The 57,333-nt window shown below is 54.9% G+C and carries 54 protein-coding genes and 2 tRNA genes (1 of these 56 only partly in view); 35 read left to right on the top strand and 21 right to left on the bottom strand.

Features of this window, described 5'->3' with window-relative positions:
- Positions 1-67, bottom strand: partial view of a DNA repair protein RecN gene (gene recN / locus A8710_RS00275; RefSeq protein WP_068857453.1) — the beginning only. Its footprint begins 1,589 nt before the window's first position; 67 of the gene's 1,656 nt are visible here — the first part of the coding sequence; it begins with the start codon at positions 65-67; the stop codon falls past the left edge of the window.
- 187 nt (positions 68-254) lie between these two features.
- Between recN and grpE the strand changes: the two genes are divergently transcribed.
- The 10 genes from grpE to greA all read left to right on the top strand — a co-directional run bounded on the left by grpE (position 255) and on the right by greA (position 12,082).
- Complete coding sequence (grpE, locus tag A8710_RS00270) at positions 255-803, top strand: nucleotide exchange factor GrpE (RefSeq protein WP_068857452.1); 549 nt, start codon at positions 255-257, stop codon at positions 801-803.
- A gap of 95 nt (positions 804-898) precedes the next feature.
- Entirely contained in the window at positions 899-2,833 is a 1,935-nt protein-coding gene (gene dnaK / locus A8710_RS00265; RefSeq protein WP_068857451.1) for a molecular chaperone DnaK, read from the top strand.
- A 118-nt stretch (positions 2,834-2,951) separates the two neighbouring features.
- On the top strand, positions 2,952-4,082 hold the full coding sequence (dnaJ, locus tag A8710_RS00260; RefSeq protein ID WP_068857450.1) for a molecular chaperone DnaJ: 1,131 nt from the start codon (positions 2,952-2,954) through the stop codon (positions 4,080-4,082).
- The gene (gene dapB / locus A8710_RS00255; protein ID WP_068857449.1) at positions 4,079-4,882 is read left to right on the top strand and encodes a 4-hydroxy-tetrahydrodipicolinate reductase; all 804 of its coding nucleotides are present in this window, start codon (positions 4,079-4,081) and stop codon (positions 4,880-4,882) included. Before dnaJ ends, dapB begins: the two co-directional genes overlap by 4 nt.
- Before the next feature lie 217 nt (positions 4,883-5,099).
- Positions 5,100-6,026 carry a DUF6662 family protein gene (locus A8710_RS00250; RefSeq protein WP_068857448.1) on the top strand — a complete coding sequence of 309 codons (927 nt, stop codon included), beginning with the start codon at positions 5,100-5,102 and terminating at the stop codon, positions 6,024-6,026.
- Between the two features lie 17 nt (positions 6,027-6,043).
- Positions 6,044-6,589 (top strand): FMN-binding protein, encoded by a 546-nt coding sequence (locus A8710_RS00245; RefSeq protein ID WP_068857447.1) that lies wholly within the window; start codon positions 6,044-6,046, stop codon positions 6,587-6,589.
- Between the two features lie 4 nt (positions 6,590-6,593).
- Positions 6,594-7,049 carry a hypothetical protein gene (locus A8710_RS00240; protein WP_068857446.1) on the top strand — a complete coding sequence of 152 codons (456 nt, stop codon included), beginning with the start codon at positions 6,594-6,596 and terminating at the stop codon, positions 7,047-7,049.
- Between the two features lie 192 nt (positions 7,050-7,241).
- Complete coding sequence (carA, locus tag A8710_RS00235) at positions 7,242-8,384, top strand: glutamine-hydrolyzing carbamoyl-phosphate synthase small subunit (RefSeq protein ID WP_068857445.1); 1,143 nt, start codon at positions 7,242-7,244, stop codon at positions 8,382-8,384.
- A 3-nt stretch (positions 8,385-8,387) separates the two neighbouring features.
- The gene (carB, locus tag A8710_RS00230) at positions 8,388-11,606 is read left to right on the top strand and encodes a carbamoyl-phosphate synthase large subunit (RefSeq protein ID WP_068857444.1); all 3,219 of its coding nucleotides are present in this window, start codon (positions 8,388-8,390) and stop codon (positions 11,604-11,606) included.
- The gene (greA, locus tag A8710_RS00225) at positions 11,606-12,082 is read left to right on the top strand and encodes a transcription elongation factor GreA (RefSeq protein ID WP_068857443.1); all 477 of its coding nucleotides are present in this window, start codon (positions 11,606-11,608) and stop codon (positions 12,080-12,082) included. Before carB ends, greA begins: the two co-directional genes overlap by 1 nt.
- Before the next feature lie 42 nt (positions 12,083-12,124).
- Here greA and A8710_RS00220 read toward each other — a convergent pair whose 3' ends face one another.
- Positions 12,125-12,523: a hypothetical protein gene (locus A8710_RS00220; RefSeq protein WP_068857442.1), complete on the bottom strand. Its 399-nt coding sequence runs from the start codon at positions 12,521-12,523 to the stop codon at positions 12,125-12,127.
- A gap of 107 nt (positions 12,524-12,630) precedes the next feature.
- Here A8710_RS00220 and A8710_RS00215 point away from each other — a divergent pair, with 107 nt between their 5' ends.
- Complete coding sequence (locus A8710_RS00215) at positions 12,631-13,098, top strand: Mpo1 family 2-hydroxy fatty acid dioxygenase (protein ID WP_068857441.1); 468 nt, start codon at positions 12,631-12,633, stop codon at positions 13,096-13,098.
- A 13-nt stretch (positions 13,099-13,111) separates the two neighbouring features.
- Here A8710_RS00215 and yhbY read toward each other — a convergent pair whose 3' ends face one another.
- A complete protein-coding gene (gene yhbY, locus A8710_RS00210; protein ID WP_406609575.1) occupies positions 13,112-13,423 on the bottom strand; it encodes a ribosome assembly RNA-binding protein YhbY in 312 nt (103 codons plus the stop codon).
- Positions 13,424-13,576: 153 nt separating this feature from the next.
- Here yhbY and rlmE point away from each other — a divergent pair, with 153 nt between their 5' ends.
- The 18 genes from rlmE to A8710_RS00120 all read left to right on the top strand — a co-directional run bounded on the left by rlmE (position 13,577) and on the right by A8710_RS00120 (position 33,419).
- Entirely contained in the window at positions 13,577-14,218 is a 642-nt protein-coding gene (rlmE, locus tag A8710_RS00205; protein WP_068857440.1) for a 23S rRNA (uridine(2552)-2'-O)-methyltransferase RlmE, read from the top strand.
- Between the two features lie 28 nt (positions 14,219-14,246).
- Positions 14,247-16,172 (top strand): ATP-dependent zinc metalloprotease FtsH, encoded by a 1,926-nt coding sequence (ftsH, locus tag A8710_RS00200; RefSeq protein WP_068857439.1) that lies wholly within the window; start codon positions 14,247-14,249, stop codon positions 16,170-16,172.
- Between the two features lie 66 nt (positions 16,173-16,238).
- Positions 16,239-17,087, top strand: coding sequence for a dihydropteroate synthase (gene folP, locus A8710_RS00195; RefSeq protein WP_068857438.1), 849 nt, complete (start codon positions 16,239-16,241; stop codon positions 17,085-17,087).
- Positions 17,084-18,418, top strand: coding sequence for a phosphoglucosamine mutase (glmM, locus tag A8710_RS00190; protein WP_068857437.1), 1,335 nt, complete (start codon positions 17,084-17,086; stop codon positions 18,416-18,418). The genes folP and glmM overlap by 4 nt, the downstream gene beginning before the upstream one ends.
- A 61-nt stretch (positions 18,419-18,479) precedes the next feature.
- Complete coding sequence (tpiA, locus tag A8710_RS00185) at positions 18,480-19,238, top strand: triose-phosphate isomerase (protein WP_068857436.1); 759 nt, start codon at positions 18,480-18,482, stop codon at positions 19,236-19,238.
- Positions 19,239-19,250: 12 nt separating this feature from the next.
- Entirely contained in the window at positions 19,251-19,607 is a 357-nt protein-coding gene (gene secG / locus A8710_RS00180) for a preprotein translocase subunit SecG (RefSeq protein ID WP_068857435.1), read from the top strand.
- Positions 19,608-19,672: 65 nt separating this feature from the next.
- Positions 19,673-19,757: transfer RNA gene (locus tag A8710_RS00175), tRNA-Leu, on the top strand.
- Positions 19,758-19,867: 110 nt separating this feature from the next.
- Positions 19,868-19,944: transfer RNA gene (locus A8710_RS00170), tRNA-Met, on the top strand.
- A 185-nt stretch (positions 19,945-20,129) separates the two neighbouring features.
- On the top strand, positions 20,130-20,591 hold the full coding sequence (gene rimP, locus A8710_RS00165) for a ribosome maturation factor RimP (RefSeq protein ID WP_068858092.1): 462 nt from the start codon (positions 20,130-20,132) through the stop codon (positions 20,589-20,591).
- Between the two features lie 29 nt (positions 20,592-20,620).
- Positions 20,621-22,093, top strand: coding sequence for a transcription termination factor NusA (gene nusA, locus A8710_RS00160; RefSeq protein ID WP_068857434.1), 1,473 nt, complete (start codon positions 20,621-20,623; stop codon positions 22,091-22,093).
- A 38-nt stretch (positions 22,094-22,131) separates the two neighbouring features.
- On the top strand, positions 22,132-24,846 hold the full coding sequence (gene infB / locus A8710_RS00155) for a translation initiation factor IF-2 (RefSeq protein ID WP_068857433.1): 2,715 nt from the start codon (positions 22,132-22,134) through the stop codon (positions 24,844-24,846).
- A gap of 12 nt (positions 24,847-24,858) precedes the next feature.
- Entirely contained in the window at positions 24,859-25,272 is a 414-nt protein-coding gene (gene rbfA / locus A8710_RS00150) for a 30S ribosome-binding factor RbfA (RefSeq protein WP_264753514.1), read from the top strand.
- Between the two features lie 7 nt (positions 25,273-25,279).
- On the top strand, positions 25,280-26,209 hold the full coding sequence (gene truB, locus A8710_RS00145) for a tRNA pseudouridine(55) synthase TruB (protein ID WP_068857431.1): 930 nt from the start codon (positions 25,280-25,282) through the stop codon (positions 26,207-26,209).
- Between the two features lie 96 nt (positions 26,210-26,305).
- On the top strand, positions 26,306-26,575 hold the full coding sequence (rpsO, locus tag A8710_RS00140; protein WP_068857430.1) for a 30S ribosomal protein S15: 270 nt from the start codon (positions 26,306-26,308) through the stop codon (positions 26,573-26,575).
- Between the two features lie 213 nt (positions 26,576-26,788).
- Positions 26,789-28,870, top strand: coding sequence for a polyribonucleotide nucleotidyltransferase (gene pnp, locus A8710_RS00135; RefSeq protein ID WP_068857429.1), 2,082 nt, complete (start codon positions 26,789-26,791; stop codon positions 28,868-28,870).
- 212 nt (positions 28,871-29,082) lie between these two features.
- Complete coding sequence (locus A8710_RS00130; RefSeq protein ID WP_068857428.1) at positions 29,083-30,114, top strand: hypothetical protein; 1,032 nt, start codon at positions 29,083-29,085, stop codon at positions 30,112-30,114.
- Positions 30,115-30,200: 86 nt separating this feature from the next.
- Positions 30,201-31,202, top strand: coding sequence for a putative solute-binding protein (locus A8710_RS00125; RefSeq protein ID WP_068857427.1), 1,002 nt, complete (start codon positions 30,201-30,203; stop codon positions 31,200-31,202).
- 72 nt (positions 31,203-31,274) lie between these two features.
- Positions 31,275-33,419 carry a TRAP transporter large permease subunit gene (locus A8710_RS00120; RefSeq protein ID WP_068857426.1) on the top strand — a complete coding sequence of 715 codons (2,145 nt, stop codon included), beginning with the start codon at positions 31,275-31,277 and terminating at the stop codon, positions 33,417-33,419.
- A gap of 120 nt (positions 33,420-33,539) precedes the next feature.
- Here A8710_RS00120 and panD read toward each other — a convergent pair whose 3' ends face one another.
- The 12 genes from panD to A8710_RS00065 all read right to left on the bottom strand — a co-directional run bounded on the left by panD (position 33,540) and on the right by A8710_RS00065 (position 45,346).
- Complete coding sequence (panD, locus tag A8710_RS00115) at positions 33,540-33,920, bottom strand: aspartate 1-decarboxylase (protein WP_068857425.1); 381 nt, start codon at positions 33,918-33,920, stop codon at positions 33,540-33,542.
- A 141-nt stretch (positions 33,921-34,061) separates the two neighbouring features.
- Positions 34,062-34,910, bottom strand: coding sequence for a pantoate--beta-alanine ligase (gene panC / locus A8710_RS00110; protein WP_068857424.1), 849 nt, complete (start codon positions 34,908-34,910; stop codon positions 34,062-34,064).
- Between the two features lie 35 nt (positions 34,911-34,945).
- The gene (gene panB / locus A8710_RS00105) at positions 34,946-35,743 is read right to left on the bottom strand and encodes a 3-methyl-2-oxobutanoate hydroxymethyltransferase (RefSeq protein ID WP_068857423.1); all 798 of its coding nucleotides are present in this window, start codon (positions 35,741-35,743) and stop codon (positions 34,946-34,948) included.
- On the bottom strand, positions 35,743-36,288 hold the full coding sequence (gene folK / locus A8710_RS00100; RefSeq protein ID WP_068857422.1) for a 2-amino-4-hydroxy-6-hydroxymethyldihydropteridine diphosphokinase: 546 nt from the start codon (positions 36,286-36,288) through the stop codon (positions 35,743-35,745). Before folK ends, panB begins: the two co-directional genes overlap by 1 nt.
- A complete protein-coding gene (gene pcnB, locus A8710_RS00095; protein ID WP_068857421.1) occupies positions 36,281-37,606 on the bottom strand; it encodes a polynucleotide adenylyltransferase PcnB in 1,326 nt (441 codons plus the stop codon). Before pcnB ends, folK begins: the two co-directional genes overlap by 8 nt.
- A 426-nt stretch (positions 37,607-38,032) precedes the next feature.
- On the bottom strand, positions 38,033-39,400 hold the full coding sequence (locus A8710_RS00090; protein WP_068857420.1) for a sigma-54-dependent transcriptional regulator: 1,368 nt from the start codon (positions 39,398-39,400) through the stop codon (positions 38,033-38,035).
- A complete protein-coding gene (locus A8710_RS00085; RefSeq protein WP_068857419.1) occupies positions 39,397-42,351 on the bottom strand; it encodes an ATP-binding protein in 2,955 nt (984 codons plus the stop codon). Before A8710_RS00085 ends, A8710_RS00090 begins: the two co-directional genes overlap by 4 nt.
- A complete protein-coding gene (locus tag A8710_RS12285; protein WP_198341579.1) occupies positions 42,341-42,517 on the bottom strand; it encodes a hypothetical protein in 177 nt (58 codons plus the stop codon). The genes A8710_RS00085 and A8710_RS12285 overlap by 11 nt, the downstream gene beginning before the upstream one ends.
- Positions 42,518-42,537: 20 nt before the next feature.
- Positions 42,538-43,461 carry a tRNA glutamyl-Q(34) synthetase GluQRS gene (gene gluQRS / locus A8710_RS00080; protein ID WP_068857418.1) on the bottom strand — a complete coding sequence of 308 codons (924 nt, stop codon included), beginning with the start codon at positions 43,459-43,461 and terminating at the stop codon, positions 42,538-42,540.
- A gap of 4 nt (positions 43,462-43,465) precedes the next feature.
- Positions 43,466-43,945 carry an RNA polymerase-binding protein DksA gene (dksA, locus tag A8710_RS00075; RefSeq protein ID WP_068857417.1) on the bottom strand — a complete coding sequence of 160 codons (480 nt, stop codon included), beginning with the start codon at positions 43,943-43,945 and terminating at the stop codon, positions 43,466-43,468.
- A gap of 67 nt (positions 43,946-44,012) precedes the next feature.
- Positions 44,013-44,351 carry a Rieske (2Fe-2S) protein gene (locus A8710_RS00070; protein WP_068857416.1) on the bottom strand — a complete coding sequence of 113 codons (339 nt, stop codon included), beginning with the start codon at positions 44,349-44,351 and terminating at the stop codon, positions 44,013-44,015.
- Entirely contained in the window at positions 44,348-45,346 is a 999-nt protein-coding gene (locus A8710_RS00065) for an adenosine kinase (RefSeq protein WP_068857415.1), read from the bottom strand. The genes A8710_RS00070 and A8710_RS00065 overlap by 4 nt, the downstream gene beginning before the upstream one ends.
- Before the next feature lie 136 nt (positions 45,347-45,482).
- Here A8710_RS00065 and mrcB point away from each other — a divergent pair, with 136 nt between their 5' ends.
- The gene (gene mrcB / locus A8710_RS00060; protein ID WP_068857414.1) at positions 45,483-47,795 is read left to right on the top strand and encodes a penicillin-binding protein 1B; all 2,313 of its coding nucleotides are present in this window, start codon (positions 45,483-45,485) and stop codon (positions 47,793-47,795) included.
- On the opposite strand, the gene A8710_RS00055 is transcribed toward mrcB, so the two are convergent.
- Genes A8710_RS00055 through hemJ form a run of 5 tightly spaced genes read right to left on the bottom strand, consistent with a single transcriptional unit; the run spans position 47,781 to position 52,052 of the window.
- Complete coding sequence (locus A8710_RS00055; protein WP_068857413.1) at positions 47,781-48,920, bottom strand: DUF3108 domain-containing protein; 1,140 nt, start codon at positions 48,918-48,920, stop codon at positions 47,781-47,783. The two genes, mrcB and A8710_RS00055, sit on opposite strands and share 15 nt — an antisense overlap.
- Complete coding sequence (gene hemL, locus A8710_RS00050; RefSeq protein WP_068857412.1) at positions 48,921-50,207, bottom strand: glutamate-1-semialdehyde 2,1-aminomutase; 1,287 nt, start codon at positions 50,205-50,207, stop codon at positions 48,921-48,923.
- Positions 50,204-50,890 carry a thiamine phosphate synthase gene (gene thiE / locus A8710_RS00045; protein WP_068857411.1) on the bottom strand — a complete coding sequence of 229 codons (687 nt, stop codon included), beginning with the start codon at positions 50,888-50,890 and terminating at the stop codon, positions 50,204-50,206. Before thiE ends, hemL begins: the two co-directional genes overlap by 4 nt.
- Positions 50,845-51,630 carry a bifunctional hydroxymethylpyrimidine kinase/phosphomethylpyrimidine kinase gene (gene thiD, locus A8710_RS00040; RefSeq protein ID WP_068857410.1) on the bottom strand — a complete coding sequence of 262 codons (786 nt, stop codon included), beginning with the start codon at positions 51,628-51,630 and terminating at the stop codon, positions 50,845-50,847. The genes thiE and thiD overlap by 46 nt, the downstream gene beginning before the upstream one ends.
- On the bottom strand, positions 51,630-52,052 hold the full coding sequence (gene hemJ / locus A8710_RS00035; protein ID WP_068857409.1) for a protoporphyrinogen oxidase HemJ: 423 nt from the start codon (positions 52,050-52,052) through the stop codon (positions 51,630-51,632). The genes thiD and hemJ overlap by 1 nt, the downstream gene beginning before the upstream one ends.
- A 160-nt stretch (positions 52,053-52,212) precedes the next feature.
- Here hemJ and argC point away from each other — a divergent pair, with 160 nt between their 5' ends.
- The 4 genes from argC (at position 52,213) to erpA (ending at position 54,757) form a co-directional block, all read left to right on the top strand.
- On the top strand, positions 52,213-53,244 hold the full coding sequence (gene argC, locus A8710_RS00030) for an N-acetyl-gamma-glutamyl-phosphate reductase (RefSeq protein ID WP_068857408.1): 1,032 nt from the start codon (positions 52,213-52,215) through the stop codon (positions 53,242-53,244).
- Positions 53,244-53,939 (top strand): DUF6776 family protein, encoded by a 696-nt coding sequence (locus tag A8710_RS00025; RefSeq protein WP_068857407.1) that lies wholly within the window; start codon positions 53,244-53,246, stop codon positions 53,937-53,939. The genes argC and A8710_RS00025 overlap by 1 nt, the downstream gene beginning before the upstream one ends.
- 14 nt (positions 53,940-53,953) lie before the next feature.
- Positions 53,954-54,343, top strand: a complete 390-nt coding sequence (locus A8710_RS00020) for a bactofilin family protein (protein ID WP_068857406.1) — start codon at positions 53,954-53,956, stop codon at positions 54,341-54,343.
- 72 nt (positions 54,344-54,415) lie between these two features.
- A complete protein-coding gene (gene erpA / locus A8710_RS00015; protein ID WP_068857405.1) occupies positions 54,416-54,757 on the top strand; it encodes an iron-sulfur cluster insertion protein ErpA in 342 nt (113 codons plus the stop codon).
- 7 nt (positions 54,758-54,764) lie between these two features.
- On the opposite strand, the gene A8710_RS00010 is transcribed toward erpA, so the two are convergent.
- Positions 54,765-55,904, bottom strand: a complete 1,140-nt coding sequence (locus tag A8710_RS00010) for an anhydro-N-acetylmuramic acid kinase (RefSeq protein ID WP_227512970.1) — start codon at positions 55,902-55,904, stop codon at positions 54,765-54,767.
- A gap of 118 nt (positions 55,905-56,022) precedes the next feature.
- Between A8710_RS00010 and tyrS the strand changes: the two genes are divergently transcribed.
- Positions 56,023-57,222, top strand: a complete 1,200-nt coding sequence (gene tyrS, locus A8710_RS00005) for a tyrosine--tRNA ligase (RefSeq protein ID WP_068857403.1) — start codon at positions 56,023-56,025, stop codon at positions 57,220-57,222.
- The last annotated feature ends 111 nt before the right edge of the window (positions 57,223-57,333 follow it).

Raw genomic sequence — 57,333 nt, 5'->3', positions numbered from 1 at the left:
CACGGGAAAACTCCAGCTCTAAGTTTTCAACAATAGCGAATTGACTGATTTTGAGCAGGCTCAGCATGGCGACGTTCCACAAATGACATGGCCTAATCATAGGTCAGGCGGGCGTGCTGCGCGACGCACTGTGGAGGAGTTTTTTTGGCCTCTCTGCATTCGCCTGAAAATTCACCCTTGAAATTCGTGGCGGCAATCTCCACTAGTGCAGCATGGCTATAAATGATGCCGTTAGCGCATGAGGAGATTGAAAAATGACAGATTCCAGCCAAGAGCAGGGTGTTGAGCCAATGCAAGAGCCAATCCCAGCAGCGGCAGATGCTGTGACTGAGGCAGCACCTGCGGTGGATTTAGCGGCGCGCGTTGCCGAACTTGAAGGCTTGTTGCGAGACCAGCAGCTGCGCTCGCAAGCCGAAATCCAAAACATTCAGCGTCGTGCCGAGCGTGATGTCACCCATGCGCACAAATTTGCGCTGGAGAAATTTGCCGGCAGCCTGCTGGAAGTGGTCGATAACCTCGAGCGCGCTCTGGGCTCCGTGCCCTCTGAAGAGCCGGCGGTAAAGGCGCTGCAGGAAGGCGTCAGCCTCACGCATAAATTATTCAGTGACACCCTGAAGCGATTTGCGGTGGAAGCAGTGGACCCGCTGGGAGCGCCTTTCGACCCTGAGCAGCATCAAGCGGTATCCATGCAGCCTTCAACAACGGCTGAGCCAAATACCGTAACGGCCGTCTTCCAGAAGGGCTACACCTTGTCGGGTCGCTTATTGCGTCCGGCCATGGTGGTTGTGGCCACGGCGGGCTAAGCATTCGTTTTCGGATGCGCCCTTGAAATGGACGCATCCACCCACATATTGAAAGCAAGCGGTTAAATAACCAGCGCAATTTATTGGAGAGTATCATGGGCAGAATTATTGGTATCGACCTTGGCACCACCAACAGCTGTGTCGCCATTCTTGAAGGCGACAAGGTCAAAGTCATTGAAAACTCGGAAGGCGCACGCACCACGCCGTCCATCGTGGCCTACACCGACAACGAAGTGCTGGTTGGTGCCGGCGCCAAGCGTCAGGCCGTGACCAACCCGAAGAACACCCTGTTCGCGGTGAAGCGCCTGATCGGTCGCAAATTCAAAGACGATGTGGTTCAGAAAGACATCAAGATGGTGCCGTACAGCATCGTCGCCGCCGACAATGGCGATGCCTGGGTGGATGTGAAGGGTGACCGCAAGGCGCCGCCGCAGATCTCCGCCGAAGTGCTGAAAAAGATGAAGAAGACCGCCGAAGACTACCTCGGCGAGCCAGTGACCGAAGCCGTCATCACGGTTCCGGCCTACTTCAACGACAGCCAGCGTCAAGCTACCAAAGACGCTGGCCGTATTGCTGGTTTGGATGTGAAGCGCATCATCAACGAACCGACCGCAGCCGCGCTCGCGTTCGGCATGGACAAGAAAGAAGGCGACCGCAAGATTGCCGTGTATGACCTTGGCGGCGGCACCTTCGACGTGTCCATCATCGAAATTGCTGAAGTTGACGGCGAGCACCAGTTCGAAGTGCTGTCCACCAACGGCGACACCTTCCTCGGCGGCGAAGACTTCGACCTGCGCTTGATCGACTATCTCTCCGACGAGTTCAAGAAAGACACCGGCATCGATCTGCACAACGATCCGCTGGCGCTGCAGCGTCTCAAGGAAGCCGCTGAAAAGGCCAAGATCGAGCTGTCCTCGTCGACCCAGACCGAAGTCAATCTGCCCTACATCACGGCTGATGCCACCGGTCCTAAGCATCTCACCGTCAAGGTCACGCGTGCCAAGCTGGAAGCGCTGGTCGAAGATCTGGTGGCGCGCACCATCGAGCCCTGCCGTGTGGCCTTGAACGATGCTGGCCTGAAGATTTCCGATATCGGCGACGTCATCATGGTGGGTGGTCAGACCCGTATGCCACTGGTACTGGAGCGTGTAAAAGCGTTCTTCGGTCAGGAGCCACGTCGTGACGTGAACCCAGACGAAGCCGTGGCCATTGGCGCTGCCTTCCAAGGCGCGGTGCTGTCCGGCGATGTGAAAGACGTATTGTTGCTTGACGTGACACCGCTGTCCCTCGGCATCGAAACCATGGGCGGCGTCATGACCGTGCTCATCGAAAAGAACACCACCATCCCGACCAAGAAGCAGCAGGTGTTCTCCACCGCTGATGATAACCAGTCGGCTGTGACCATTCATGTGCTGCAAGGCGAGCGCAAGCAGGCCACGCAGAACAAGTCGCTGGGTCGTTTTGACCTCGCCGACATTCCACCCGCGCCGCGTGGCATGCCGCAGATTGAAGTGACGTTCGACATCGACGCCAACGGCATTCTTAATGTCGGTGCCAAAGACAAGGCCACCGGCAAGGCGCAGAGCATCATCATCAAGGCCAACTCCGGCCTGACCGATGCTGAAATTGAGCAGATGGTGCGTGACGCCGAAGCCAACGCCGAAGAAGACAAGAAGTTCTCCGAGCTGGTCGATGCCCGCAACCAGGCCGATCAGCTGGTGCATGCCACCAAGAAGACGCTGACCGACCTCGGTGACAAGGCCACGGCTGAAGAGAAAGCTGCGGTCGAAGCTGAAATCGTCAAAGTCGAAGAGGCCATTAAGGCCAACGACAAAGATCTGATCGATGCCGCCGTGGAAGCACTCAGCAACGCGTCCATGCCGCTGATGCAGAAGCTCTACGCCGACCAGGCTCAGGCCGGTGGTGCCGATGGCGCACAGTTCACTGATGCTGCTGCCGGCGCTCAGCCTAAGCAGGACGACGGTGCCGTGGATGCCGAGTTTGAAGAAGTGAAAGACGACAAGAAGTAAGTCTTTCGGCGACTTCACGATGCAAACGCGGGGACTTCCCCGCGTTTGCGCATCCAATCTTTGTAAATAGCAACGATTGCAAACCAGCTGAAACGGGCGCGCTGCCCCAGGGGTCAACATGGCCAAGCGTGATTTTTACGAAGTCCTCGGCGTCGCTAAAAACGCCACCGACGACGAAATGAAGAAGGCGTATCGCCGACTTGCAATGAAGTATCACCCGGACCGTAATCCGGACAACAAAGAAGCGGAAGAGAAGTTCAAGGAGGCCAACGAGGCCTACGAGATGCTCACCAACGCGGATAAACGCGCCGCTTACGACCGTTACGGCCATGCCGGTGTCGACCCTAATATGGGTGGCGGCGGTGGTGCTGGCGGCGCGGGCTTTGGCGATATTTTTGGCGACGTCTTCGGCGATATTTTCGGCGGCGGTGGTCGTGGCGGTCAGCAACGCAGCAATCGCGGCGCTGACCTCGGCTACACCATTGAGCTGGATTTGGAAGAAGCGGTGCGTGGCACCAAAGCGCAGATTCGCGTGCCGACCATGGTCGAGTGCGAGCCATGCGATGGCACCGGTGCGAAGAAGGGTACCAGCGCGACGCAATGCCGCACCTGTAATGGCAGCGGCCAAGTGCGCGTGCAGCAGGGCTTCTTTGTCATGAGCCAAACCTGCCCGACCTGCCATGGTCGCGGTAAAGTGATTCCAAGTCCGTGCTCCAGCTGTCATGGCGAAGGTCGCGTACGCAAGCAGAAGACGCTGGAAGTGAAGATTCCGGCCGGTGTGGATACGGGTGATCGCATTCGCTTAACCGGCGAAGGCGAGGCTGGGGCTCACGGCGGGCCAGCAGGCGACCTGTATGTACAGGTGTCGGTGCGCGATCACCGCATCTTTAAGCGTGATGGTGCGGATCTGTATTGTGAAGTGCCGATTGATTTCACGGTGGCCGCACTCGGGGGCGAAATTGAAGTGCCCACGCTCGATGGTCGCGTGAAATTACGCATTCCGGATGGCACCCAGACTGGCAAGTTGTTCCGGCTCAAGGGCAAGGGTGTGAAGCCGATTCGTTCGCATGCGCCGGGTGATATGCTCTGCCGCATCGTCATCGAAACGCCGGTGCACCTGACTGCCAAGCAGAAAGAACTGCTCAAGGATTTCCAGGCATCGCTCGATGGCGAAGACCGTAAGCAATCGCCGAACAAGGAATCGTTCCTGAGCGGCGTGCGTAAATTCTTTGACGAGATGACGAAATGACGCGAATCGCTGTCTGTGGTGCCGGTGGGCGCATGGGTCGTGCCCTGATTGCTGCCGTACATGCGGCCGATGGCGCGACGCTTACTGCTGCCGTCGAGCGTGCTGAGTCGTCGTTGATCGGGGCCGATGCCGGTGAGCTGGCCGGCATCGGTCGCCTCGGCGTGACGCTGGCGGGCAGCCTGGCGGAGGTCATCGACCAGTTTGATGTGGTCATCGACTTCACCGCGCCGGCAGCCACCGTGGCACATCTGGCGCTGTGCCAGGCTCACGGCAAGGCCATCGTCATCGGTACTACCGGTCTCAATGACGAACAGAAGCAGCAAGTCAGTGTCGCGGCTGTGCAGGTGCCGGTGGTCTACTCCGGCAACTACTCCGTCGGCGTCAACGTCAGCCTCAAGCTGCTCGAAATGGCCGCCAAGACTTTTGGCGACACGGTCGATATCGATGTGCTCGAAGCGCATCACCGGCATAAGGTCGATGCCCCGTCCGGCACGGCGCTGATGATGGGCGAGGCCGTTGCTGGCGCGCTCGGTCGTGACCTCAAGGATGTCGCCGTTTATGCTCGCGAAGGCCACACCGGCCCGCGTGAGCGTCAGCAGATCGGCTTCCAGACCCTGCGCGGTGGCGATACTGTTGGAGACCACACCGTGTTCTTCTTCGGTGAAGGCGAGCGCGTGGAGATTCGTCATGTCGCCACCAATCGCGCCAACTTCGCCGTCGGTGCCGTGCGGGCCGCGCTGTGGGCGGCGGCAAAAGCGCCGGCCTTGTACGATATGCGCGATGTGCTGAACCTGAAATAGCCTTGAGTTGCTCTTGGACCTTGAGCGCAGAAGTAAAATGGAATCCTGCGACAGGCTTCAGTGCTCGTTATTCCTCGGCATTCCGGACTTCTCTGAAGCCCTAGCCTGCCATGGGCAGCTCTTGCATTAAGTGCATAGGGCGAATGAGAATTATTCCTATTGTTGATTCTCTGCACATGCAGCTATGATAATGGCCTTAATAGGAAGGAATTTTCTTATGCGTCATGGTTGTGCTGCGCTTCTGGCAGCTGCTTTGTTGTCTTCGTTCTCAGCTCAGGCTGACGAACAGCTGTTTGGTTATGTCTATGGCACAGATACCCTGCCTAAAGGGGAGACCGAAGTACAGGCATCCATCACGCATCGCTGGGGCAAGGCTCGTGGTCACTATGCGGCTGATGATTTCCAGCTGGAAGTCGAGCATGGCATTACTGATAAACTAGCGGTGGCAGGCTATTTGCTGGGTCTGAAAATTGACCACAAAGGTGCGTTTCCGACCGCTGTAAATGACCCACTTGATCCATTGGATGACGATGTTCTTTATCCTGACCGCAAGGGCGCCTTCTTTCGCGGCATCAAAACACAGCTGAAATACAATGTGATGTCACCCTATGCTGAAGGCGGCTTTGGCCTTTCCTTTTTCGTTGAGCCGAGCTACATCACACGCTTTCGTGTGGATGGCTCAAAAACAAAACAGATTGAAATTGAAGTCGGTGCCTTGGCGCAAAAGAACTTCTTCAATGACAAGCTGGTTATTGCTGCCAACACCATCGTGGCTCGTGAGCGCCGTACATTGGTCGAAGATGACGATTTTGTTGAGCATGAGATAGAGTTTTATCAGCTGCTCGGTGCTACTTACCGCATTGCCAATAACTTCTACGCAGGCCTTGAGGCTCGCCATCACATGGATGTGCTGAAAAATGAAGAGGGTGACTACAAGAAGAACCAGTACAGCTTCTTTATTGGCCCAACCCTGCATTACGCCACCAAAGCGTGGTGGATGACGATGACATACTTCCGTCAAATTCAGGGCGGCCCAACTTACGCCAAAAGTGTCGGCCCTATTGTTGATCCCGTCGACTCTGACTTGCACCTAGATGAGAACGAAAAGAACGAAGTACGCCTTCGTTTTGGCATGGATTTCTGAGTCGAGCAATTGTTGATATGAAGTCTCTGCGTACATTTCTCGCATGCTGGGCTGGCGCGCTGCTATGGATAGTGGCCTTGCCGGCGAGTGCCACGCAATATTTGACCTTAGCTGAGGCACAGAAAGCCATCTTTCCAGAGGCAACAGAGTTCCAGCTGCTGCCTCTGCAGCTCACGCCCGATCAGGTCAAGGCAATCGACAAAATTGCCGACACCGATACAGACTTACCTGTCAAAACGACTTGGAAAGCACTGAATCATGGCCACTTGCTGGGTTACTTCGTTATTGATCATGTGATTGGCAAACATGAGTTCATTTATTTTGCAGCAGGCATTGGTCCGCAGGGCGCGGTGACCGGTTTTGAAATCATGGACTACCGTGAGACATACGGCGGCCAAGTACGCAATCCGGCTTGGCGGCAGCAATTTCTTAACAAGCAGTTTGGCGCACCCTTGCAATTGAATCGTGACATCCAGAATATTTCCGGTGCCACGCTTTCCTCGGCACATTTGGCCAAAGGTATGCGACGGCTGTTGGCATTCCATCAAGTAGTGCTTAAGTAGCGGCATGGCGACCTCTACCGGCTCCATCATTCTGCATGGCTGGCATCGAGTCGCGGTCTACAGCACGCTGATTCTGCTTTTTGGTAGCGGCTTGGCTTGGGTGTTGCTTCATTATTTCGGTATTCAGCAGGGTCCGTTAGGGCCTGTATCTAGCCCTTTTGAGTACGTTAGTTTGCAGGCGCATGGGGTCCTAGCATATGCCGTTGTTTTTTTTGTCGGATCGCTACTGCAGAGCCATATGAGTCGTGCATGGCGCTTACGTCGTAATCGCGCCAGCGGCCTTGTCTTTGCCTGTCTGATGCTCTGCCTGACAATGTCAGGGCTAGCTCTCTACTACTTTGTTAATGAAGATACGCGTGAGTGGGTGTCACTGCTACATTGGCTCATAGGCCTGCTTTTGCCGGCCTTGCTGGCTATTCACATCGTGTTGGGCCGCCGCCAACGCCGACGACATAGTTGAGGTTGGTGTTACTGAAGCTGTGGCTAGGTGTCAGCTTCTGATGGACAGCAGCCGTTCATCCGCGTAAAATCGCCGCTCAAATCGTGCCTGTGCGCAACACTGCTGAAATAGGCAGCCTAAAGCGAGAAGGAGTTCCTCTTCCTCGCTTTTTTTGCGCGCACGCCCAGCCCATTACTCTGCTCGGAGGTCGGTTTGAGCCAGCCAGCCATTCTCGCTCTGGAAGACGGTAGCGTTTTTCGGGGTCGTTCCATCGGTGCCGCAGGGCAATCCAGCGGTGAAGTCGTTTTCAATACGGCCATGACCGGCTATCAAGAAATCCTTACTGATCCTTCGTATTGCCAACAGATGGTCACGCTGACCTACCCGCACATCGGCAACACCGGGACTAACCCAGAAGATGTTGAGTCGTCCCAAGTCTGGGCTGCTGGCTTGATCATCCGTGATCTGCCGCTGTTGGCCAGCAACTGGCGCATGACCGAGACCTTGTCGGACTACCTCGTGCGCAACGGCGTGACCGCCATTGCTGATATCGATACGCGTCGCCTGACGCGAATTCTGCGTGAAAAGGGTGCCCAGAATGGCGCCATCATCGCTGGCCCTGCTGCCGCTGCAGAAGGCGCGGTTGAGGCTGCGCTGGCGGCTGCCCGTGCCTTCCCTGGCCTGAAGGGGGCCGACCTCGCCAAAGTGGTCTCGGTCAAAGCCGCGTATCAGTGGACTGAAGGTAGCTGGACGCTAGATAAAGGCTATGTCACGCCGTCGGCTGCGCCGCAATTCAAGGTTGTCGCCTACGACTTCGGCGTGAAGCACAACATCCTGCGTTTGCTGGCGGATCGCGGCTGCGAAGTGACCGTGGTGCCTGCGCAAACGTCGGCGGCCGATGTGCTGGCGATGAACCCGGACGGCATTTTCCTGTCTAACGGCCCTGGCGACCCCGCACCGTGTGATTACGCCATTGCCGCCATTGCCGAGTTCCTGAAGACCGATATTCCGGTTTTCGGTATCTGCCTTGGCCATCAACTGTTGGCGCTGGCTTCCGGCGCCCAGACACTAAAGATGAAGTTCGGCCACCACGGTGCCAACCACCCGGTTCAAGATATCGATTCCGGTCGCGTCATGATTACCAGCCAGAACCATGGCTTCGCTGTTGATGAGGCTTCGCTGCCAACGAACTTACGCGTTACGCATAAGTCGCTGTTCGATGGCTCGCTGCAGGGTATTCACCGCACCGACAAGCCCGCGTTCAGCTTCCAGGGTCACCCAGAAGCCAGCCCTGGCCCGAATGATGCGCAACCACTGTTCGACCATTTCATTGAATTGATGCAGGCCCGGAAATAAGTCATGCCAAAGCGTTCTGATATTCAAAGCATTCTCATCATCGGTGCCGGCCCCATCGTTATTGGCCAGGCCTGTGAGTTCGATTACTCCGGCGCCCAAGCCTGTAAAGCCCTGCGTGAAGAGGGTTATCGCGTCATTCTGGTGAACTCGAACCCCGCCACGATCATGACCGATCCATCCATGGCCGACTCGACGTACATCGAGCCGATTACTTGGCAGACCGTGGCGCAGATCATCGAAAAAGAGCGTCCCGATGCGCTACTGCCAACCATGGGCGGTCAAACTGCGCTGAACTGCGCATTGGCACTGGATAAAGAAGGTGTGTTGGCTAAGTTCGGCGTTGAGCTGATCGGTGCGTCGAAAGAAGCCATCCGCATGGCCGAAGACCGTCGCTTGTTTGACCAAGCCATGCGTCGCATTGGCTTGGAATGCCCGCGCGCAGGTATTGCAAACACCATGGAAGAAGCCTTTGCGGTGCTCGAAAGCACCGGCTTCCCATCCATTATCCGCCCCTCGTTCACCATGGGCGGATCGGGTGGCGGTATTGCTTACAACCGTGAAGAATTCATTGAGATCTGCGAGCGCGGCTTCGATCTGTCGCCGACCCATGAGCTGCTCATCGACGAGTCGCTGATTGGTTGGAAAGAGTACGAAATGGAAGTGGTGCGTGACCGCAACGACAACTGCATCATCGTTTGCGCCATCGAAAACTTTGACGCCATGGGCGTGCATACCGGCGACTCGATTACGGTTGCGCCAGCACAGACCCTGACCGACAAGGAATACCAGATCATGCGCGACGCCTCGTGCGCCGTGCTGCGTGAGATCGGTGTAGAGACCGGTGGTTCCAATGTGCAGTTCGGCATCAGCCCGGTTGACGGCCGTATGGTCATCATCGAGATGAATCCGCGCGTGTCGCGTTCGTCGGCGCTGGCCTCGAAAGCCACTGGCTTCCCGATCGCCAAGGTCGCCGCGAAACTTGCCGTCGGCTACACGCTCGACGAGCTCAAAAACGACATCACCGGCGGCCGCACGCCAGCGTCGTTCGAACCGTCCATCGATTACGTCGTCACCAAAATTCCGCGCTTCAACTTCGAGAAGTTCCCACAGGCTGAGCCGCGTCTGACCACGCAGATGAAGTCGGTCGGTGAAGTCATGGCCATTGGCCGTACCTTCCAAGAGTCGTTGCAGAAAGCGCTGCGCGGCCTGGAAGTCGGTGTGGATGGTTTCACGCCTATGCTCGATACCAGCGATGCTGAAGCCGAAGCCAAGCTCCGCAATGAGTTGTCGAATCCGGGCCCAGATCGTATCTGGTACATCGGTGATGCCTTCCGTATGGGCCTAGGCTTGGATGAAGTCTATCGCCTGACTGGCGTAGACAAATGGTTCCTGGTGCAAATCGAAGATCTGATTAAGTCAGAAGCTGACGTGGCCCGTATCGGCTTTGCTGGCCTGGATTACGACACGATGTGGGGCTTGAAGCGTAAAGGCTTCTCCGACAGCCGCCTGGCCAGTTTGATTGGTGTGTCCGAAAAAGAACTGCGCACGCGCCGCTGGAATCTGGGCATCCGCCCGGTCTACAAGCGTGTTGATACCTGCGCGGCTGAATTCGCCACCAGCACCGCCTACATGTACTCGACCTACGAGGAAGAGTGCGAAGCCAATCCGAGCAGCCGTGACAAGATCATGGTGCTGGGCGGTGGCCCGAACCGTATCGGTCAAGGCATTGAGTTCGACTACTGCTGCGTTCACGCGGCCCTCGCCATGCGCGAAGATGGCTACGAAACCATCATGGTCAACTGCAACCCGGAAACCGTTTCCACGGATTACGACACCTCCGACCGCCTGTTCTTTGAGCCGGTAACGTTGGAAGACGTGCTCGAAATTGCCGCATTGGAAAAGCCCAAGGGCGTTATCGTGCAGTACGGCGGTCAGACGCCGCTGAAGCTGGCGCGTGCCCTTGAAGCCGCTGGCGTGCCCATCATCGGCACCTCGCCGGATGCCATCGACCGTGCCGAAGACCGTGAGCGCTTCCAGCAGATGGTCGAACGCCTGAACCTGCTGCAGCCGCCCAACCGCATCGCCCGCTCGGCCGAAGAGGGTCTGCGTTTGGCCTCCGAAGTCGGCTATCCGCTGGTTGTGCGCCCGAGCTATGTGCTTGGCGGTCGTGCCATGGAAATCGTCTTTAACGATGCCGAGTTGGCGCGCTACCTACGCGAAGCTGTTCAGGCCTCGAATGAATCGCCGGTGTTGCTGGATCGCTTCCTCGATGACGCCATCGAAGTCGATGTCGACTGTGTCAGCGACGGTAAGGATGTCGTCATCGGCGGCATCATGCAGCACATCGAACAGGCCGGCATTCACTCCGGTGACTCCGCTTGCTCGCTGCCGCCCTACAACCTTTCGGCCGAGCTGCAAGACATCATGCGCGACCAGACCATCCGCATGGCGCGTGAGCTGGGCGTGGTTGGCCTCATGAATGTGCAGTTCGCGGTCAAGGGTCAGGATGTCTATGTGCTGGAAGTGAACCCGCGTGCCTCGCGCACCGTGCCGTTCGTATCCAAGTGCATCGGCACCTCGCTGGCCAAGATTGCCGCGCGCTGCATGGCGGGTATGTCCTTGGCAGATCAAGGCTTCACGAAAGAAATCATTCCGCCGTATTACAGCGTGAAAGAAGCCGTGTTCCCGTTCGCCAAATTCCCTGGCGTAGACCCCATCCTTGGCCCAGAAATGAAATCCACGGGCGAAGTCATGGGTTCCGGCGATACCTTCGCTGAGGCTTTCCATAAGGCCGTGCTCGGCTCCAACGAGCGCCTGCCGAATGGCGGTCGTGTGTTCTTGTCTGTGCGTGATTCGGACAAGGTGCATCTGCCGCGTATCGGTCGTGAATTGGCAGATTTGGGCTTCGAATTGGTTGCCACCAGCGGTACACAGCGAGAGCTGGAAGCGGCTGGCATTGCCTGCCGTCGCATCAACAAGGTCACCGAGGGGCGACCTCATGTGGTCGACATGCTGAAGAATGGCGAGATCAACTTCATCATCAACACCACCGAAGGCAAGCAGGCGCAGCAGGATTCGTTCTCGATCCGCCGCAGCGCGCTGCAGGGCAAGGTCTACTACACGACCACGCTCAGCGGTGCCGAAGCGGTCTGCCAGTCGTTACGCTCGAAGGACGCATTGACCGTGCGCCGTCTGCAGGACATGCATGAGGGTATTGCGTAATGCAACGCTATCCGATGACTGTGCAGGGCGCTGAAGCCTTGAAGGCGGAGTTGAATAAGCTGAAGGGCACGGATCGCCCCGCGGTTACGGCGGCTATTGCGGAAGCGCGTGCTCACGGCGACTTGAAAGAAAACGCCGAATATCACGCAGCTCGTGAACAGCAGGGCTTTATTGAAGGGCGCATTCAAGACATCGAAGGCAAGCTCAGTAATGCCCAGATCATCGACATCACGCAGATGACCAACAATGGCAAAGTCATTTTCGGTGCAACTGTGGATATTGAGAATGTTGAAACGGGCGAGGCCAAAACGTATCAAATCGTTGGTGACGATGAGGCGGACTATAAGATTGGTAAAATCTCAGTGAACTCGCCGATTGCACGCGGTTTGATCGGCAAGGTAGAAGGCGACGCCGTGATGATTGAAACGCCGGGTGGTCGCGTGGAGTATGAAGTTATTGCGGTTCGATATGTGTAACTGATGCCGCAAAAAAATCGCCCTCAACTGAGGGCGTTTTTTTTAGTCTTTATGGCCATTGCCATGACCATTTCCGTGGCCTTTGCTAGGATGGCCGCGATCCTTGTGCTTATGTTGGCGGTACTCAGGTACATAGACGTTGTTATACCAGTTGTCCTGTACGAAGTAGACCGGTGTGCCGCAGGCACCATATTGGCGGCAATGTTTGCGCCAGTTCTTTGCATGGCCACGCGGGACATGCAGATACATCGGCTGACGAACCACTTGAACGGGCTGAATGACCACGGGTTGGCTGTAAATCAAGGCAGGCCTTGAGTACTGGTTGCCAATGTCGATTTGGCCATAAAAGCCAGGTTGGCCAATGCTGACAGATACGCCTACATCCGCCGCAAAGAGCGGCGTTGAAGCGAGTAAGATCACAGCAGCGAATAGTTTTTTCATGTTGCTTCTCCGTTAGGTGATTTGACTAACGAAGGTGTAGGGCATTGGTTGACAGTCGGTTAGATACTGCCTAAAAGCATGGCTAATAAAAAAAAGAGGATGAACCGATGCGCAGTGAATCAGAATTTTTGGCCGAGTACGCCAAAAGCCACCGAAACAGAACCAATCAGATTGTCCATATTTTTTGTGTGCCACTCATTTTTTGGGCCACCTTAGGGCTTTTCTGGCTCATTCCACTCGGGCATTTAATTCCAGGTATTCCAGAGGCGTATCAGCCTTGGGTCAATGTCGCGACATTGGGCGCATTGCCAGTCATGGCGTTTTATATGCGTCTATCTCTCTGGAGTGCCGCCACAGGCCTGGTTTGGTTGGCTATTAGCTTTGCGCTCATCGTTTGGATGGAGCAAGCACAGCTGCCCATGTTTGCGATTTTTGTCGCAACGTGGGTGGCAGCTTGGGCCGTGCAGTTCTGGGGGCATAAAGTCGAGGGTGCGAAACCATCATTTGCTGATGATTTGGTTTTTCTACTCATTGGCCCGCTGTTTGTGCAGCAAAAGCTACAGCGCGGACTGTGATCCGCGCAGCGATTTAGCTTGTTACGCGCAGCAGGTTAGACAGCTTAGGGTCGGGCTTGCGAGCCGCGCGGTAAAGCAGCGCCAGCTTCCCAATAATTTGAGCCACTTCGGATTTTGTTGCGTTAGCAATTTCTTCAATCGCAGCCAAGCGAGCGGCGCGGTCTTCACCGCCCACACGGACTTTGATGAGTTCGTGATCTTCTAGGCGAGCATCAATTTCCGCGATGACCGCTTCAGTGAGTCCATTGCCGCCGAGCAGGACCACCGGGTTAAGGTGGTGACCAATTTGGCGAAGTCGTTTTTTTTCAGCGGTAGACAAGCTCACAATAAACCTCAAATGACGCTGGTCCGAGCGCAATTCCAGCCGTAAGCACGGTTTGTCAGGAAATGCGGGCGGGTTTCTGGTAAAAAGGATGCCTAGTTTAGCCTGTTGAGGCGGACGAGTTCGTTTTTTTTGCAGGTTAGCCTGCGGTGAGATATGGCCACAAAGATTACCAACCACAAACTGAGCGGTAGCAGCAAAGTTTGGATGCGTGAACACCTCGATGATCATTACGTTCAGCGTGCCTGGAAAGACGGATATCGCTCGCGAGCCAGTTATAAGCTGCTGGAAATTCAAGAGAAAGATAAGCTGATTAAACCCGGTATGCGGGTTTTGGACTTGGGCTCTGCGCCCGGCGGATGGTGCCAGGTAGCCGGAAAAATTCTCGGTGACCGGGGTTGTGTGGTTGCGACAGACATTCTGCCCATGGATGCTTTGCCTGATGTAACCTTTGTTCAGGGCGATTTTCGTGAAGACAGTGTGCTCGACGAAATTATGGCAGCGTTAGGGGATAAGCCAGTTGACCTTGTAATTTGCGACATGGCCCCCAATATGTCTGGTAACAACTCAGTAGATCAGCCGCGTGCAATGTATCTCTGTGAGTTGGCACTTGATATGGCGGAGCGAGTGCTTAAGCCAAATGGTGCGTTCCTCGTTAAGGTCTTTCAGGGAGAAGGCTATGAGGAGTACCGGCACATGATTCGTCAGCACTTCCCGGTGCTGAAGGCGCGTAAGCCTGATGCCTCTAGAGCGCGTTCACGCGAAGTCTATTTGGTGGCTACGGGTTTTAAGCCCTAATTTTTTTGAGCCTGGGAGGTTCGTGATAATGAATGATATCGCCAAGAACTTAGTGGTTTGGTTGTTGATTGCCGGCGGCCTGATGTTCGCTTTCGGCAATTTCAACAAGGCCAAGCCCGCTCAGGCTATGTCCTATAGCGAATTCCTCGCCGCGGTAGATGCGGGTGAAATTAAGCAGGTTCGCATTACGCCAGACACGATCTCGGGTGATCGCGCCAGTGGTCAGCGTTTCGATGTGGTGCGTCCGCCGATTCAAGATCCTGACCTGATGAATCAATTGCTCAAGCAAAATGTCGCCATCGTGGGCGCGCCAGCTGAGCAGCAGGGCCTGGTGTCGCAGCTCTTGGTAGCCGCTTTCCCCATCCTCTTGATGGTGGGTTTGTTTATGTTCCTGTCCCGCAAAATGGGTGGCGGCATGGGCGGTGGTGCGGGCGGTCGTGGCAACCCGATGTCGTTTGGCAAGTCGCGCGCGCGTCAGCTCAGTGAAGATCAAATCAAGGTCACATTCGCTGATGTGGCGGGTTGCGATGAGGCCAAGGAAGAAGTCAAAGAGGTCGTAGAGTTCCTGCGCGATCCGGGCAAATTCCAGCAACTCGGCGGACGTATTCCGCGTGGCATCCTCATGGCAGGTCAGCCAGGCACGGGTAAAACGCTGCTGGCTAAAGCGATTGCTGGCGAAGCGAAAGTGCCGTTCTTCTCCATCTCCGGCTCAGACTTCGTTGAAATGTTTGTTGGCGTGGGCGCTAGCCGTGTGCGCGACATGTTCGAAGAGGCCAAGAAGCAATCCCCATGCATTATTTTCATCGATGAAATTGATGCGGTGGGTCGTCATCGTGGCGCCGGCATGGGCGGTGGCAACGATGAGCGCGAACAAACCCTGAACCAGTTGCTGGTAGAAATGGATGGCTTCGAGGGCAACGAAGGCGTCATCGTCATTGCTGCTACCAACCGCCCCGATGTGCTGGACTCGGCGCTCTTGCGTCCAGGTCGCTTTGATCGCCAGGTTGTTGTGGGTCTTCCGGATATCCGCGGCCGTGAGCAGATTCTGCGAGTGCACATGCGTAAAATCCCGATGGCAGGCGATGTGGATGCATCAACCCTTGCGCGTTCAACGCCGGGCTTCTCAGGCGCTGATTTGGCTAACTTAGTCAATGAAGCGGCCTTGTTCGCTGCACGCAGCGATAGTAAGCAAGTCTGTATGAATGACTTTGAGAAGGCCAAAGACAAAATCATGATGGGCGCTGAGCGCAAGTCCATGGTGATGTCGGATAAAGAAAAGCTCAACACGGCCTACCACGAAGCGGGTCATGCCATTGTCGGTCGCTTAACGCCTGAGCATGATCCGGTCTACAAAGTGTCGATTATTCCGCGTGGCCGCGCCTTGGGCGTCACCATGTTCTTGCCCGAGGAAGATCGTTACTCCATTTCCAAGCGCGGGATTGAAGGCAATATTTGTTCATTGTTCGGCGGCCGTATTGCAGAAGAGCTGACGCTGGGTGTGGATGGTGTTACCACGGGCGCGAGCAACGACATTCAGCGAGCCACTGAGTTGGCGCGCAACATGGTCACCAAGTGGGGCTTATCCGAAAAGCTCGGCCCCTTGCTGTATGAAGAAAATGAAGCCGAAATGTATGGTCGCCCAGGTGCTCGGGGCAATATCTCGACGCAAACTGCGATTGATATTGACGTGGAAATGCGCGCCATCATTGATCGTTGCTACACGCGCTCGAAGCAATTGCTGGTCGACAATCGGGACATCCTCGATTCCATGGCAGCGGCTCTCATGCAATATGAAACCATTGATTCCGATCAGATCGATGATTTGATGGCGCGCGTACCGGTCCGTACCCCTCGCGGTTGGAGCGACAGCGACAAGTCGGGTGGAAGCCCAACAGTAAGCGCCACTAAAGCTGAGCCTGATGTAGTGGGCGAGCCTGCTGCAGACGCGGTTTAAACGTTAATGTCATGCCCCGTCTGCGCTTTTGTGCAGGCGGGGCATCGTCTTTTCTGAAAGTACAACATGACGATACTCCACTGTGGTTCGCGCACCATATCCCTGCAGATGCCTGTCGTTATGGGCGTGCTCAATGTCACGCCAGACTCCTTCTCGGATGGAGGGCGTTACACGCAGCGTGATGCCGCTTTGCGTCAGGCGGAGGCCATGTTGGCGGAAGGCGCACAAATTATTGATGTCGGTGCGGAAAGCACGCGGCCGGGTGCCAAGCCGGTGACCGTGGCCGAAGAACTGGATCGTTTATTGCCTGTGGTAGAGGCCATTGCCGCGAATGTTGATGTCATTATTTCGGTGGATACCTCAACGCCGCAGGCCATGACAGAGGCTGCGCGCTTAGGTGCGGGACTGATCAATGATGTGCGCGCGCTCAGGCGCGAGGGTGCAATGGCGGCGGCGGCGAGCACGGGCTTGCCGGTCTGTTTAATGCACATGCAGGGTGAGCCAGACGCGATGCAGGTGGCGCCCAGCTATCAGCACATAGTGGCTGAAGTGAGCGCGTTTTTGCAGGAGCGTATTGAGGCCTGCCTGCGCGCCGGTATTCGTCGAGAGCAGCTAATTTGCGACCCGGGTTTTGGTTTCGGCAAGAGTCTTGCGCACAATTTACGTTTGTTGGCGCAGTTTGATGAGCTTCAAGCGCTGGCCTTGCCGCTATTGGTTGGGGTGTCGCGCAAATCTATGCTGGGTCAGGTATTGAATGGAGCTCCCGTGATGGCGCGACAAGCGGCCGGATTGTCCGCCATGCTCTTGGCGGTTGATCGAGGCGCGCGTATTGTTCGTACCCATGACGTGGCGCCAACCGTTGAGGCATTGATGCTCTGGCAGGCACAAAAAAATTATCAAAAGGATGATGTATGAGCAGAAAGTACTTTGGCACGGATGGTGTTCGCGGCTTAGTGGGGCAGTACCCCATCACCCCAGATTTTGCGTTGAAGCTGGGTTGGGCGGCAGGTCGTGCCATGGCGTCGCAAGGCAACGCATCGGTTGTGGTAGGCAAAGATACACGCTTGTCCGGCTATGTTTTTGAGTCGGCACTGGAGTCGGGTTTGTCTGCGGCGGGCGTCAGTGTGCGTTTGCTCGGGCCAATTCCAACGCCAGCAGTGGCGCATCTCACGCGCGCCTTCCATGCGAGCGCGGGCATCGTCATTTCGGCTTCGCACAATCCTTATTACGACAATGGCATTAAATTTTTTGGTGCGGATGGTAAAAAACTGCCTGATGCCGTCGAGTTAGAAATCGAAGCGTGGATGGATCGGGAGATGGTCATCGATAAGCCCGACCAGCTCGGTAAGGTGATTCGTCAGGAGGATGCTCGAGGTCGATACATCGAGTTTTGTAAGTCGGCCCTGCCATTCAGTATGTCGCTGCAAGGGTTAAAGATCGTCGTTGATGGTGCTCATGGCGCCACGTATCAGGTTGGCCCGGCCGTATTCGCAGAGTTGGGCGCAACGGTCATTAAGCATGCTTGCGAGCCCGATGGTTTGAACATTAACCATGAAGTGGGCTCCACGCACCCTGAGGGGTTGCAGGCGCGGGTCCTGGCCGAAAAAGCCGATCTTGGCATTGCCTTTGATGGCGACGGCGATCGCATTGTTATGGTGGATCATCAGGGCGCCCTGGTAGATGGCGATGAGCTGATTTACTTGATTGCCAGGGAGCGACTGCGCGCTGGCAAAGTGGTGGGCGGCGTGGTCGGTACCCTGATGAGCAACTTTGGCATGGAAAAGGCTATCCATGCCCTGGGTTTAGAGTTTGTTCGCGCTAATGTCGGTGATCGCTACGTCATGGCGGCATTGGAGAGTCGCGGTTGGACGCTGGGCGGCGAGGCATCGGGTCACATTGTGTGTTTGGATAAAGCGACCACCGGCGATGCCATTGTGGCTGCCTTGCAAGTATTGGCCGCGATGATCGGCAGCGGTAAGTCACTCGCTGAGCTCAAGGCAGGTATGAGCAAGTACCCGCAAGTGCTGATTAATGTGCGCTTGGCGGAGAAAATCGATATCAAAACGGTGCCAGCCATTCAAAAGGCCGTGGCCTTGGCTGAAGAGAAACTGGCAGATCAAGGACGAGTGCTCTTGCGTGCGTCTGGCACGGAGCCACTGATTCGCGTCATGGTGGAAGGTGCTGATGCGGCTTTGGTGCAAGAATTAGCCGAAGAGTTGGCAGAAGTCGTTCGCAACTGCTTGTAAGCCTGCGAGAGCTTCGCTAGTATTGCCGACCTCGCGAGGCCGGCCTGCCAAGGAGTTAGATATGCGTCGCCCCTGGGTCGCTGGCAATTGGAAAATGAACGGATCGCAAGCTCAGGCTCAGACACTTTTGGGCGAGTTGAGCGAGCTCCGTGAATTGAGCGAAATCGATGTGTGTCTAGTGCCGCCTGCACCGTACTGGTTGCAGATTAATGATGCCGTAAAAGGCAGCTCATTACGGGTATTGGCGCAAACGGTTTCAGAGTATGACTCTGGGGCCTACACCGGCGAATTATCGTCGGCGATGTTGAAAGACTGTGGTGTGTCGGGTGCGCTGGTTGGGCACTCTGAGCGTCGTCAGTTTTATGCTGAAAATGATTATGTTGTGGCCGCAAAATTTAAAGCGTTGCGGCAGGCTGGGCTAAGTCCCGTGTTGTGCGTAGGCGAGACATTGGCTGAGCGTGAAGCCGGTGAGACTTTATCGGTGGTGTCGCGGCAGTTGCTGGCCGTCCTGGAGTCGCAAGGTCCAGAAGCATTAGCGAATGCAGTGCTGGCTTACGAGCCGGTCTGGGCAATTGGTACGGGCTTAACGGCCTCGCCGATTCAGGCGCAAGCGGTACATGCCTCGTTAAGGGCAGTTGTTGCCGCCTTTGATGCAGATTGTGCGGCAGCGCTGAGAATTGTGTATGGCGGTAGTGTTAAGGCATCGAATGCGCAAGGTTTGTTTGCGATGCCAGATATAGATGGTGCATTGGTTGGTGGGGCATCCCTACAGGCCACAGAATTTTTAGCGATTTGCCGGGCTGCCCAGCAAGCGCTTTAACAGGGTAAGAAGATGGAAACGCTGGTTCTGGTCGTACACATATTGGTGGCAGTTGTCATGATTGCACTCATTTTGTTGCAACAGGGCAAGGGTGCCGAAATGGGTGCATCGTTTGGCTCTGGTGCTTCCGGTACGGTCTTTGGTAGCGCAGGTTCGGCAGGGTTCTTAACCAAGCTAACCGCAGGTTTGGCGCTGGTGTTTTTCCTGACCAGTTTGGGTTTGGCTGTTTATGCCAAGCAGAATGCAGCAAAAGCGGGGGCATTTTTCCCTGCAGCAGCGGCGCCTCAGTCGGCTCTGCCTGTGCTGCCTGAATCTGCCGTTGCGCCCGTTGCACCGTTGAATGCCGATCTGCCAACGTCCTCAAAATAAGCGTTGGAAGTTCGATAGGGGCGTGAGCCTCAAAAAAGCCCGGAGGCGGGTTTAAACACCGACATGCGGAAGTGGTGAAATTGGTATACACGCAGCCTTGAGGTGGCTGTGCCTAACGGCGTGGGGGTTCAAGTCCCCCCTTCCGCACCAATTTAAGCTCGTTTTAGTGTCATGCTGAAATGAGTTGTAAATACCGGCGTCGCCGGTGGCGAAAGGGTTTGACAAGTTCGAGTCAGATCCGTACAGTTCGCAACCTCTGATGCGGGGTGGAGCAGTCAGGTAGCTCGTCGGGCTCATAACCCGAAGGTCGTTGGTTCAAATCCAGCCCCCGCTACCACATTCGGACTTTGTAAAAAAGCCCACGCTTAAGTGGGCTTTTTTATGGGTCCTGCGGCAGGCACTTTAGGGTGCTGTGGCTGCCGATACCGTGGGCGATTCGCCCACTTTTTGTTTCTGGCGTTTGGGTTTTGCGAAGTGTCTTCGCGACGCGAACGCATGACGGGGAGAGGGGCCGACATGGCAATCTCGAAGAAAGTCGAAGATCTGACGACGTTGCTCGAGCCAGCAGTAGCGGCTTGTGGTTTCGAGTTGTGGGGTCTTGAGTTTTTTCAGCAGGGAAAACATTCCGTGCTGCGTCTTTTTATTGAAACCGAACGCGAGGAAGGTGTTGGCATTGATGACTGCTCTTCGGTGAGTCATCAAGTCAGTGGCGTGCTCGATGTTGAAGATCCCATCAGTGGTGAGTACACCCTGGAAGTGTCTTCGCCGGGCTGGGATCGCGCACTGTTCAAGCCTTCCCATTACATTCGTTTCATTGGTGAAGAAGTAAACGTGCGGTTGACGGCGCCTATTCAAGGCCGTCGCCGTTTTAAGGGCCATATTCAGGCGGCAGATGATGTGCAGTTGTCATTGCAAGTAGAGGGTGTGCTGGTGCAGATTCCCTTGATGAGCATCGACAAAGCCAACATCGTGCCTAATTTCTGACAAGAACAAATGATCACGCAGGTCGAATCATGAGCAAAGAAATCCTGTTGGTAGTGGACTCCGTAAGCAACGAAAAAGGTGTTGCTCGCGAAGTGATTTTCGAAGCATTGGAGCAGGCGCTGGTTGCTGCCACCAAGAAGCGTTTTGATACCGACGAAATCAATATTCGTGTCGTGATCGATCGTCGCACGGGTGAGTATTCGACCTTCCGTTTCTGGGAAGTCGTTGCCGATGAAGACCACGAAATTCCTGCGATGCAGCTGGCAATTAGCGATGTCGAAGAAAAGGGCCTGAAGCTCGGCGATATCGTTGAAGAATCGGTTCCTTCGATTGAGTTTGGTCGTATCGCGGCGCAAACAGCCAAGCAAGTCATTGTGCAGAAAGTGCGAGAGGCTGAGCGTGCTCTCGTGGTTGACGCCTACCGTGATCGCATTGGCGAGATTCTCTCGGGTACGGTCAAGAAAAGCACACGTGACGGCATGATTGTGGACCTCGGTGCAAACGCTGAAGCCTATCTGGCCAAAGAAGAGATGCTACCGCGCGAAAATTTCCGTATGGGTGACCGCGTGCGTGCTGTGCTCTATGCCGTAAATAGCGAAGGCCGTGGCGCACAGCTTTTGTTGTCTCGTGCCAGTCCTGAAATGCTGATTGAATTATTCCGCATTGAAGTGCCAGAAATTGGCGAAGAAATTATCGCCATCCGTGCCGCTGCGCGTGATCCAGGCGTGCGCGCCAAGTTGGCTGTGAAGAGCAACGATCACCGCATTGATCCGCAGGGCGCATGTATTGGTATGCGCGGTTCGCGCGTGCAAGCGGTCTCGGGTGAGCTCGGTGGTGAGCGTGTTGATATCGTGCTCTGGGATGATAACCCCGCACAGTTCGTCATTAACGCGCTGCAGCCAGCTGAAGTGTCTTCGATCATTGTTGACGAAGACAGCCACAGCATGGACGTTGCCGTTGAAGAAGATCAGCTGGCCATGGCCATTGGTCGCGGCGGCCAGAACGTGCGCTTAGCGTCGGATCTGACCGGCTGGCGTTTGAATGTGATGACCGTTGCTGATGCGCAAGCTAAGCAAGAAACCGAAGCCCAGAAGTTTGTTGATGGCTTTGTTGTTGATCTGGGTGTCGATGAAGATATCGCTGGCATCCTCGTTAACGAAGGTTTCACTACGCTCGAAGAAGTGGCTTATGTGCCGCTGGAAGAGCTGCTGGCCATTGAAGATTTTGATGAAGAGCTCGTTGAGGCTCTGCGTCAGCGCGCCAAAGACGCGTTGTTGACCAAGGCGCTGGTGTCGGAAGAGGGCGCGAAAGAGCCGGCTGATGACCTGCTGGCAATGGAAGGGATGGAGCGCAAGCTGGCATTTGCTTTGGCTGCTCGCGGCATCGTGACCATGGAAGACCTGGCTGAACAAGCCATTGATGACATTGCTGATATCGAAGGCATCACGCCTGAGTCGGCAGCCCAATTGATCATGAAGGCGCGTGAGCCCTGGTTCAACTGAACCTTGGCCACCTCTTTTGCAACGGAGAACCACGCCCCATGGCTGATGTAACTGTCAAACAACTCGCCGAAACTGTCGGTCGCTCAGTGGATGTGCTGCTCGCGCAAATGCGCGATGCCGGTCTGTCGCACACCAGTCCTGATGCTGCTGTGTCTGATATTGAAAAGCAGCAGCTGCTGTCTCACCTGAAGCGTGAGCATGGCGAAGCTGCGGGTCAGCCGCAGAAAATCACTCTGCAACGTAAAACGGTGAGCACGCTGAAAACGGCTCCCGTAACCGGTGGCAAAGCCAAAACGGTTAACGTTGAAGTTCGCAAGACCAAAACCTATGTGAAGCGCTCCTTGCTCGAAGAGCAAGAAGAGTCGACTCGCGAAGCCGAAGAGCAAGCGCGCTTGGTCGCCGAAGAAGCGGTTCGTAAAGCTGAAGCTGAGCGTGTTGCGGCTGAAGATGCTGTGCGTCGTGCTGCGGAAGAGGCGCGTATTGCTGCGGCTGAAGAAGAGGCTCGTAAGGCCGCTGAAGAAGCACGCAAGCAAATGGGTGGCGATGCGAAAGATAACCGTAAACTCAGCGTGCCCAAGGTCGATGTCAAGAAATTAGAGACACCGGAAGAGCGCGCGCGCCGTGAAGAGCAGGCAGCTAAAGATCGTGCCGCGGAAGATGTGCGTCGTCGTCAAGAAGATGCTGCTCGCAAAGAAGCGGAAGAAAAAGCCAGCCAAAAAACATTAGAGCAAGCGCGTCGCATCGCCGAAGAACTTGCCGGACGTGCGCAGACAGTTGCACCAGCAGCCGATACGCCACTGGCTCGCGGTCTGGTGGGCGTCGCGTATGAAGATTCGTTCGCTCGCGAAGATCGTGAAATTAAGCGTGGTACAACGACGCCAACTCGCACGGCCAAGAAAGGTCCGAAGAAGCGTGAAGAGCAGACCTTCCGTCCTGTTCAGCGCACATTAACCAGTGCCCTCTCCAAGAAGCATGGTTTCGAAAAGCCCGTTGAGAAGCAGGTTTACGAAGTCAGCATTGGCGAATCGATTGTGGTGAGTGACTTGGCTCAGAAGATGGCCAAGAAAACCCGCGAAGTGATTCGTGTGCTCATGAAAATGGGCGAAGTGGTCACGGCCGAACAAGTGATTGATCAAGCGACTGCGGGTCTGGTGGTTGAAGAAATGGGCCACGCGCCTAAGTTCGTCAGTGAAACCGCGCTGGAAGATTCGTTGATGGACTCCATCGTTCGTCATGGCGATGCCAAGACGCGTGCGCCGGTTGTGACCATTATGGGTCACGTTGACCACGGTAAGACCTCGTTGCTCGACTACATCCGTCGCGCCAAGGTTGCTGCCGGTGAAGCGGGCGGTATTACGCAGCACATTGGCGCATACCACGTTGAAACGCCACGCGGCATGATTACGTTCCTCGATACACCGGGCCACGCCGCGTTCACCGCGATGCGTGCGCGTGGTGCGAAGGCGACCGATATTGTGGTGCTGGTGGTGGCTGCGGATGATGGCGTGATGCCACAAACGGCAGAAGCCATTGATCACGCTCGCGCATCCGGTGTTCCACTGATTGTTGCCATGAACAAGGTCGACAAAGAGTCCGTGGACTTTGATCGCGTGCTCAGTGAGCTGTCTGCCAAGCAAGTTATTTGTGAAGAGTGGGGCGGTGATACCCAGGTTGTGAAGGTGTCGGCAAAGACCGGTTTTGGTATCGACGAATTGCTCGAAGCCATCCTGATTCAAGCTGAACTGCTGGAGCTAACCGCCGTCTCTGAGGGCCCAGCACAAGGTGTTGTGATCGAGTCGCGCATCGATAAGGGTCGTGGTGCGGTAGCAACCTTGCTCGTGCAGAAAGGCACCCTGAAGCAGGGAGACTTGGTGTTGGCAGGCACGCTCTACGGACGTGCTCGTGCGCTGATTGATGAGAATGGCAAGCAGGTGAAGTCGGTAGGTCCGTCCATGCCGGTTGAGATTCTTGGTCTGCCGGATGCGCCAGGTGCTGGCGATGAGTTCCTCGTCGTTGCCGATGATCGTAAGGCCCGTGAAGTCGCAGACTTCCGTATCGCTCGTGATCGTCAGGTACGTATGGATCTGGCCGAAAGCATGAAGCTGGAAAATCTGTTTGCCAACATGGGCAAGGCAGAAGTGGCATCAGTCAATATCATTTTGAAAACCGACGTGCGTGGTTCCTTGGAAGCACTCACGGCTGCACTTAATGACCTCAGCACGGACGAAGTCCGCGTCAAGATCGTTAGCTCGGGTGTTGGTGCGATTGCTGAGTCTGATGTGGCCTTGGCCGAATCGACCGGCTCCGTCGTGTTGGGCTTCAACGTCCGTGCCGATAACGCGGCCCGTGCGAAGTGCCAAAATGATGGTATCGACCTGCGTTACTACAGCATCATTTATGAATTAATTGATGATGTGCGTGATGCCATGTCCGGTCTGCTCACACCTGAGCGCCGTGAAAATATTGTGGGTATGGCTCAGGTTCGTGAAGTGTTCCACTCCTCGAAGTTTGGCTCTGCTGCCGGTTGTATGGTGCTCGAAGGTAGCTTGTTTAAGAACAAGCCCATCCGCGTCTTGCGCGAAGATGTTGTGGTCTTCCAGGGTGAACTGGAATCGCTGCGCCGCTTCAAAGAAGACGTCATGGAAGTTCGTCACGGCATGGAGTGTGGTCTCGCGGTTAAGGGCTACAAGGACATCAAGGCGGGCGACAAAGTCGAAGTCTACGAAGTTCAAATTATCAAGCGCAGCTTGTAAGAGGCCGACTGAGTGAGTCAACGCACGCAACGCATGGGCGACCAAATCCAGCGCGATCTCTCCGACCTGATTCGTCAGCGTCTGCGAGATCCGCGTCTGGGCATGGTGACAATTTCGGCCGTGAAGGTTAGCCCAGACATGGGCTATGCCGACATTTATGTCACCATCCTCGGTAAGACCTTGGATGAGGCGCCGGATGAGGGCATTGCGATTCTCAATGCCGCGTCGGGCATTCTGCGTGGCGAACTCGGCCGCGGTCTACGCACGCGTATCGTGCCGCATTTACGTTTTCACCATGACGTGGTGGTGACGCGTGGCAATCGCATGGCAGCCTTGATTTCACAAGCGGTGAAAGATGATGCCGAGCGTGCTGAGTCTGCGCCACAAGCGGACACTGCCGATCACAAAGACGGTTCGGCGACCTGAGTCTGTCTTGAGCAAGCCTCGTCGCCCTAAACGCCCCATCGATGGTGTGCTGTTGCTGGATAAGCCACAGGGCATGACATCAAATCAGATCCTGCAGTGGGTCAAGCACCGATACCAAGCTGAAAAAGCGGGGCATACGGGCAGCCTTGATCCGTTGGCGACCGGTGTGTTGCCGATCTGCCTAGGCGAAGCCACCAAGTATTCTCATTACCTTCTCGAAGCCGACAAGAGCTATCGAACGCGCCTCCGTTTTGGTCAACGTACCAATACCTCAGATGCCGATGGCGAGGTTGTAGAAGAGCGCCCCGTTCCTGTCATCACGCCAGAGTCTCTAGAGCAGGTATTGGCGCGCTTTCGTGGCGACATCATGCAGATCCCCTCGATGTTTTCGGCGCTCAAGCAAGACGGTCGTCCACTCTATGAGTTGGCACGTGCCGGCATTGAGGTGGCACGTGAAGCGCGGCCTGTGACGATTTTTTCGCTGACATTAGATGCCCTCGAGCCGCCCTTTGCCGAGTTGACCGTGTGCTGCTCTAAGGGCACCTATATTCGCAATCTTGTGGAAGACATTGGCGAGGCAATAGGCTGTGGCGCACATGTGGTTGAGTTGCGCCGTTTGTCGGCGGGCCCGTTCGATTTAACTCAGGCGGTGACACCCGCTGAAATTGAGCTGCTGGAGCCTCAAGGCTTTGCGGCTTTAGATGCGTTATTGCTGCCGCCATGGTCCGGTTTGGCCGATTGGCCCCGGGTGGAGTTGAGCGAAAGTTCAGCGTATTATCTGCGCCACGGTAATCCAGTGCGGGCCTCTGGCCTGCCAAGCGAAGGCTCAGTGCTGATTTTTCAGGTTGAAGCCGGATGCGAAGAATTTCTCGGGATTGGCTTTGTCGATGATGACGGCATGCTGGCTCCCAAGCGTTTGTTGAAGTCTTCGTACTAACAGACGTGTGTACAACCCCTTTGGGGGATGTTGGCGCGGACTGCAGAGAGGCGCGGTCTGTCGCTGTTCTATTGGCCTCTCAGAAGGAGTAATACCATGGCCCTTACGGTCCAAGACAAAGCTGCGATTGTTGCCAAGTTTGCCCGCTCAGCCGGTGATACCGGTTCCTGTGAAGTTCAAGTTGCGCTGCTCAGCGCTAACATTGATGACCTGCAAGGTCACTTCAAGGCGCACAAACATGACCACCACTCGCGCCGCGGTCTGATTCGGATGGTTAACCAGCGTCGTACGCTGCTTGACTACCTGAAGCGTAAAGACAGCACACGCTACAGCGCTCTGATCCAGGAACTGGGTCTGCGCCGCTAAGCGGAACACACTGGGAGCGGCTTGCCGCTCCCAGTCTTTTCAGCCATCAGAAATGTTGGTTGGTCACAGGATGTGACATGTCGGCCGTCATGGGAGAGGCTTCTAACACCTGCGCTGCACCAAGGTCTGCCCAGCTGTTAGGGGCCTCCGATGACAATCTTGTAAGTATCGGAAAACTAGGGATTGCCATGGGGCAGTCCGCAGAGGAAAAGCATGTTCAATATCGTACGTAAAGAATTTCAATTTGGTCAGCAGACTGTCACCCTGGAAACGGGTCGCGTTGCACGTCAGGCAACCGGCGCTGTTATTGTCACCATGGGTGGCGTTCAGGTTCTCGTAGCCGTCGTCGGTGCTAAGAAAGCCAAGCCAGGTCAGGATTTTTTCCCGCTGACCGTAAACTACCAAGAAAAAACCTATGCAGCCGGTCGCATTCCCGGTGGTTACTTCAAGCGTGAAGGTCGTCCTTCAGAAAAAGAAACCTTGACCTCGCGCCTGATCGACCGCCCGATTCGCCCGCTGTTCCCCGAAGGCTTTGTGAATGAAGTGCAGGTCACGGCAACTGTGATCTCGACGGACAAGCTGCAGGATCCCGATATCGCCGCGTTGCTGGGCACGTCGGCAGCCTTGGCTATTTCCGGCCTGCCGTTCAATGGTCCAATTGGTGCTGCACGCGTTGCCTACATCAATGATGAATACGTGCTTAACCCAAGCTATGAGCAACTGAAAACCTCCGATTTGGATCTGGTGGTTGCTGGTACGCAAGGTGCCGTGCTGATGGTTGAGTCCGAAGCAAAAGAACTGAGCGAAGATCAAATGCTCGGTGCCGTGCTCTTTGGTCACGACGAAATGCAAGTGGCTATTGAAGCCATCAAAGCATTTGCTGCAGAAGTCGGCACGCCACGTTGGGAGCTGACGCTGCCTGCTGTGAATGCCGAGCTGAAGGCGGCCCTCAAGGCAGCTTTTGAAGCGCAGATATCGGAAGCCTATACGATTCGCGAAAAGCAAGATCGTTACACGCGCTTGGATGCCATCAAGGTTGCCGCTATGGCGCAGTTCGCCACAGAAGATGGCGCTGCCGATGATCTCGAAGACCTGTTTGAAGACCTGAAGTATCGTACGGTTCGTGACAATATTCTGTCCGGCAAGCCCCGTATCGATGGTCGCGACACCCGCACGGTTCGTGCACTCGACATCCAAACGGGTGTTCTGGGCAAGGCTCACGGTTCAGCATTGTTCACGCGCGGTGAAACCCAGGCATTAGTCACGGCCACGCTGGGCGGTACACGCGATGCCATGATGATTGATGCCCTTGAAGGCAGCTACACCGACAACTTCATGCTGCATTACAACTTCCCATCCTACTCGGTGGGTGAGACCGGTCGCGAATCCGGTCCTAAGCGTCGTGAAATCGGCCATGGTCGTCTGGCGCGTCGCGGTGTGCACCCCATGCTGCCGTCGTCCGATAAGTTCCCGTATGCCATTCGTGTGGTGTCGGAAATTACCGAATCCAACGGTTCGTCCTCGATGGCTTCGATCTGCGGCGCTTCGCTGGCCCTTATGGATGCCGGCGTGCCGATGAAAGCGCCGGTCGCAGGCATCGCAATGGGTCTGGTGAAAGAAGGCGAGCGCTTTGCCGTTTTGACCGACATCTTGGGCGACGAAGATCACCTGGGCGATATGGACTTCAAGGTGGCCGGTTCTGCAAATGGCGTCACTGCCTTACAGATGGACATCAAGATCGAAGGCATCACTGAAGAAATTATGGAAGTGGCGCTGGGCCAAGCTCGTGAAGCTCGCCTGAATATTCTCGGTCAGATGAACCAAGTACTGGCTCAGTCCCGTGCCGAAGTGAATGCCAATGCCCCGACGTACGCCACCATCCAGATCAGCACGGACAAGATTCGTGATGTTATTGGTAAGGGCGGCGCCATGATTCGCAGCATCTGCGAGCAGACCAAGGCGAGCATCGACATTGATGACTCCGGCTTGGTTCGTATCTACGGCGAAACCAAGGGTGCTACGCAGGCGGCGCTGGCTCGTGTTCAGGAAGTCACTGCTGAAGTTGAGGTGGGTGCGGTTTATGAGGGTACGGTAGCGCGTATCGTCGATTTCGGTGCCTTCATCAATATCCTGCCAGGCACCGATGGTCTCGTGCACATTTCGCAAATCGCTCATGAGCGCGTTGAGAATGTCACCGACCATTTGAAGGAAGGTCAGGTTGTTAAGGTCAAGGTGCTTGATGTTGACCAGCGCGGCCGTATTAAGCTGTCCATTAAAGAGCTAATTGAGTCTTAATGAGCTTGTCCGTTGGGGGCTAACACTAGCCTCCAACGGCATTTGTAAAGAGTAAAAAAAACCACTGAACGGTTGCTCTAAGAGCTTCTATCTTGACAGTGCTTGGTGGTATCTTTTGCCCGTCCTGTCAGTAAGTGCTGACACGCTTTTGCTGCATCCATAACAATAATGCGCCTAAGCGTCACAATAATAATCAACTCAAGGAGAAAGACATGAGTGGCTCCAGCCTACTCCGTCGCGGTTTCGCCGGTGCCATCATTGGCGCATCCGTTCTGCTCTCCGCCTGCGATCCGCTGGCGTTTATCAGTAACCAAACCCTGCGCTTCGTTGAAAAGAAGCTCGTTCCACCCATGCTGAAAGACACCGATTACCTGATGGCTTGCCAGTCGGGTGTTGCGGTTACGCCGCTTCTGATGGCGACCGAAAATCTGGGTGCCGATGCTAATCAGTTGGGCACACTGCTCTACACCACCGCAGCACTGTGTGCTGAAACCGTGGCCTTCGATAATGAGCTGCGCTATCTGCGTGCCTCGCGCGCCGGTAACGTAGAAGAAGCTCAAGACGCACGTATCGCGCAAAAGCGCTTCGCTGAACTTGCCGCTCGTCGTCAGCTCAATGCTTACAACCGTTTCGTGACGTACTACGAAAAGCGTTACGAAATCAAAATTGGCGAAGAGTGCACTGACTTCTACAAAGACTTCGATGAGTTCGTCTACATGCTCGGCCTCATCACCGGCCTGCAGGCGGTTCTCAACGACATCACTGCTCAGCAAGCTGTTGGTGTGCCGCTCGATATCGCTGCAAAAGCCGAACGTGCATTCTCTTGCTTGGATAACAAAAAGTGGTGGGGCGTACCGGTTGCAGCGCGCGCTGTGATCTGGAACGTACTGCCAGGCTTAGATGAAGGCAAAGATGTTTGGGGTGCCTTCAATGCCTCTATGGCATTGGGTGAGGCTGCTGGTGTTCGCTTGCCGCACGCTATGTATGCCCTGTCTGCGGTGGGTAAAGATGATAACGCCCGTGTTCGCGATGCCATTCGTCGCTTCACTGCGGTAAAAGAAGATTTCAAACCTAACCCTCAGTATGGCTTGGTAGACAGTCTGGCGGGCTTCATTGTCTTGTCCTTGTCCGACAAGCTTTGGACTGAGGGTGCAGGAACACGCACACCGCCGGGTAGCTTGGGCAAATTCTGGGATGAAAAAGTTGAAGCTCCTGAAGGCGTTGACGTCGGTGACCTGCTCTAACCCCGTGTGAACTTTTTAGGGCTCATGGCGTTCAACGTCATGAGCCCTACATTCGGCTTAAAATTGATTAAACAGAGGGAACTCAAATGCGTAAGTTAAACCTACTAGCAGCATCCGTATTCGCGGCAACTGCAACTTTTTCGATGCAAGCGTCAGCGGCAAGCAAAGTTTGTGTGTTCGATATCCTCGGCGCGCAAGGCGATGTCACTGGCATGATGAAGGACTATGTCCTGGCCGCTAAGGGCATGGGTGGTCAAATTGAACTGAAAACCTACACCGACGAACGTACCGCCGCTGAAGACTTCAAAGCGGGTCAATGTGATGGCGTTATGTTAACCGGCCTGCGTGGTCGTCAATTCAATGACTTCACGGGCTCCCTCGACTCCTTGGGTGCAATCCCATCGAACAAAATCATGGAAAAAGCCCTGGCAACATTGGCTAACCCAGCGCTGGCCTCGAAAATGGTTCAAGGCAAATATGAAGTGGCCGGCATTGCGCCCGCCGGTGCTGCTTTCCTGTTCGTGAAAGACCGCTCCATCAACAGCGTAGAAAAGCTTGCCGGTAAGAAAATTGCCGTGTTTGATTACGACAAATCACAAGCCAAAATGGTTCAGAAAATTGGCGCTCAGCCCGTTTCCTCGGACATCACCAACTTCGCTGCTAAGTTCAATAACGGCGCTGTAGATATTGTTGCAGCACCTGCGTTGGCCTATAAGCCATTGGAAATGTACAAGGGCTTGGGTAAGAACGGTGCCATCGTGCGCTTCCCAATCGTTCAGCTGACATTCCAATTGATCATCAACAAGGAAAAGTTCCCTGCTGATTTTGGTCAGAAGTCACGTGTTTACTGGAACGCGCAAACACCACGCGCCATGGGCATCGTGAACAAGGCAGAGAAGGATATTCCAGCGGGTGTGTGGATGGATCTGCCAGAGAAAGACAAAGACGGTTATATCGTGCTCCTGCGTGACGCACGTATTGCCCTGACCAAGGAAGGTATCTACAACCCATTCACCATGAAAGTCTTGAAGAAGACTCGTTGCTCGGTGAATGGTGCAGATGCCGAATGCTCGCAGAATCTCGAGTAATTTGAGCCATAGCGAAATGATCGCCAGAGTCTAATGAGACTCTGGCGTTTTCATTCTTCAAGGAAGCTAAAAATGAATAACAAGCCGCTCTTCCTCAACCGCAGTGGATTGGAATGGTTTTCCAGCCTGCCGGTAATGTGTTTACTGCTGTTGACGCTAATCATTGGCACCGGGGAAATGTTCCACGGTCAGCTTTTGCGCATGGGCGAACGCATGTTCGGTGACCCTGCCAACAATATTCAGTACTTCATGTTGCGAGCCGATCCGACTAAGCCGGATTGTGACCCCAATATGGATATCGACGCGGCTGTTGCCGCCCAGGCAGCAGCACCCGCTACTGTCTCAGATGATCCGCTAGATGCTCTCTTTGCTTCAGAGCCGCAAGATCCTGCGGCTATTCGTGACTCAATGGAAAAAGCCAAGGCGCTTTGCATTGAGAAAAACACGATGTATGAAGGCATCGTTAAAAATATTACGCCGAAAGTTAAAGCGTTCCGTGCGATTGAAACGGGCTTCTTCGGTATTTTTAAGTTTGGTACCGAAAACCGACCATTGCTTTTATTGGTGATGTTTGCAATTGCAGCGGTAACGACGACGCTGGGTACGCATCACATTGGTCTGCGACCACCGCGCTATAAGAAGGACTTCCCGGTTTATGGCGTTTCGATGGTCATTGCCAATGGTCTGGGTCTTTTCTCTAGCTACTACTACTACAACAATGTGTTGTTGAGTTCGGGTATCCCGGTTGAAAAGCCCATTCTGAACTACATCATGATTGCCCTATTTGCGGTGCTAACGGCTATCAGTGTGGTTCGTTTGCTGCGGCCACCCGTTGATGCTGAAGAGGGTGGCAGCTGGGGCTTAGGTCTGCTCTCCATCCCACTGTATGCTTTCATGGCAATTACTTCGTCCATCTCATTCTTGGGCGAAGGTCATGCTGCAGGTCTGGCCATTTACCTGGGTCAGTTGCTGGAGTACTCGGGTATCTTCCTCAACTTAGCGCTCTATATTTGGGCCGGTATGTTGTTGAAGCAAACGCGTGTCGTACACCTGTTTATGGATGTTGTGCGTCCGTTTAACTTTTCACCAGAAACGCTGACTTGGGTTATCTTGGTTGCTGCGGCGATTCCTACAGCCTATACCGGCGCGTCAGGTATTTTCGTTATTGCAGCGGGTGCGATTGTTTATAAGGAAGTCTTGCAGTCGGGCGCGCGTCGTCAGTACGCCTTGGCTGCAGCGGCCATGTCCGGCTCCCTCGGTGTTGTGCTTCGTCCGTGCTTGCTGATTGTATTGATCGCCGCATTGAACAAGCAGGTAACCACCAATGAGCTCTATGGCTGGGGTGTTTCCGTATTCCTGTTGACCTCTACCATTTTCTTCCTGATCTCGCTGTATCTGCGTGAAGGCAAGAGCCAGCCAACCGATATGGGTGTAGCACTCCGTGGTGCGGCTCGTGCACTGGTTCCGGTCTCGCCTTACATTGTTATCGTGGTGGCCGTCGTACAGGCTTACCAGTACTTCCTCGATACCAAGCTCGATGAATTTACTGCACCAGTGATGCTGCCGGTGATCATGTTGTTCATCGTCATCTTCGACAAAATGCGTCGTGAGCCGAAAGCGGTTGCCGTTATCAACAACCCTGAAGCTGAGCGCCGCGTAGGTTTGGAAGGCGCCGTTCGATTTGCAACCAATGAAACGATTGGGCATATCGGTGCTTTGATCATGCTCATGGCACTCTCGGTTTCCGTGGGTGGTGTGATTGAGCGTTCAGGCTTGATGGAAAACGTTCCAGAGAACTTCGGTAACATCTGGTTGGCGCTCACCATCATGATGGGTCTGTTGGTGTTCATTGGTATGGTTATGGATCCGTTTGGTGCCGTGATCTTGGTCTCTGCAACCATCGCGCCCGTGGCCTACAGCAACGGCATTGATCCGGTCCACTTCTGGATGATCGTACTGACAGCTTTCGAGCTGGGCTATTTGTCGCCACCCGTGGCGCTCAACCAGCTCTTGGTTCGTATGGTGGTTGGTGAGAAGGTCATGGATGAAGCAGATGCAGAAGTGGCTAACAAGTCCTTCTACTATCGATACGAACGCTGGATCTTGCCAGTTGTGGTCTTGGCGATTGGCTTGCTGACGGTTGTGTACGGTGGTCAACTCTTAGTTGAACATGGTGCCGAATGGCGTGCATCGCTGGATGCCATGCTGGGTAGCTAAGTTGTTCTAAGTAATAAAAAGCCGACCTCAAGGTCGGCTTTTTATTGGGCGTCATTTTATTCAGCAAATGTGGAGCAATAAAAAAGCCGGCATATAGCCGGCTTTAGCGTAGCGACGTGTTTAGGCGACTTGTACTGGAATCGCGTTAGCACTGTGGCTGACAGAGTTATCAATGTTGCAATAAACCAAGCGAGGCTCAAAGCTGGCTAGCTCTGTCTGCTCAAATTGTGCATAAGTACAAATAATGACGCGATCACCTGGCTGAGCCTTGTGAGCGGCTGCACCATTCACGGAAATCATTTTCGAACCAGACTCAGCGCGAATAGCGTAAGTGGTAAAACGCTCACCATTGGCGACGTTATAAATCTGGATTTGCTCGTATTCACGAATGCCAGCTAAATCCAGTAGATCGCCATCAATAGCACACGATCCCTCGTAATCTAACTCGGCATGAGTCACACAGGCCCGATGTAGCTTGGCTTTGAGCATGATGCATTGCATGAGCGTTACCTCCGCACAGCAGTAAACAGGGGCGAGAAAGCTAACGTAAACGTTTGGCTCCCCGCGGGCGCGCCATTTTGCCGCAAGATGACTCGCGGTTCAATCATTGTCCTTAGACAAATCACAGGAATACCAACGTGATCAGGCTAAGGAAAAGGCTAGATTGTCGATTAAACGTGTTTTTCCTAGGTATGCAGCAACCAAAATGACAAGGTCGGAGTCGCTTTCTGTAGCAGAATCGAGATTCGCCGCACGAATTTCCACATAGTCTGTCTGGAAGCCACACTTGTTCAGGTGTGAGCTCGCTGCGTGAGCTAAAGAAGCATAATCACGCTGACCGCTCAAAATGGCGGACTGAAGCTGAGTTAGGGTTTGATAAATCAACGGAGCCTTTGCGCGTTCATCACTGGAGAGATAGCCATTGCGTGAGCTCAGTGCGAGGCCGTCATCCGCACGATGAGTGGGTATGGCAATAATGTTGGTGGGGATGCAAAGCTCAGTGACCAGTCTGCGAATGACAGCGAGTTGCTGATAATCCTTTTCACCAAAAAGTGCCATGTCTGGCTGAATGATGTTCAAAAGCTTAGTGACAACAGTGGCAACGCCAGTGAAGTGGCCGGGTCGAGATGCACCGCATAGGAACTCAGTGATCCCTGCCACTTGTACAGTGGTCGCCTGCTGACGACCATCGGGATACATTTCTTCAGCATTAGGCGCGAATAAAATATCGCAGCCAGCTTCGGCCAGTAAGTTGGCATCACTATCGAGAGTGCGCGGGTAACTAGCAAAGTCTTCATTCACGCCAAACTGCGTGGGATTAACGAAAACGCTGCTTACCACAAAGTCTGCACGACGCTTGGCATTGAGAACTAATGCGATATGGCCACTGTGTAGATTGCCCATCGTGGGTACAAATGCGATAGATTTTCCGGCTTTGCGCGCTTGGTTTAACGCGGCACGAACGCCTTGAATGGAGTTTTCAATCTTCATAACGGATGGCTTTCCTGCGAATTATTGCCTGCGAATTATTGAAACGTGTGTTCTTCAGCGGGGTATTGCCCACTTTTCACGGACTGAACATAAGCTTTGAACGCGCCCTCAATGGTGCCGTCACCGCTAACCAGGAAGTCTTTAACAAAACGAGCGGGCTTGCCTGCATGCAAGCCCAGCATGTCATGCATGACTAATACTTGGCCGTCGCAATTCAGGCCAGCACCGATACCTATCACCGGGATGCTGAGCGCTTGTTGAACGCGTGCGGCCAAGGAAGCAGGGACGCACTCTAACAGCAGCATGACAGCGCCTGCGGCCTGCACAGCTAATGCGTCGTCCAGCAATTGTTGCGCGGCGGCATCATCTCGGCCTTGCACGCGATAGCCACCCATCACGTTAACCGATTGCGGTGTTAAGCCGAGGTGAATGCAGACTGGTATGCCGCCACGGGTAAGTTGCGTCACGGTTTCGGCTAGCCAGGCTCCGCCTTCAAGCTTGACGAGGTGTGCGCCTGCACGCATCAGCAAGGCAGCGTTAGTCAACGCGGTATCTAGGCTGGCATAAGACATAAAAGGCATGTCTGCCATGAGCAGAGAGACTTGATTGCCGCGTGCAACAGCCGCCGTGTGGTAGGCCATGTCTTCAATGGTCACGGGCAGTGTAGAGGTGTGGCCTTGAAGAACCATGCCAAGTGAGTCACCAATCAAAATGACTTCGACTTCTGCACGCGCCATAGCCGCTGAAAAGGTTGCGTCGTAACAAGTGAGCACAGAAAACTTTTCGCCGGTTTGTTTTAGGTTCCGAAGCGTATTCATCGTAATGGCTTTCATTAGCTGCTCCTTGAGTGCAGGCGAAGTTCATTGCAGGCCGTGTCCCAGCGAGGGTCAAGCCAGCGTGAAATAATCTGTGTGCTTAGCTTAGGGTCTTCAAGACGAGTAGCAATATTCAGTTGAGAAGGCCAAGCCGTTTCTGATTGCACATCCAATAAGGGCAGTAGCACAAAGGCACGGTGCCATAACTCCGCATGGGGAACGGTTAGGCGACTATCTTGAATCGCCTCCTGATTAAACAGAAGGATATCAAGGTCTAGCGTGCGAGCGCCCCAGCGAATGTCACGGACGCGCCCCGCCAGCTGCTCTTGTTGCTGCAGCACGTCCAGTAGTGCCCATGCATCTAGTGCGGTGTTGAGCAGCAGCACGGCATTGGCATAGTCCGGTTGGCCTTCAGGCCCAATAGCTGCACTGCGATACAGTTTCGACGCAGCCACGAATTGGCAGTCGGGATGGCTGGATAAGGCCTTGGCGGCATCGATAAGCGTCGCTACAGCATCGTCGAGATTGCCACCCAGGCCGATGGCGCAGCGATGGTTAAGCATTGCTGCTGGGCTTGCGCCGACGCTTTTTCTTGGCTGCCGCTGGCTTATCGTCCAAGGCGCGAGCCATTTCGGCGCGTAGGCCGGGGTCGGCATCTTGCCAGCGTGTCCACCACGCACCCATGCCCGAGGTCTCCTCGCCGGCTAACTCGCGCAAGACTAAAAAGTCATACGCGGCGCGGAAGCGCTCACTTTGCACGGTAGCTTCAACTTGTCGTGGGCGAGGTTGTTCCAGCTTAGGCTGCATTTCCCAAATGTCACGAATGGCCTGGCTGATGTGACGAGGGATAGCGGTGCGTGCATGCTGAATGGCGAGCACCTGCTGGCTAGCTTGCTGCCAGGCGGGAACCGGTGGGATGCCATTATTTTGAAGCGCTTGCTGACGATCCTGGACAACGCCCCATAGCATGGCGGCATAAAAGAAGGCTGGGTTAATGCCCTTGCCTTCTGCTACGCGTTCATCGGTGCTTTCTGCCGTGAGCTGCCACAGTGTGTCGTTGGGGAACAGATCGGCTTCAGGGAACAAGGCATCGAATAGCCCGAACTCGTGCAATAAGTCGAGAACAGGCAAGGAGTAGCCGGCCGAAAAGAGCTTTTGGCATTCATCGTAGAGTCGGTGTGAGGAAACATCTTCCAGTAAGTAGGCTAGCTCGGAGATGGCCTGTGCCGTTTTATCTTCGATCGTAAAGCCCAGCTTTCCCGCAAAACGAATGGCGCGAAGCATGCGAACAGGGTCTTCGCGATAGCGAGTCGTAGGGTCGCCAATCAGCCTTAAAACACGCGCATTGAGGTCTTTCATGCCATGGGCAAAGTCCCATAAGCTAAAGTCGGCAATGTTGTAATAAATGGCATTGATGGTGAAGTCTCGACGCGCAGCGTCTTCTTCAATATTGCCCCAGACATTGTCGCGGAGGATCAAGCCTTCAGCATTTGTTTTGGCACTCTGTGCATCGCCTTCGCTGTGATGTGCCCGGAAGGTGGCGACTTCAATGACCTCTCGGCCCCAACGAACATGCGCTAAACGAAAGCGTCGGCCAATGATCTGGCATTGATTGCCAAATAATTGTTTGACCTGCTCCGGAGTGGCACTCGTGGCGATATCGAAATCTTTGGGCTGCATGCCCAATAGCACGTCGCGAACACCCCCGCCAATCAGGAAGGCTTGATAGCCACCATCATGAAGCCGATACAGTGTTTTAACGGCAACGCTACTGATATCACGGCGGGAGACAGCATGATGGTCTCGCGGAATGATCACGGGCTTTAAGCGACTAATGGTTTTGCCGCGTCCACGCCAGCGATCCAACCAACCTTTCAACATACATGCACTCGGTATAAAACAATGTGCGCGGATGATAGCAAGATTGAGCAGTAACTGTGCAGGGATTGAAGGCTTGGGGAAGGAGGCAATGCGGGAGGGGTTACCTCCCGCGGTCGCTGAACGGTGCGTGGCTTATGGCCATCTTATTATTCGAGGCATGAGTTATTTTTGTTGCCTGAGCATCCTGGCATTTGCAATCTAGCGTCCGGGCCGGTGCGTTTTTTGATGCTTCCTCTAACGGGAAGCTGTGCGATGTATTTTTGTTTTTCTCGCTGATAATCAATAGCACGGCGCGTGCCAACTATCGGAAATTTTATTTACCAATATAATCAATGGCTTGAATACCTGCCACTTGTCGGATTGATGAAGTGAGTAGGCATTCTTGTTACTTGGGTAACACTATTGTGTAGTTAGGTAACGAAATGGCTAGATCGGCTCGCTGCCGCGCTTACGCGGTATACCCAGTCGCTGGCGTCTTTCCCACAAGGTTTTACGGCTAATACCCAGCTTCTGTGCAAGCTCCGTTTCCGACATTTGATCCTGATGCTCAAGGACAAAATGTTGAAAATAGTCCTCAAGTGACAAACCAGCGGGTGGTTCCTGAGCCGAAAGTGTCTCGGTCACTAACGTGACCGCTTGTCGCGGAAAATCGATGGCCAACAATTCCGGCGAAATTTCAGGGCCTTCACAAAGAATGACGGCACGCTCAATGGCGTTTTCTAGCTCGCGAATATTGCCGGGCCAATGGTAGAGACTCATGGCTGTGACGGCGGCGGAGCTGAAGTGCAGCGAGGTGCTACCTAAGCGGCCAATGGTGCGTTTAAGTAGCGCATGTGCAATGTCTAAAATATCGTCGCCCCGTTCCCGGAGCGGTGGCAAGTTAAGCTCAACCACGTTTAATCGGAAGAACAGATCCTCACGAAATTGACCCATGCTGGCCATTTGTTTCAGGTTGCGATGGGTCGCGGCGATCAAGCGCACATCAATAGTCCGCGACTGAGTGGCACCTAAGCGGCGGACTTCTTTTTCTTGCAAAAGTCGTAGCAGTCGAGCTTGAGCATCCAGTGGCAGTTCGCCGATTTCATCGAGAAAGAGTGAGCCGCCATCCGCGGCTTCAACTAAGCCTTTGCGGAGTTGTTGCGCACCCGTAAAGGCCCCTTTTTCATGGCCAAACAGTTCGGACTCAATAAGCGACTCAGGAATGGCCGCGCAATTCACGGAGATGAGTGGCGCCTGGCGTCGAGGGCTTTGCTCATGCAAGGCGCGGGCAACGAGTTCCTTGCCCGTGCCCGATTCACCATGAATCAGGACGGTGGTGTTTAGCGGTGCGACGCGCGCTATGCGCCGATGCAGTTGCTGCATCGCCTCACAATTACCAATGATGCCGCTGTCGGGCTGACTAGCGGCCACGGTCATTTGCAGGGCAGCATTCTGCCGGCGTAAAAGGCGTTCTCGTAGAATACGATCGATGGTCAGCAGCATGTCGTCATGATCAAACGGCTTGGCGATGTAATCAGCCGCCCCTGCACGTACTGCATCGACGGCAGAACGAATGCTGGCAAAGCTAGTCATAATCAGAACCGGTGTTTCTTGTGCCTTCGAGATTAAAGAAATGCCCGCTGCACCCGGTAAGCGCAGGTCTGAAATGATGAGGGAGTAGGTGTCGAGCGGTGCACCTGCCAAGGCCTCTTCTACACTACCGGCAAGACTCACTTGATAACCATGACGCTCAAGCAAACGCTTTAAGCTGCTACGAATGACGGCCTCGTCATCTACGATCAACACATGGTTCACGACGAAGTATCCTCAACTAACGCCGCGGGCGTACTCGCCCACGGTAATAAAATTTGCACAATCACGCCCTGGCCTTGATCGTAGTCGCGTTTATCGATGAGCTGAATTCGTCCTTGATGTGCCTCAATGATGCCGTGAACGAGCGCGAGACCGAGGCCGGTACCTTTTCCGGGCGGCTTGGTGGTCACGAAGGGCTCGAACAGGTTGGCGCGAATGTCGCCATCTGGCAGGCCATGACCGAAGTCTTCAATTTCGATACGGACATGGTTGCCATGTCGAGCAGCCCGCAAGATGACCAAGCCCTTTTGCGTGCTGGCATCGCGGGCGTTGCTCAGTATGTTAATAAACACTTGGCAAAGTCGCTGAGCATCGCCTCGGACAAAAACGGTATCTCGAATTTGATTGTCGAACTCCGCGAAGCGCGCCTCGGGTGACAGCTTAAGCAGGTGAACAGCTTCGGCCATCACGGCGGCTAGCGGCACGGCTTCAAACTCGCCCCGAGCGTGATGTTCAGTGCGAGAGAAGCCAACCAGACTCTGAACAATCCGGCTAACCCGCTGGGTCTGCTCCAAAATACTTTGTGCCGTCTCATGGACTTCGTGTTCTGCGGGATACTCGGCGCGTAAATTCTGAGCTAACGAAGCAATGCCTGTGATGGGATTGCCAATTTCGTGGGCAACGCCAGCCGCTAAGCGACCAATCGCGGCTAAGCGCTCGGCATGCTGAAGGCGTGATTCGAGCTGGTGTAGAGCGCTGACATCTTCCATGACTAACACTTGGCTGCCGGCAGCATCACCAATGACGGCGCGATGCAAATTCAACCAACGCACTTGGCCTTCAATTTCGATGCGTGTTCGTAGCTGCTGCGAGCTAGGGTTTAGCAAGAAATCAGCAAACAGTGTGCTCCATGGGGAGGGCAGATCTTCAAGTCGTGCCCCGATCATTTGTGTGTCGGCACAGTGCGTGATCTGCATCATGGCGTGATTCCAGCTCATGATTTCCAGATCACCGGCGAGGGTGCAAACCCCCAAGGGGAGGTCATGCAGCGTTTGTCGGTGAAAGCGGCGGAGTAAATCCAGCTCACCGGCTAGGCCAGACAGTTTGTCGCGGTACTCTTCGAGTCGAAGTTCAATGTAGTGAATGTCGTCGCCGGGCGAATTGGCCACAATTTTATGCGGTAAATGCTCATCCAAGAGTTCCTGCGCCATGCTGGGGCCGAGCAGGCCCGATAAATTCGCACTCAGTTGCTCGCGTAGTCGTCGTAGCGCATAGGGTCTGCGTTCATCGAGCTTTAGGCCAAGATCCTGAAGCGCCATCTTCACTTCGCGTTCGGCAGTGACTGGTCCAAGCGAGGGCGAGAGGGCGGCAATAAAGGCTTCCGTAGAGTCGGCATTTAGGCCCCAGCGCAGCGGGCTACGCAGATTATCCACGGAGCAAGCCTCGGCGATTTCTTTGTCGTCGCTACTCTGCGCGCTTAATAACGAGAAACCCAACATGCAGCCAATATTGGCCAGCGTGGCGATCAACCCCATGGCTTGCCAGTGGCCTAGCTGGTTACTGACCTCAAGGCCTAGCCAGGCACTGGCGTCGAGTGCTGGCATAAAGAATGCTGGCAATGCGAGCGTAAAAAACCAAATAAGGATGCCAGCGGCGAGGCCTATGAGTACGCCGGTACTGGTGGCGCGAGGCCAAAACAAGAGTGCCAGCATACTGGGGGCGAGTTGGATGGTGGCAACAAACGACAACATCGACATTTCCGTGCTGTCAGGGCGTAGAGCCGGCAGCCAGGACAGTAAGAAAGCGGCGGATGGAATGCAAATAATCAGCAGGCGTTGTTGATTTAGCGTGCGCTCATAAAGGTTATCGCCCGTGGAAAGGCCGCTAATAGGGAGTAGGACGTGATTGAGCAGCATGTTGGCGAGCGCCAGCGTGGTCACAATCAAAATGCCACTGGAGGCCGCTAACGTGCCCAGGAATAGAGTGAGTGTCATCCACGGCGAGCCGGATTGTAGGGTGATACCAAGGCTGTAATACGTAGCCGGTAACTTGAGCTGCAAGGCTTCGCCGGCCCAAAGCAGGACCGGAATGCCCAATGCCATTAGAAGAAAATACAGGGGCACGCCCCAGCTCGCGGTGACCAGGTCGCGTGGTTCACGATTCTCGGTAAAGGCCATTTGATACATGCAGGGCACGACGACCGCTGCAAAGAAAAAAAGTAAGAGCAAGCTGTGCCAGTACCCGCCTTGCAGGGGTTGATACATTTGCTGCAGGGCTTCGGGGTTGCTTTGCAGCCATTGATTCAGGCCTTGCTCACCGCCCAGGATGGAAAAGTACGCATAAGCCGAAACAGCCAGCATGGCAATGAGTTTGATTAAGGACTCAGCGGCAATAGCAACCACTAGGCCATCATGGCTCAACCCTCGGCTATTGCGCTGGCGGGTGCCAAAGAGCAGCGTGAAGCAGATAAGTACGGCGCAGAAAAAAGCGCCCATGCTGCGCGTGCTGTGCCCGCCCGTCACAATAAAAACGAGGTCCGCCATGGTTTGCATTTGTGCCGTTAACAGCGGCATGACGCCCACTAAAATGGCTAATGTGGCCGTGCTGCCAACACCTTGGCTGCGAAATCGGAAGGCCAACAGGTCAGGCAACGAGTGCAATTGATGGGTTTTTGCAAGGCGAAGCAGGGGCTGCAAAAACATGGGTGCGACTAAAAAAGCGCCCGCTATGCCCATGTAAAACGCAAGAAAGTTGTAGCCAAAATCAGCCGCGAATTGGACCACGCCGTAGAGGCCCCACGAGCTGATAAAAACGCCAAGGGACAAGGTATAAACCGCAGGATGACGAACCCAACGCAGCGGCAACCAGCCTTTTTCACTGGCATGCGCCAACAAAAACAACAGGCCAAGGTAGGCGACGCTGAGGCCGAATAAAGTGCCGGGGCTAAAGATCATTGAGGTCTCGGCTGCGAGCGATCCACAGGGCCAGTACGATCAGCAGCGCCCAGATCACAAAGGGGCGATACCAAGCGCTGCCGTTGGCACTCCACCAGTCAATAACGATGGGTGACAGTAGAAATGCGCCAGCGACAAACAAAAGAATTAGGCGATCAATATACATGCACGACCCCGTAAGCAGTGTTACGCAAGGTAACAGTTTTGCTGAATGCTGTCAGGATGCGGTATGCGCTCGGGATGCCAGTTTGCACACGCCCAGGCCAGTATTTCAGGCGGAGAGGCATGGAGTAGGGCGGGCTCCGGCGTTTGACCCAGTGCAGCTAAGGCATGCCACAGGTTACGACTGGGTGTATTCGGATTGAGCGCAGGCGCGTGGTTCTGTTTGGACAGCTTTTGCCCGTTGGCGGCAGTTACTAAGGGTAAATGCAGGTAGCTTGGTCGTGCAAAATTAAGGCATTGCATCAGCCAGCATTGGCGAGCGGTATTGTCGAGCAGGTCTACACCGCGCACCACCTCGGTGACCCGTGAGGCCTCGTCATCCAAAACTACGGCCAGTTGATAGGCGTATAAACCATCCCGCCGCTTCAAGACAAAGTCACCCACCTCTTGATGCAGCGAACTAGTCAGTGTGCCCCTCAGCGCATCTTGAAACTGGATTTCACCGGCCATCTCTGTTCGCAAGCGCCATGCAGTATCTGCGCTAGTGAGTGTTGCGCCGCGTACATCGCAGGTGCCGGTACAGAGGCTGCGCGCCATGGGGTAGTGATGCAGTCGCGCATGCTCCAGCAGCTGTGCCCGAGAGCAACGACACGGATAGAGCAGGTCTTGGTTCAGTAACTGCTGAAGTGCGGACTCATAGGCTTCGCTACGCTGGCTCTGGAATAGCACGGGGCCGTCGTGCAGGAGGCCGTGTTGATTTAGCGTTTGCAGTATGTCGTCGCTGGCGCCGGGCTCGGTGCGTGGAGGGTCTATGTCCTCGATCCGGACTAGCCATTGCCCGCCGTGGTATTTGACGTGAACGTAACTGCCGACGGCAGCCAGTAAGGAGCCCGCATGCAACCGTCCCGTGGGGGACGGTGCAAAGCGACCAACCGATGCAGGGCAGATGGCGTTAACCGCCGAGAAGTTGCTTCTCTTTGATCTCTTGCAAGCTCTTGCAGTCGATGCAGAGGGTGGCAGTGGGGCGAGCCTCTAGGCGACGAATACCAATTTCGACGCCACAGTCGTCGCAATAGCCGTAGTCATCTTTCTCAATGCGCTCAAGTGTTGAGTCAATCTTCTTGATCAGCTTGCGCTCACGATCGCGGGTGCGTAGCTCCAGCGAAAACTCTTCTTCTTGCGTAGCGCGGTCATTGGGATCTGGCAGGCTGCCCGACTCATCTTGCATGTGGTGAACAGTGCGATCCACTTCTTGCATGAGCTCTTGTTTCCAAGCGATCAAAATGTTGCGGAAGTGATCACGCTGCGGCAACGACATATAGTCTTCGCCCTTCACTTCTTTATAGGGAGCTAGACCATAAATTAAGCCATTTCCAACCACGGCTTTCTTTTTGGCGCTGCTTGCGGGTTTTTCGCTGGTGCGGGTAGCCATGTTCATCTCTCAAAAAGCAATCAGGAATCTATAACAGAGGCTACGGAATGGCGCAAACGCTCTCTGCTTAATTAGTCGTACTGGCGCTATCGGCCACGTAAATTTCGCCGTCTTCAATGCGAATGGGAACGGGCAACAAGGCCTCGCCATGGCAAGGCCCTGAAACGCATAGGCCGTCTTCCACTTGAAACAAGGCACCATGATTGCTGCACACCAGATAGTGTTGTTCGCAATCCATGAATTCGTCGGGATTAAACTCCAAGTTGATGCCTAAGTGTGGGCAAATATTTTGCCAGGCATACACATTGGCATCCCGCAGCACCAGAATCACCTCGCCGGCGGGTGAGCGAAAGCTCCGCCCAACATTTTCCTCCAGTGCATTAAGCGCACACAGACGAAAGCTCATGCGGATGCCTCTAGCAGTTCGCGGTACTGACTAAGGGCGAGGCGCGGGCCATATTGACTGACGACGGCGCTGGCGGTTTTTAATGCCAAGCGTGTGCTCTGCTCAAGTGTCCAGCCTTGGCTGAGGCCATGAAGCACGGCGCCAGCAACGCTATCGCCCGCGCCGAGGGTATCAATCGCTTTAGTGGGAATGGCTGGGAGCTCCAGAATGGCGTGTTGCGTCCAGGCCCAAGCACCTTCAGCGCCGCGAGTTAATACGCCGGTTTGAGCGACGGCACGTAAGGCGGTCAGAGCAACATCGAGGTCGTCGCTGTTGGCGAAGGCTTTGGCTTCCCATTCATTGCAAAAAAGCAGGTCCACGCCATCACCCAGCAATTCACGCAGCTGGGGTTGGAAGTACTGAACCATGGCAGGGTCTGAGAACGTGAGGGCAATTTTCGCACCCGCTGCTCGTGCTTCTTGACGAGCCAGGGCAACGGCTGCGCGAGCGCTCTCCGAGGTACTTAAATAGCCTTCGATGTAGAGCCAACGACTAGCGCGTAAGGCCTCAAGGTCTAGTTCGTCGCTCGATACATCGGCGGTAATGCCGAGATAGGTATTCATGGTGCGTTCGCTGTCGGGTGTGACCATGACCACGCACGTGCCGGAAACACCATCAGGACGCTGATCTTTCAGGTTGGTGCTAACCCCAGCAGCCAGCAGGTCTTGGCGATAAAAGTCGCCGAGGCTGTCGTTAGCGACTTTGCAGCTATAAAAGCAGCGGCTGCCAAAGGCGCTGGCGGCAATAATGCTGTTGGCCGCAGAGCCACCACAGGCCTGCTTTTCGCGGCTGTGCTGAGTATCGAGCACGCTGAGTAGGCGGGCTTGCGCATCGGCTTCGGCTAAGGTCATGACACCTTTCTCAACGCCAAGCTGTTGTAGCACGGAATCTTCCACGCGATATTCAAGATCGACCAAAGCATTGCCTACGGCGTAAACATCAAAACGCGTTGTCATAAGTCTCTCTTTATTTAGCGGTGGAAAAACGCCCGCATTATAGAGACGCTGCGAGGGAACGCCATCCTGCAAATTACCGCAGGTGCTCAGCAATCGTTACAATCACATCACTTTTTGTTTATGAGTGCTGAACATCGTGTCTAAACCCCGCAGTCTTTGGCAGCGCATCCAGCCGGCTATCGTGCTTTTAATGATGCTTGTGGCGTTGATCACACTGGTGGGTGGGGGTGCTTATGTGATGCACCTGAATGACATTGTTCGAGAAAAATTTGAAGGCAAGCGCTGGGCAATTCCGGCCAAAGTATTCGCAAGACCACTGGTTTTACAGGTGGGTCTGCCGGTAAGTCTCAGCGAAGTGAAAAGTGAACTGTCTGCACTCAACTACCGAGAGCTGACCGGAGCACCAACCCCTGGCACCTACTCGCAAGTCAATGAAACCCTCTATTTGCATACCCGTGGCTTTGCCTTTGCGGAGCAGCAACGGGTGCCAGCCCAAGTGCTGCGCCTACAGTTTAGCGATCAACGCATCAGCTCTCTGGCTAGCACGCTGCCCAGTGCTAATGGGAGCGTGCAACTTGAACCCATGGTGATTGGCGGGATTTACCCGAGTCAAAATGAAGATCGCGTGCTGATCCAACTGAAGGAAGCGCCCCCGCATTTGGTGGACGCCTTAATCGCAACGGAAGATCAGCGTTTTTATCATCACATTGGCATATCTGTGCGCGGCATTATGCGTGCCGTGTGGGTCAATTTCACCAGTGGGGCCGTGCGTCAGGGGGGGAGTACACTGACACAGCAGCTGGTGAAAAACTTCTACTTAACCGACGAGCGCTCGCTGCGGCGTAAGGTAAATGAAGCGCTGATGGCGATGCTGTTGGAATGGCATTACGAAAAGAATGAAATTCTCGAAACCTACCTCAACGAAGTGAATCTCGGGCAGCAAGGGTCGCGCTCTGTGAACGGCTTCGGGCTGGCGGCACAGTATTATTTTGGCCAACCCATTGCTGAGTTGTCCTTGCCGCAAGTGGCATTGCTTGTGGGTATGGTGAAAGGTCCGTCTTATTACAACCCGCGACGTCAGCCCGAGCGCGCGCGCGAGCGCCGCAATATCGTGCTGGATAACTTGTATCGCGAAGGCTTTATTAGCGCGCCTATTCGCGATCAGGCGATGCGTATGCCGCTGGGTGTGATTGCGAAGCCCACGGCTGCTAGCAATGTGTACCCCGACTTTCTCGATTTAGTGCGGCGTCAGCTGCGTGAAAGTTATCAGCCCGAGGATTTAAGCAGCCAAGGCTTGCAGATTTTCACCACCTTAGATCCGCGTATGCAAAATGCGGCGGAGCGCGCGCTGGCGAGCACCATTGAGCGTCTACGCGGTCAGGGCCGCAGCCTAACTAAGGTCGAAGGTGTGGTGGTCGCCGCAGATAATCAAACCGGTGAATTGCGGGCGCTGGTCGGTGGCTCCGGTACCTTTACTGGCTACAACCGCGCCATTGATGCGTCGCGCCAAGTCGGTTCACTGCTCAAGCCGCTAATCTATCTGACGGCCTTGGGTACGGGGCAATACACGTGGGCTTCTCCGGTGGATGATGGGCCCGTTGATGTGGTCAGTGATGGTGGCAAACTGTGGCAGCCGCAAAACTACGACCAGCAAAGTCATGGCACGGTAACGCTACAAAGTGCATTAGCTCACTCCTATAACCAAGCGTCTGTCCGTCTCGGTATGACCTTAGGTTTGCCAGCGTTTATGCAAACTTTGCAGCAAGTTGGCGTGAAGGTGGATAGCAAGCCCTACCCGTCACTGCTGCTGGGTGCCTTGAATCAAACGCCGATGCAGGTGCTACAGCTGTATCAAACCTTGCTGTCTGGCGGGGTGCGCGCCCCGTTACAAAGTATTGTGGCTGTCTTGGATGCTCAAGGTCGCCCCTTGCAGCAGTTCGTTAGCGAACGCCAACAAATCATTGACCCCGCAGATGCCTACTTACTGCATTACGGTATGCAGCAAGTGATGCGTCAGGGCACGGGTGCACCGGCCTATCAGCGCCTGCCCTCCACTTGGGTGCTGGCGGGTAAGACGGGAACAACCAACGACATGAGGGATAGCTGGTTTGCCGGTAGTGCTGGCCGCACCTTGGCTGTCGTTTGGCTGGGCCGCGATGATAATCAGCCGATAGGCTTATCGGGCGGCACGGGCGCGTTGCCGGTGTGGGTCGAGTTCATGCACCGCTTGCAACCAGTTGCGCCCATGCCTGCCATGCCAGAAGGGGTTACATGGCCTTGGATTGATGTCGCCACAGGACGTCTTAGCGCCGAAACGTGTAGTGGCGCTTTACGAGTCCCGGTTTCTGCAAAAGCGTTGCCTGCGGAGCAGACCCCATGTGCTAGTGGCGGCGTGCCTGCCTTCATCGACTCCATGGTGGATGGCGTGTTGAACTTATTCCGGCGCTAGGGGCTGTGCGACTTGCTCGGGCGCGGGCGGTGTCACAGGCGGTGGGGCAGCGTCGTTCAAGTGATCTGATTGTAATTGCGCTGGGATACCTTCGAGTACGTCGTTGTCGGGTAGTGCCGGCAGATCGCTGCCAAATACATTTTTGCCATCAAAAGCCAGTGAGCTGACCGACATCTCCAGCAAATTCCCCTTGCTGTCTGGTCCGCTAAAGCGCACAGGGAAGTTGCGATAAGCCGGCGCCAGCCAAATATTGTAGCCTTCTTGGCGCGTGCCATCGTTGCGTGTCCGATTGCCTTGCAGGTGTATGGTTTTCACCGTGCCACCTGGCAGTTTCAGGGTCTCTTCCGCCACGACGCGCAAGGTAATTTCGTACACCGAGCTGCCCGTGGTGACCATTAATTTACGGTCAGCCGTGCCTTCATACGTGACCGCCACATGAAACGGAAGGCTGGCCATGTCTTGCATATCGGCCGTGAGTGGTGCGACTTTCGGGTTGCCCGCTTTGCCGTGCAGTAGCTGATTCTGCGCGCGATCAAAGTGGGCGAAGTTGCGCAGTGTGTTGTTCAACGAAAGTTGGTAACGCTCAGGCTGCAAGCCATCAACAGCGACGTTGCCCTCACTCAAAATCTCCGCTTTGAAGCCGAATTTTCGAGCTTCATTGCGAATGACATAGCGCGTGCCTTCCATGAGCCATTGCTGACTTAAATCCATGGTGAAGCCATAGTAGTGGGCGCGCTGCTTTGCCAAAACAGACAATGGAAACGTGAGGTCAGGTTCGGGGGCTGCGATCACAGGCGTCGAGGTTTGCTCCGGTGAAGGAGGGGCCGCAGAGGGTGCTGCATTGACGCTATCAGCGGGCGTCGGAGGCGCTGCCTTGAGCGGCGATGTGGGTGAGGAGACGGTAGGGGACACAGCATTTAGCAAAGTGACTTGCATCACTGCGTTGCGTTGCGTTACCGGCTTGGCGGCCAGCCTCACGCGTTTAACGGCCTCTGCTTTTTTCCGCTCCACTACTTCATCGACCGCAGCCTTTTGCCAAGGCCACGACACATTGATATCAATGAACCAGCACGCGTGCACGAACGCTGACAGTGTCAGCGCCCAGAGCAGCGGCCGGCGTATCATTTAGCGGGTGGCCAGCAGGGCACGCTCGGCGGCAGCGATGGTATTGGCAATGTCGGCACTGGTGTGTGCAATGGAGACAAAGCCGGCTTCAAATGCCGAGGGGGCTAAATAAATGCCTTCTTCTAACATGGCATGGAAAAAGCGTTTGAAGTGCTCGACATCGCAGGCCATCGTATCGCTGTAAGACCACACCGGTTTGTCATTAAAGAAGATACCGAACATGCCACCCACTTGATGCGTGGTGATGGCCACGCCCGCGGCGCGCCCAGCAGCTTCTAGGCCGTCACAAAGTGCGCGCGTATTGGCACTTAATTGCTCATGAAAGCCGGGCTGGCTAATGAGCTTTAATGTCATGAGGCCAGCGCGCATGGCAATGGGGTTGCCCGACAGGGTGCCGGCTTGATACACCGGGCCCAGAGGCGCGATGCATTCCATGATGTCACGCTTGCCGCCAAAGGCGCCGACCGGCATGCCACCGCCAATAATTTTGCCCAAGGTGGTTAAATCGGGTGTCACACCATAAAGAGCTTGAGCACCACCTAAGGCCACACGAAAACCTGTCATCACCTCATCAAAAATGAGAACTGCACCGGAGCGATCACAGATCTCACGCAAGCCCTGCAGGAAGCCCGGCAGCGGTGGAATCAAGTTCATGTTGCCCGCGACCGGCTCTACGATGACACAGGCCACTTCATGCCCTCGCTCAGCAAAGAAGGCTTGAGCGCTCGCCAAGTCGTTGTAGGGCAGGGTAATGGTATGGACCGCGAGGCTGTCGGGTACGCCGGCCGAGCTGGGGACACCGAGCGTGAGCGCGCCGGAACCCGCTTTAACCAACAAGGAATCGGAGTGCCCGTGATAGCAGCCCTCAAACTTCACCAAGACATCGCGGCCCGTATAACCACGTGCGAGTCGAATCGCGCTCATGGTGGCTTCGGTGCCGGAGCTGACCATACGGATCAGCTCCATGCTCGGCATTAACTCACGCACGCGCGTGGCCATTTCAACTTCCACTTCCGTCGGCGCACCAAAAGAGAGGCCGAGTGTGGCCGCCTCTTGTACTTCGCGAATCACCTCCGGGTGAGCATGACCCAAAATCGCCGGCCCCCAAGAGCAGACGTAATCGATATAGCAGCGGTCATCGGCGTCAAATAAATAAGCGCCTTGAGCACGGGCAAAAAATACCGGATTGCCACCGACCCCACGAAACGCTCGTACCGGCGAATTGACGCCGCCGGGAATGACCTCGCATGCAGCAGCGAATAAACGATCGGAACGATTGCTGGTCATGGCTGAATAAACTCCTGAGAAAATTGTTGTGCGCGTTGGCGTATGTCGGGGGCTTGCCAAAGGTTGGCGATGACCGCAACCGCATCAGCGCCAGCGTTAATAACGGATGCCACATTATCCGGCGTAATGCCGCCTATCGCTACTAAAGGTAAGGTTAATTGTGCTCGCGCCGCACGCAGCGTGGCGAGCGAACAAAGCTGTGCCTGGGGTTTTGTGGCTGAGGCAAATACGGCGCCGAACGCGACATAGCTTGCTCCGTCACGTACGGCTTGTAGAGCTAACTCAATACGGTTATGACAGGTCACGCCAATGATGGCGTGCTCGCCTAAGCGGGCCCTTGCGGTGGCAACCTGACCATCGCTCTGCCCGAGGTGAACGCCGTCGGCAGAAATGCGGGCAGCCAGCTCAACATCATCATTAATGAGTAGCGGAACTTGATATTGGCGACACAGCGCGAGTAGGGCCGAAGCCTCGTCCAGCCGACGCGTCAGTTCGCGCTCAAAATCGGCAGGGTTAAGACGGTCTGCTATTTTGTCTCGGTATTGCACGACGCGCGCTCCCCCAGCGAGCGCGGCAGCCACCGAAGCCAACAAGTGATCGCCGAGTTGTGAATCCGTGATGGCGTACAGACCTTGGATCACGAGTTGGCATTCCACACGGAATGAATGCGACGAGGTAGCCATTGACCCTGATTGCGCGGTCGATCGGCCTTCGTTAGGGCTGCGGTGACAAAGTGTTGACTCTGCTCAACGGCGGCCAACAACGGCATGCCAGACGCTAAGCCTGCGGCGAGTGCCGCGGCCAATGTGCAGCCCGAGCCGTGAAACTCGCCTTCAAGACGAGGCAGGCTGCTCCTCAACATTAGTTCGCCTTTGCAATATAAACGGTTGATGAGCTGGTCGCCGGGCTCGTGCCCTCCTTTTAACCAAATGTTTTCGGCGCCGACCTCGGTGAGCCGCGCAACGGCTTCAGTGAGGTCGTCACAACCGGCGAGAAGTCGCGCTTCTACCGAGTTGGGGGTGATGATGGTCGTTAAAGGAAGTGCGGCAAGCAGAGCGTCGCGCAGGTCTTGTTGCGCCAAATTCCCCCCGGAATTTGCTGATAACACAGGGTCTAACACAACAGGCAGGTGGCGGAACGCATGGAGACTTTCGAAGACGGTGCGCGCGGCCGCCGCTGAGCCCAGCATGCCCAATTTAATGCACGCCACGGGGAGGTCGGCTAAGACGCGCAACGCCTGTTCGCGCATAAATTCGGGGGCCGTGAGTTGGAAGTCGTAAACGCGTTGGCTGTCCTGAACGGTCAGTGCGGTCGCAATAACGGCAGCATGGCCACCGAGTGCTGAAATCGACTCAATATCGGCCTGCAGGCCCGCGCCACCCGAGGGGTCTAGCCCCGAAAAGCATAACGTGACCGGGCGCATCAGAAGGGTTTCACCACAACGAGGATGACAATCGCCACCAAGGCCAACACAGGCGCTTCATTAAAGAAGCGAAAAAATACATGGGACTTTTGGCATCGGCGCTCGGCGAGTTGCACACGGTAATGACCACAGGCTAGGTGGTAAATAATGAGAGCCAGCACCAGTACTAATTTGGCATGTAGCCAGCCTTGCCCTTGCCAGGCGGGCCACTGAACCACGAGCAAGGCAAAGCCCAGCACAACGGTTAGTACCAGCGAGGGCCACATGATGCCGCGATAGAGCTTGCGAGCCATAACAACAAAGCGCTCATGTCCCGCATCGTCGAGCGTTTGCACATGGTAAACAAACAAACGTGGCAGATAAAAAAGCCCTGCAAACCAACAAACGACGGCAATAATATGGAACGCTTTTAACCACAGCATAGTTTTCTCCTTCGATAGCTCGCAGTCTGCCAATATCCGGCACGGGCGGCTACTAGCCAAAGACCGAACGGAGTGTTTGCTCCTCAGCGGGGCTTCTCGGATAATCGCGCTATTATTTTGCCGTAGCTCACCCTGTTGAGCACTCTGGAGTCATCGTCGCATGATTAACGTGGGAATTGTCGGGGGCACTGGCTACACCGGTGTCGAGTTGCTGCGCTTGCTGGCTCAGCATCCGCAGGTTCGGATTAAAGTCATCACCTCGCGTGGTGATGCCGGCTTGCCGGTTGCCAGCATGTTTCCCAATTTGCGTGGACACGTAGACCTGGCCTTTAGTGCCCCCGATCTTGATAGTTTGCTGGCCTGTGACGTGGTGTTTTTTGCTACGCCCAACGGTATTGCCATGCAGCAAGTTCCCGCTCTTCTGGCGGCCGGTGTGAAGGTCATTGATCTCGCTGCGGATTTTCGACTCAAAGATGAGCACACGTGGGCGCAATGGTATGGCATGCCACACGCGTGCCCTGAGTTGCTGGCCGAAGCTGTGTATGGTCTTCCCGAGGTCAACCGCGATGCCGTCCGCCAGGCGCGCTTGGTGGCTAACCCAGGGTGTTACCCCACTGCCGTTCAGTTGGGCTTCTTGCCCCTCATCAAAGCGGGCTTGTGTGACACGCAAAGCTTAATTGCCGATGTGAAGTCGGGAGTTTCTGGTGCGGGCAGGAAGGCAGAAGTCCATAGCTTGCTATGCGAGACTAGTGAAAGCTTTAAGGCCTATGGGGTGCCTGGGCATCGGCACCTACCCGAAATCCGTCAAGGTTTGGCGCAGGCGAATGGCGCGCCCGTCGGGCTGACATTCGTGCCTCATTTAACCCCGATGATTCGTGGGATTCATGCCACGCTTTATGCCCGTGTTAACGACACCTCGGTGGATTTGCAAGCGCTATACGAAGCCGCCTACGCCGACGAACCTTTTGTGGATGTGATGCCGCAGGGTAGCCATCCCGAGACACGCAGTGTCAAAGGCGCCAATACCTGTCGTCTGTCTGTGTTTCGCCCACAAGGTGGCGACACCGTTGTCATTCTTTCCGTGATTGATAACTTAGTGAAGGGTGCAGCCGGGCAGGCGGTGCAAAACATGAATATTGTCTTTGGTTTTGATGAGTCCGAAGGGCTTCGTCACATTGGATTGCTGCCCTAATGGCCAGACCTCCGCGTCGCCGTGATCGCTTGCAGCGCATTATGCTGGTGCCTGTCAGCCCTTTGCGGCAACTTTCAACCCGTGCCGCCTATATTTTGCTGGCGCTGGTTTGCGTGTTACTGGCATTTATGGCGGGGCGATGGTCTGTGCACCAGTCCGCAGCAGGTGTTGCTAAACAGTTATCGCAATTGAATAAATCCAGTGCAACGCAATTGCGCTCAATGGAGCTGCAGACAGACATTCGTTTGAAAGAGTGCAGCATCATTCAGGCGGGATCAGAACGGCTGCAGGAAGACAATTTGGAGTTGCTCGCCAGCTTGGCGTTGCTGGAAGATCGCATTGCTTTTTATAAGCGACTGGCTGCTCCCCAATCCAGCGCAAACTCATTGACCATTGAGCAATTCGAGTTGCTGCCTGCAAAGCGTCCCGGACAGGTTCGCTATCGTCTGTTAGTGACTCGTGGCAATGCGGCAGGTTCTTCTACCAGCGCGACCGTTTCTGCTACCGCGAGTGCGGGCGGCCGCGTGATTAAGTTAGACATGCCTGCACCTCGATTTCAATTTCGTTATTATCAGCAGTTCAGTGGCGAGTGGACGTTACCTGCGGGTTTCGTTCCTGAGCGCGTGGACATTCAGGTTCGTAGTGCCGCTGGCTCGATCAGTCGACGGTATAAGTGGGAACTCCAATCCCGCTAATTTTGAGGTTTTCTATGTTTAACCCGAAGCAAAAAAAGACGGATTTATCCGCCTATAAAGACCATAGCTTTATCAGCAAGCAGGCTCGCATTCAGGGCGATATCCACTTTCAAGGTGCGCTGCACGTGGAAGGTCGCATTGAGGGGCAGGTGGTCGCGAAGGATGGCTGTTTGCATCTGCATGGTGAAATCGTCGGCGATATTGATGTCGCCAATGCCGTGATTAACGGAGTGGTGCGCGGGAATTTGACTTGTCATGAGCATCTTGAGCTTGCGAGCGAGGCTCAGGTCTTTGGCACGGTGAATTATCACAGCTTAGAGATGATGTTGGGTGGTCAGGTCACCGGCTTAATGCAGCCTATGACCAAGCCAACACTGAGTGTGGTGAAAGAGCCAGCGGCATAAGCGTGAATAGTTGACTACTTTGCTTGGTTATACGGCATAATCCGCTGAGTTTATTTCCGAAGGTGTTGGTGAATGAGTGATGTAGCTGCGGCATTAGTTCTGAGTGACAAGGCGGCCGAAAAGGTACGCAAACTCCGTGCTGGTGAAGACAATCAGAACCTAAAACTGCGTGTATACATTACAGGTGGCGGTTGCTCGGGCTTTTCCTACGGCTTTACGTTTGATGAGGCCGAAAAAGAGGGCGACTCTTTATTTCTGAATGGCGATGTCACCATGCTGGTTGATCCCATGAGCTTTCAGTATTTAGTGGGCTCGGAAATTGATTACGTCGAAGGCTTGAACGGGTCGCAATTTGTGGTGCATAACCCCAACGCGACGGCCACGTGTGGCTGTGGGTCCTCGTTTTCTATTTGATCCACGACTAAGCAATGACTAGCCCTAAGCCGGCAGGATGATAGGCACCCAAGACGCGGGGGCCTTTCGCTCCTGTCACCGCCGGTAAGTTGCCCGCCAAACCCAGCACAGTCTGTCGCGCCAACCAAGCAAATGCCAAGGCCTCCACGCATTGCGGGTCTATGCCTTTACGCGCACTACTCGCAACCTGCCAATTCGGTAAGTTCTGGGCGAGTCGTGCCAGCAAAAAATCATTAAAGGCTCCGCCACCACAAACCACGAGCGCGCCTGTCTCCGCTTTAGCGGTTTGCGTGATGCTCTGACAGACCGAGAGAGCGGTCAGTTCAGTCAGGGTGGCTTGTATATCGGCTGCAGAGATTGCTCGGGCCTCGTCTGCTAGCTGCGCATTAAGCCAGTCCAAACCAAACTGCTCGCGCCCCGTACTTTTCGGTGCTGCTTGTTGAAAGAATGGATGCTGCAACAGGCGGTGTAGTAAGGCGTTATCAACCTGACCTGTGCTCGCCCATTGGCCGCCCTCATCGAAAGGCCTACCGGTGTGTTGTTGGCACCACGCATCCAGCAACATATTCGCGGGTCCCGTATCAAACCCTACTGTTGGTTGTCCTGCACCTTTCGCTGGAATGATCGTGATATTGGCGATTCCGCCCAAATTAAGCACCACGGTGCAATCCGCATGATGGCCAAATAGCTGTTCGTGGAATGCTGGAACCAGGGGGGCGCCTTGTCCGCCTGCGGCCATGTCGCGCCGTCTGAAATCGCTGACGACAGCAATCCCTGTCTGCTCTGCCAGCGTGTTCGCGTCACCCAGCTGTAGCGTGAAGGCTGGCGTGAATGTCGGCCTATGCCGAATCGTTTGGCCATGAAAACCAATGGCAGTAACTTGCGAGGCCGCTAGGCCAGCTTCATTGAGGCAGCTAAGGCATGCTTTAGCAGTTTCTGCTGCAATGCGGTGGTCAAGTTTGCCAAGCTCATCAATGGACTCCAGTTGGCCGCTGGCCATGGCCAAAATGTTTGCACGCAGGTCCTCGGGCCAGCTTTGACTGACTCGTGCAATTAACGCAGGCTGGCTAGGGTGGGACCAGTCGGCAATCACGACATCTATTGCGTCAACACTCGTGCCCGACATCACGCCCATGAAAATACTCACAGCAGCCTCTAGCTCAATTCACTGAGCGATTAGCCTACCGTATTGGGAAGAAATCGACATCACGCCACACGGAATGAGCAGTGATAGAATCGCGAAAATTTTTGTTTGAGCAGAAGCAATGACACCGGAACAGCAACTCGCCCGAATTCAGCGCGGTACAGAAGAAATCATTCAAGTCGATGAGCTGTTAGCTCGATTAAAGACAGGTCGGCCACTGAGAGTTAAGGCTGGCTTTGATCCAACGGCACCTGATTTGCACTTAGGGCATACCGTATTGATTAACAAGCTCAGGGTATTTCAAGACCTCGGGCATGAAGTCATTTTCTTGATCGGCGACTTCACGGGCATGATTGGCGACCCGACCGGCAAAAATGTGACACGCAAGCCGCTCACTGCCGAGCAGGTGGCAGAGAACGCCAAGTCCTACGCCGAGCAGGTCTTTAAGATTTTAGATCCTGCGAAAACACGGGTGGTCTTCAATTCGGAATGGATGGGCAAAAAATCTGCTGCCGACATGATTCAGCTCGCGGCGCAGTACACCGTAACCCGGATGATGGAGCGCGATGACTTTAGTAAGCGCTTCGCAGCACAGCAGCCCATTTCCATTCATGAGTTTTTGTACCCTCTTTTGCAGGGCTATGACTCCGTTGCACTAGAAGCGGATGTGGAGCTGGGCGGCACCGATCAGAAGTTCAATCTATTAATGGGCCGAACCTTGCAGGCCCGTCATGGTCAGCCCGCGCAAATCTGTATCACGGTTCCCATTCTTGAAGGTCTGGATGGCGTGCAGAAAATGTCCAAGTCCTTGGGTAACTACGTCGGCGTCACGGACTCGCCCGGGGAGATGTACCAAAAGCTGTTGTCGATTCCCGATAGTGTGATGTGGCGTTACTTCGAGCTGCTGAGCTTTAAAACCGTTGAAGCAGTTGCGCAGCTGCAAGCCGATGTCGAGGCCGGACGAAATCCGCAAGAAGTTAAGCGCCTTCTCGCAGAAGAGATCATTACCCGTTTCCACTCTGAAGAAGCAGCCGCTAGTGCACACAAGGCAGCAGGCAACGTACTGCAGAAAGGCGAGATTCCCGCTGATGTGCCGGACGTGGCGATCTCCCTTCTAGAAGGTGAGTCGCAAATTCATTTGGTGGCCGTGTTGAATCGTGCAGGTTTAACCAAGAACTCTGCAGCAGCAAAAGACGTGATTCAGCGTAAGGCCGTCTTTGTTGATGGTCAGCCTGCGCCGGAGGGCTTTGCTATGAAAGCGGGTGACAGCCATGTCATTCAAGCGGGCAAGAAAGCGATTGCTAAGGTTGTCGTGTCGTAAATCGTTTATGAAACACACGATTCGTTCGTTTTTGACGGAAAAGTGAGCGAACGATGAAGGTTTCGTGAAAAGGTGTTTGACACCTCGTTTGGCATCCCTATAATGCGCCCC

It is taken from the genome of Perlucidibaca aquatica (genome assembly GCF_001676655.1).
Lineage (GTDB): Bacteria > Pseudomonadota > Gammaproteobacteria > Pseudomonadales > Moraxellaceae > Perlucidibaca > Perlucidibaca aquatica.
This window is presented reverse-complemented; position numbering and strand designations above follow the sequence as displayed.

Excerpts from the sequence above, each read along its gene's own strand:
- grpE (WP_068857452.1), top strand. The coding sequence starts at position 255 with ATGACAGATTCCAGCCAAGAGCAGGGTGTTGAGCCAATGCAAGAGCCA.
- dnaK (WP_068857451.1), top strand. The coding sequence starts at position 899 with ATGGGCAGAATTATTGGTATCGACCTTGGCACCACCAACAGCTGTGTC.
- dnaJ (WP_068857450.1), top strand. The coding sequence starts at position 2,952 with ATGGCCAAGCGTGATTTTTACGAAGTCCTCGGCGTCGCTAAAAACGCC.
- dapB (WP_068857449.1), top strand. The coding sequence starts at position 4,079 with ATGACGCGAATCGCTGTCTGTGGTGCCGGTGGGCGCATGGGTCGTGCC.
- A8710_RS00250 (WP_068857448.1), top strand. The coding sequence starts at position 5,100 with ATGCGTCATGGTTGTGCTGCGCTTCTGGCAGCTGCTTTGTTGTCTTCG.
- A8710_RS00245 (WP_068857447.1), top strand. The coding sequence starts at position 6,044 with ATGAAGTCTCTGCGTACATTTCTCGCATGCTGGGCTGGCGCGCTGCTA.
- A8710_RS00240 (WP_068857446.1), top strand. The coding sequence starts at position 6,594 with ATGGCGACCTCTACCGGCTCCATCATTCTGCATGGCTGGCATCGAGTC.
- carB (WP_068857444.1), top strand. The coding sequence starts at position 8,388 with ATGCCAAAGCGTTCTGATATTCAAAGCATTCTCATCATCGGTGCCGGC.
- greA (WP_068857443.1), top strand. The coding sequence starts at position 11,606 with ATGCAACGCTATCCGATGACTGTGCAGGGCGCTGAAGCCTTGAAGGCG.
- A8710_RS00220 (WP_068857442.1), bottom strand. The coding sequence starts at position 12,523 with ATGAAAAAACTATTCGCTGCTGTGATCTTACTCGCTTCAACGCCGCTC.
- A8710_RS00215 (WP_068857441.1), top strand. The coding sequence starts at position 12,631 with ATGCGCAGTGAATCAGAATTTTTGGCCGAGTACGCCAAAAGCCACCGA.
- rlmE (WP_068857440.1), top strand. The coding sequence starts at position 13,577 with ATGGCCACAAAGATTACCAACCACAAACTGAGCGGTAGCAGCAAAGTT.
- ftsH (WP_068857439.1), top strand. The coding sequence starts at position 14,247 with ATGAATGATATCGCCAAGAACTTAGTGGTTTGGTTGTTGATTGCCGGC.
- folP (WP_068857438.1), top strand. The coding sequence starts at position 16,239 with ATGACGATACTCCACTGTGGTTCGCGCACCATATCCCTGCAGATGCCT.
- glmM (WP_068857437.1), top strand. The coding sequence starts at position 17,084 with ATGAGCAGAAAGTACTTTGGCACGGATGGTGTTCGCGGCTTAGTGGGG.
- tpiA (WP_068857436.1), top strand. The coding sequence starts at position 18,480 with ATGCGTCGCCCCTGGGTCGCTGGCAATTGGAAAATGAACGGATCGCAA.
- secG (WP_068857435.1), top strand. The coding sequence starts at position 19,251 with ATGGAAACGCTGGTTCTGGTCGTACACATATTGGTGGCAGTTGTCATG.
- nusA (WP_068857434.1), top strand. The coding sequence starts at position 20,621 with ATGAGCAAAGAAATCCTGTTGGTAGTGGACTCCGTAAGCAACGAAAAA.
- infB (WP_068857433.1), top strand. The coding sequence starts at position 22,132 with ATGGCTGATGTAACTGTCAAACAACTCGCCGAAACTGTCGGTCGCTCA.
- rpsO (WP_068857430.1), top strand. The coding sequence starts at position 26,306 with ATGGCCCTTACGGTCCAAGACAAAGCTGCGATTGTTGCCAAGTTTGCC.
- pnp (WP_068857429.1), top strand. The coding sequence starts at position 26,789 with ATGTTCAATATCGTACGTAAAGAATTTCAATTTGGTCAGCAGACTGTC.
- A8710_RS00130 (WP_068857428.1), top strand. The coding sequence starts at position 29,083 with ATGAGTGGCTCCAGCCTACTCCGTCGCGGTTTCGCCGGTGCCATCATT.
- A8710_RS00125 (WP_068857427.1), top strand. The coding sequence starts at position 30,201 with ATGCGTAAGTTAAACCTACTAGCAGCATCCGTATTCGCGGCAACTGCA.
- A8710_RS00120 (WP_068857426.1), top strand. The coding sequence starts at position 31,275 with ATGAATAACAAGCCGCTCTTCCTCAACCGCAGTGGATTGGAATGGTTT.
- panD (WP_068857425.1), bottom strand. The coding sequence starts at position 33,920 with ATGCAATGCATCATGCTCAAAGCCAAGCTACATCGGGCCTGTGTGACT.
- panC (WP_068857424.1), bottom strand. The coding sequence starts at position 34,910 with ATGAAGATTGAAAACTCCATTCAAGGCGTTCGTGCCGCGTTAAACCAA.
- panB (WP_068857423.1), bottom strand. The coding sequence starts at position 35,743 with ATGAAAGCCATTACGATGAATACGCTTCGGAACCTAAAACAAACCGGC.
- folK (WP_068857422.1), bottom strand. The coding sequence starts at position 36,288 with ATGCTTAACCATCGCTGCGCCATCGGCCTGGGTGGCAATCTCGACGAT.
- pcnB (WP_068857421.1), bottom strand. The coding sequence starts at position 37,606 with ATGTTGAAAGGTTGGTTGGATCGCTGGCGTGGACGCGGCAAAACCATT.
- A8710_RS00085 (WP_068857419.1), bottom strand. The coding sequence starts at position 42,351 with ATGATCTTTAGCCCCGGCACTTTATTCGGCCTCAGCGTCGCCTACCTT.
- A8710_RS12285 (WP_198341579.1), bottom strand. The coding sequence starts at position 42,517 with ATGTATATTGATCGCCTAATTCTTTTGTTTGTCGCTGGCGCATTTCTA.
- dksA (WP_068857417.1), bottom strand. The coding sequence starts at position 43,945 with ATGGCTACCCGCACCAGCGAAAAACCCGCAAGCAGCGCCAAAAAGAAA.
- A8710_RS00070 (WP_068857416.1), bottom strand. The coding sequence starts at position 44,351 with ATGAGCTTTCGTCTGTGTGCGCTTAATGCACTGGAGGAAAATGTTGGG.
- A8710_RS00065 (WP_068857415.1), bottom strand. The coding sequence starts at position 45,346 with ATGACAACGCGTTTTGATGTTTACGCCGTAGGCAATGCTTTGGTCGAT.
- A8710_RS00055 (WP_068857413.1), bottom strand. The coding sequence starts at position 48,920 with ATGATACGCCGGCCGCTGCTCTGGGCGCTGACACTGTCAGCGTTCGTG.
- hemL (WP_068857412.1), bottom strand. The coding sequence starts at position 50,207 with ATGACCAGCAATCGTTCCGATCGTTTATTCGCTGCTGCATGCGAGGTC.
- thiE (WP_068857411.1), bottom strand. The coding sequence starts at position 50,890 with ATGGCTACCTCGTCGCATTCATTCCGTGTGGAATGCCAACTCGTGATC.
- thiD (WP_068857410.1), bottom strand. The coding sequence starts at position 51,630 with ATGCGCCCGGTCACGTTATGCTTTTCGGGGCTAGACCCCTCGGGTGGC.
- hemJ (WP_068857409.1), bottom strand. The coding sequence starts at position 52,052 with ATGCTGTGGTTAAAAGCGTTCCATATTATTGCCGTCGTTTGTTGGTTT.
- argC (WP_068857408.1), top strand. The coding sequence starts at position 52,213 with ATGATTAACGTGGGAATTGTCGGGGGCACTGGCTACACCGGTGTCGAG.
- A8710_RS00025 (WP_068857407.1), top strand. The coding sequence starts at position 53,244 with ATGGCCAGACCTCCGCGTCGCCGTGATCGCTTGCAGCGCATTATGCTG.
- A8710_RS00020 (WP_068857406.1), top strand. The coding sequence starts at position 53,954 with ATGTTTAACCCGAAGCAAAAAAAGACGGATTTATCCGCCTATAAAGAC.
- erpA (WP_068857405.1), top strand. The coding sequence starts at position 54,416 with ATGAGTGATGTAGCTGCGGCATTAGTTCTGAGTGACAAGGCGGCCGAA.
- tyrS (WP_068857403.1), top strand. The coding sequence starts at position 56,023 with ATGACACCGGAACAGCAACTCGCCCGAATTCAGCGCGGTACAGAAGAA.